Consider the following 41,020-nt stretch of genomic DNA (forward strand, 5'->3'; position numbering starts at 1 on the left):
TCCCCGACGGACGCCGCGCTCGCCGCTGATCTGGCGCTGCCGATCGAGGAGCTGGAGCTCACCGTTCGGTCGTACAACTGCCTCAAGCGCGAGGGCATCCACTCCGTGGGTGAGCTCGTGGCTCGTTCCGAGGCCGACCTGCTGGACATCCGTAACTTCGGTGCGAAGTCCATCGACGAGGTCAAGGCCAAGCTTGCGGGCATGGGGCTTGCGCTCAAGGACTCGCCTCCCGGGTTCGACCCGACCGCTGCCGCCGACGCCTTTGGTGCCGACGACGACGCGGATGCTGGGTTCGTGGAGACCGAGCAGTACTAAGAGCTCGGGCTCGGCGGTTGGAATGTGGCTGCGGGCCGGCTTTGGCTGGTCGCGCAGTTCCCCGCGCCCCTTTGGGGCGCGGCCCTTCCGGGCGTCTGAAAAGGCGCTCGGATCTCCGACAGGCGACCGCCTGCTCGGATACTGACCCCGGTACCTGACACGGCCGGGGCAGACACACAGGAGAGACAGAATGCCGAAGCCCACCAAGGGTGCCCGTCTGGGCGGCGGTGCCGCGCACGAGAAGCTGCTCCTCGCGAACCTCGCGAAGGCGCTCTTCGAGCACGGCCGTATCACCACCACCGAGGCGAAGGCCCGCCGTCTGCGGCCGTACGCCGAGCGTCTGGTCACCAAGGCGAAGAAGGGCGACCTTCACAACCGCCGCCAGGTGCTGCAGGTCATCACGGACAAGAGCATCGTGCACACGCTCTTCACCGAGATCGGACCGCGCTACGAGAACCGTCCGGGTGGCTACACCCGTATCACCAAGATCGGTAACCGTCGTGGCGACAACGCGCCCATGGCTGTCATCGAGCTGGTCGAGGCGCTGACGGTTGCTCAGGAGGCCACCGGCGAGGCCGAGGCCGCGACGAAGCGCGCTGCCAAGGACGCCGAGGTCACCGAGGCTGCTGAGACCAAGGTCGACACGACCAAGGCCGACGAGGCTGCCGCCGAGGAGTCGAAGGACGCGTAAGCGTTCTGCCGGGGGCTGTTCCGTTTGCGGCTGCGGCGCCGTCGTGGCTGGTCGCGCAGTTCCCCGCGCCCCTTTGGGCGTTGGCGGGCCCGTTCCCTTCGGGGAGCGGGCCCGCTTCTGTGTTCCTGAGAGGATCTCGTTGTGAGTGATGAAGCAGCACCCGGCTACGTCCGTGTCCGCCTCGATCTGTCCTACGACGGTGCCGAGTTCCACGGCTGGGCCAAGCAGGCCGGTGGGAAGCGGACCGTGCAGGGGGAGATCGAGGATGCCCTGCGGACCGTCACGCGGTCGGGCGGGACGACGTACGAACTGACCGTGGCGGGGCGTACCGATGCCGGGGTGCACGCTCGGGGGCAGGTGGCGCATGTCGATCTGCCGGAGGCGGTCTGGCGGGAGCACCACGAGAAGCTGCTCAAGCGGCTTGCCGGGCGGCTGTCCAAGGACGTGCGGGTGTGGGCGCTGCGGGAGGCGCCCAGTGGGTTCAACGCGCGGTTCTCGGCGGTCTGGCGGCGCTATGCGTATCGCGTCACCGACAATCCCGGGGGCGTCGACCCGCTGCTGCGCAGCCACGTCCTCTGGCACGACTGGCCCCTCGACGTCGACGCCATGAACGAGGCCGCCGGGCGGCTCCTCGGCGAGCACGACTTCGCCGCCTACTGCAAGAAGCGGGAGGGGGCGACCACCATTCGTACCCTCCAGGAGCTGAGCCTCGTGCGCGGGGACGACGGGATCGTCACCGCGACCGTTCGTGCCGACGCTTTCTGCCACAACATGGTGCGGTCGCTGATCGGGGCGCTGCTGTTCGTGGGGGACGGGCACCGGCCCGCCGACTGGCCCGGCAAGGTGCTTGCCGCCGGTGTCCGGGACTCCGCCGTGCATGTCGTGCGGCCGCACGGGCTGACCCTCGAGGAAGTGGGGTATCCGGCGGACGAGTTGCTCGCGGCGCGGAGCAAGGAGGCGCGGAACCGGCGATTCCTGCCCGGGACGTCCGGATGCGAAACCTGTTAGTTACCTGACATTTGAGGTCAGATAGCGCTCATGTCAGTACTTACCGGGCGTAAGTCACCTTGATGCCCCTTACAACCCCCTTACCTCTCGTATATCTTTTCATCGCTCAACTATGTGTTCGAGCTGCCCGGCCGTTGTTCGAGAAATCGACATGGGGAAGGCCGGGTAGGGGTGGGGGTCATACGGGCCGTATCCGGGCCCGGGGGTGGGTTTGTCATGAGTTCAGTTGGTCCTGCGCGGACCGGGGGGCGGCGCAGCACGCGCCAGAACGGCAACGGTGGCGGACGGCGGAAGGCCGGGCGGGGTGACGGTGCTCCGCTGGGGCTGCTGCCGCTGCCGCCGACGGACAAGGAGAAGTACTCCTACACACGCCGGCGACTGTGGATCCTGACGATCAGTTCGCTGATCAGCTTCTGCTGCCTGGTGATGAGCCAGTTCAAGCTGGCCCAGTCCACGCCGCTGCTGTGGATCTACACGCCGCTGCTGGTCTTCACGGTCCTGTACTACCTGGTGTCGCTGCGGGTGAACGGTTTCACCCGGGACTTCGACATCGCGCACCACAAGCGGCTGGTGCACAACTGGCGGCCCGAGGTGTACCCGAGCGTCGACGTGTTCCTGCCGGTGTGCGGTGAGCCCATCGAGGTGCTGCACAACACCTGGCGGCATGTGCGGGAGATGGCCGACCGGTATCCCGGCGTCTGCGTCCCGTTCGTGCTCGACGACGGTGCCAGTCCCGAACTGGCCGCCATGGCGCGGGATTTCGGTTTCCGCTACGGCACCCGGGAGAACCGGGGCTGGTTCAAGAAGGCCGGCAACCTGCACTTCGGGTTCGGGCAGTCCGACGGCAAGTACATCCTGATCCTGGACGCCGACTTCACGCCGCGCGCCGACCTGCTCCAGGAGCTGCTGCCGTACATGGAGGCGGACCCGCGCATCGGGATCGTCCAGTCGCCGCAGTACTTCCGGGTGTTGGACTCGCAGAACTGGATCGAGCGCGGCGCGGGCGCGGTGCAGGAGCTGTTCTACCGGTCCGTGCAGGTCTCCCGGCAGGGCAGCGACGGCGCCATCTGCGTGGGCAGCTGTGCGGTGTACCGGCGGGCCGCGCTGGAGACCAACGGCGGTACGACGCTGATCGAGCACTCCGAGGACGTGCACACCGGCTTCGACCTGCGGGGCCTGGGCTGGGACCTGCGCTATGTGCCGATCGCCGTGTCCACGGGCGTGTGCCCGGACACCGCCGGTGCCTTCTTCAACCAGCAGTACCGCTGGTGCTCGGGGTCGATGAGCCTGCTCGGCAGCCGGAAGTTCTGGCAGGCGAAGATCAGGTTCTCCAGCCGCCTGTGCTACATGTCCGGCTTCTTCTACTACATCCACACGGCGCTGTTCACCTTCGCCGCCCCCGTCATCCCGATCGTGCTGCTGATCGCGATGCCGGAGAAGCTCATGGTCGAGCACCTGGTCCTGGTGCTGCCCAGCATCATCTACACCACGATCATCTTCCCGATGTGGCACACGGCCCCCTACCGCCTGGAGGCCTGGGCGGCCCGCCTGATGTACGGCTGGGCCCACGTGTTCGCCATCTGGGACATCCTCCGCAAGAACCGCATGGGCTGGCAGCCCACCGGCTCCTCCGGCGCCAAGAAGAACAAGACGCGGCGCTTCTGGATCGGCATGTGGGTGTGGAGCGGCGGCACCGCGCTGATCTGGGTCGTGGGGGCGGTCTACCGCTCGTTCACCATGGACGCCCCGGACTTCGCCCTGATCCTGTCCTCCGGCCTCTTCTACGCCCTCGTCGTGGGCCGCGTCCTGGTCCAGCCCCGCGAGAAGGCGGTGGCCTGATGCGGCTGTTCGCCCGCACGCGTACGATCCTGGCGGCCGCGCTGCTCAGCGGTGTGCTCGCCCTCAGCGGCTGCTCGGTCCTCGGCGAGGAGCCGGGCGGCTCCTCCCGGAACAGCGAGCAGGGCAAGGCCGGTGCCGACTCGGCGGCGAGCCCCGGGACCGACGTGCCCTACGACGTCGTACCGCTGCTGAAGCCGGACAAGAAGTACTTCGGCGCCGCTGTGGACGGCGCGCCGACCTCCATGAAGAGCGTCGACACGTACACGAAGATGGTCGGCAAGCAGCCGAACCTCATCGAGTACTACGCCGCCTGGGGCGACGGCTTCGACGCCACCGGTGTGCGCAACGCCTGGCGTGAGGGCGCCATGACGCTGATGTCGTGGGAGCCCTTCGACACGCCGGTCGCCGACATCGCGGCCGGCGAGTCGGACGCGTACATCAAGGAGTACGCCACCGCGGTCCGCAAGCTGAACCTGCCCGTCGTGATCTCCTTCGCCGACGAGTTCAACGGCCACTGGGAGAAGTGGGGCACGAAGGACGTGACCCCGAAGGACTACGTGGCCGCCTGGCGGCACATCCACGAGACCTTCATCGACGTCGGCGCCTCGAACGTCATCTGGGCCTGGTCGCCCAACATCGTCAACCCGGTCAAGAGCGTGAAGCTCGAGCCGTACTACCCGGGCGACGCCTACGTCGACTGGGTCGGCCTCATCGGCTACTGGACGATCGAGGAGGACAACGCCTTCGACAGCGTCTTCGGGGCGACCCGGGACCAGGTCCGCACCTTCACCAAGAAGCCGATGATCCTGCTGGAGACCGCCGCGATGGCGGGTGAGCGGCGGCGTGCCGACATCCGCAACCTGTTCGCGGGCGTGACGGCGGACGACGACATGCTCGGTTTCATCTGGTTCAACCACAAAAAGCGTGCCGACTGGCGACTGGAGGCGAGCCCGCTGGCGCTGACGGAGTTCAAGCGCCTGGCCGCCGACGACAGCTTCGGCTTCGACGTACGGAAGCCGTGATGACCTCCCGAAACGATCATTACACGCCTCAGCCCTACGATCCGTACGCCGAGGACGAGTCGGCCTCCGGCTGGTTCAACTCGAACGGGCAGCGCCCCTCTCAGCAGGGCTACGGGTTCGACGCCGGCCAGTACGGGCACCAGCAGGAGCCGTACCAGGAGCCGTACCAGGAGCAGTACATAGAGCCGTACCAGGAGCCGTACCAGGCGCAGATCCCGCAGCAGCCGCACGGGCAGCACGAGGACCAGCCGACGTACGCGCTGCGCACCGTCCGGTACCAGCAGGTGCCGGACGACGAGCCGGGTTACCACATCCCCGCGACGCCGGAGGCCGGCTGGGACATGGCGGGCAGCCGTCGGCGGGCTTGGGTGAGCCGGACCGTGCTGCTGTGCATCCTCCTCATCCAGGCGGCCCTGTCGCTGCGGCTGTCCAACACGGCGTTCCAGGACGAGGCCCTGTACATCGCGGCCGGTCACGCCGAGCTCGACCATCTGCTGAACGGCGCGCCGCTGCCCATCAACTACGCCGCCTACTTCTCCGGTTCGCCGCAGCTGTACCCGGTGCTCGTCGCGCTGGTCGACGGGCAGTTCGGGCTCATGGGGGCACGGTGTCTCAGCCTGCTGTTCATGCTGGCCACCACCGGGCTGCTGTACTCCTTCACCCGGCGGCTGTTCAACGAGCGTGCGGCGCTGGCCGCGGCGGCGCTGTTCGCGGTGCTCCAGTCGACCGTCGTCATGGGGTACTTCGCGACCTACGACGCGATGGCGGTGTTCCTGCTCGCGCTGGCGACCTGGATCGTGGTGCGCACCGACCGCGCGCCGGTGGTCGCCGTCCTGCTCGCCGCGCCCGTGGCGGTGCTCGCGGTCGGCGTGAAGTACGCGTCCGCGCTGTACCTGCCCACCATCTGTGTGCTCGCGCTGCTCACCGCGTGGCCGCACAAGGGTGCAAAATCGTTCCTTCGGATGGTGCTGCTCGGCATCGGCATCGGCGGTCTGATGCTCGTGGGGATGTACACCACGGACCTGCTCGCCGGTGTCCAGCAGACCACCACCGACCGTGACCACGGCTCCGACAGCGCCCAGTTCCTGCTCCAGCGCTCGGCGGAATGGGGCGGGCTGATGTTCCTGACCGCTGTCGGCGGCGCCGTCTCCTACGTACGGCGCAGCCGTATGAACGAGTCGCCGATCGCGCTGAAGCTGGGCAACCCCGGCTGGCGCTGGCGTGCCCTGCTCGGCCTGACGCTGTGCGGCACGGCCCTGCTCGCGCCCGCGTACCAGATCCAACTGGCCACCGTGGTCTCGCTGTTCAAGCACGTCGGCTTCGGTCTGCTGTTCGCCGCGCCGATGGCGGGCGTGGGCGTGACCCGTCTGGTGGGCGCCCACTTCCGCTACCCCCAGCTCGGGATCATGCTCTGGACGGCGGTGCTGTGTCTCGGCATCTCGCAGGCGGACTGGCGCTTCGGCGTCTGGCCCGACTCCTCGAAGATGATCAGGACCATCGACACCCATGTGAACTCCAAGGGCCACTACCTCGCCTCGACACCCGAAGTGCCCGTCTACTACCTGCGGGAAAAGACCACTCATCGTCAGTGGCAGGGCGTGTTCGCGCTGGAGTACACGGACGAGAAGGGCAAGTACCACACGGGCGACGACGCCTACCGCGCGGCGCTGCGCGAGGGCGAGTTCGACCTGATCGTCCTGGACGGGCTCACCAACCCGCGGGTCGACGACGTCATCGCGGCCGCGGTCAAGGGCAACTCGCACTACCGGCTCCTCGGCAAGGTGCCCTTCAGCAACTCCAGCGGCACGGGCACGTACCGCATCTGGATCAAGACCTCCTGAGCTGTCGCCGCTCCACGGCAGAACGCTCCACGCCAAGAAAGGGGCCGTACCCATGCGGCTCACCGTCATCGGCACCGGCTACCTCGGTGCCACCCACGCCGCCTGCATGGCGGAACTCGGCCACGATGTCCTCGGGGTCGACGTCGACCCCGACAAGGTCGCCGCGCTGCAGGCGGGCCGGGTGCCGTTCCACGAGCCCGGGCTGCCGGAACTGATCGCCGAGCACACGGCGAGCGGGCGGCTGCGGTTCACGACCGACTATGGACAGGCCGCGGCCTTCGGCGACGTGCACTTCGTGTGTGTCGGTACGCCGCAGCGCACCGGCTCCGAGGGCGCCGACCTGACGTACGTCGACTCCGCCTTCGCGGCGATCGCCGCGCATGCCGGCCCCGACGCGCTGCTGGTCGGCAAGTCGACCGTGCCGGTGGGGACAGCGGGGCGGCTCGCGGACACGCATGCCGGCGTCGAGGTCGCCTGGAACCCGGAGTTCCTGCGGGAGGGCTTCGCCGTCGAGGACACCCTGCGGCCGGACCGGCTGGTGTTCGGGGTGCGCTCGGAGCGTGCCGAAACGATTCTTCGGAACGTGTACGCGCCCGTCCTGGCCGTCGGGACCCCGCTCGTCACCGCCGACTTTCCGACCGCCGAACTGGTCAAGACGGCCGCCAACGCCTTCCTCGCCACCAAGATCTCCTTCATCAACGCGATGGCGGAGGTCTGCGAGGCCGCGGGCGGCGACGTCGGCGTGCTCGCCGAGGCGATCGGGTACGACGACCGGATCGGCAAGAAGTTCCTGCGGGCCGGCGTCGGCTTCGGCGGGGGCTGTCTGCCCAAGGACATCCGCGCCTTCGCGTACCGCGCCGACGAGCTGGGCGTCTCGCTGGCGTTCCTGCGCGAGGTGGACGCGATCAACATGCGGCGCCGCGACAAGGTTGTCGAACTGGCACGGGAGATGTGCGGGGGAGGGGTTCTGGGGGCCCGTATCGCCGTACTCGGGGCGGCATTCAAGCCCGACTCCGACGACATCCGTGACTCGCCGGCGCTCAACGTCGCCGCGCGGCTGCGGCTCGACGGCGCCGACGTCACGGTCTACGACCCCGAGGCGATGGACAGCGCCCGCAAGGCGTTCCCGCTCCTCGGATACGCGCTGTCGGCCGAGGAGGCGCTGCGCGGTGCCGATCTCGTGCTGCATCTGACCGAGTGGCCGCAGTTCCGGGAGATCGACCCGGATCGGGCCCGGTCGCTGGTTTCCCGTCCGCGGATCGTGGACGGGCGGGGGGTGCTCGACGCGGACCGCTGGACCGCGGCGGGCTGGCGGTTCCGGGCGCTGGGAAGGCCCGCGCCCGTTGGGGAGGGGCCCCGGTAGGGGCTCCTAGGGGAGGGAAAGAGAAAGCCATGACGGGTCGTGACAACCACGACAGACATCCGGGCGTACCGGTCACCGTGGTCATGCCCACGTACAACGAGGCCGCGAACGTGGCGCGGATGGCCGAGCTGGTGCTCGGGCTGCCGATCGACGGGCTGCACCTGAAGATCGTCGACGACTCCAGCCCGGACGGCACCGGGCGGATCGCCGAGGAACTCGCCGAGAAGTACAACTGGGACGGCCGGCGCCGGATGAGCGTGCTGCACCGCACCGAGAAGGACGGTCTGGGGCGGGCGTACGTCGCGGGTATGAGCGCCGCGCTTCACGAGGGTGCCGCGTACGTCGTCCAGATGGACGCCGACGGCAGCCACCCGGCGGAGGCGGTGCCGCGCATGCTGGGCACGGCGGTGGCCTCCGGGGTGGGCCTGGTCGTCGGCAGCCGGTACGTCGAGGGCGGTTCGCTGGACGAGGACTGGGGCGTGCACCGGGTGCTGCTGTCCCGGTTCGCCAACCGCTACGCCCGCGCCGTGCTCGGCACGAAGATCCGGGACATCACGGCCGGCTTCAACCTGTGGTCGGCCGCGACGCTGCGGGACATCGACCTGGCCACCCTGGACAGCGCGGGCTACAGCTTCCAGGTCGAGCTGAAGTACAAGGCCGTACGGGCCGGGCACAGCGCCGTCGAGATCCCGATCCGCTTCGAGGAGCGGACGGAAGGTGTGTCGAAGATGACGCTTCGGACGCAGCTGGAGTCGGCGGTCGTACCGATCCGGCTGCGCCTGAAGCACAGGTGAGGCCCTGGGCGGCGGTCGACCGTGCGTCGGCCGCCGCTCGCCGCTACTCGCCCGCCGCCGCCGAAGCCTGGGCCTCGCCGCGCCGGCGGATCTGGCGGAACGTGAACTCCTCCAGGTTGTCGCCGGTCTGGAAGCCCGCCGTGTCCTTGTCCGTCATGTCCTTGCCGTTGGTGAAGCCGGTGATGGTGAAGTAGGCGTAACGGCCGTAGGAGTTGGACTTGGAGTAGCAGACGGCGGAGGCGCAGAAGTCCTTGATGCCCTTGCCGGACAGCGGCCGGACGATGTCCTTCTTGGTGTTCACCTGGCCCTTGACCTTCGTGGCCTTCGCCTCTGTGTCGAAGACGGCCACGCCCACCGTCACCGCGATGCCGTCCTTCACGTAGGAGACGCGCATGAAGCGGGTGCAGCCGTTGGCGGTGAGGATCTTCGGGAGCCCGCCCTCGGTGACCGCGGAGCAGTTCTTCGTGTCGTCCGTCGCGCCCTTCTTGTAGACCGTCTCACCCATGGTCAGCTGCGTGCCGGGGAAGAGGATCTGCGCGCCGAGCGGAGCGGTGTCCTTGGCCTTGCTGGAGATGAAGTCCTTCGGATCCAGCGGCGGCGGGGCGCTCGTCGACTCGAACGACGGGGCGGTGGACTGGTTCGGCAGGTCCGCGGTCGCCGGAAGCTCGGAAGACGGCTTGTTGGAGGCCGAGTTGCCGTCGTTCGACGACACCACGGCCACGGCGACGGCAGCGCCGATCGCGACGGTGGCCAGTGCTCCGCCGCCGACGAACAGCAGCCGACGCCGTTTGTTGCGGGTCTCGGACGCCTCGGCGAGTGCGGCCCAGTCCGGGGTCTGGTCGTCGGCGCCGCTGTTCCACGGCTGCTGGGATTGCGGTGTCCAGGGATCCCACTGGGACTGGGGTCCCCCCTGCTGCCCGTAGCTCATGGGGCGCATCTTAGACGGACCGAAGGCGTGCCGGTCCGCCCCAAGCGGCGCACAGGCCCCTAGCGTTCAGCCGGTGAGCGTGCACAAAAGCGACATCTCCGGGTGGTTGGTACGACGGGCGACGTGGCATCTGTGGGCGGTGCTCGGGGTCCTGCTGGGGGCCCTCGTGGTGCGTACGGCGCGGGTGACCTCGGACGGAGGGATGGACAACGCGATCGTCGTGCGGGCGGCGCGGGTCTGGCTGGGTGGGGGTTCGCCGTATGACGACCCCCACTTTCTCTATTTGCCGAGTGCGGTGCTGGCGGCGGCTCCTCAGGCGCTGATTCCGCGGGGTGTGCTGGGTGTGCTCGTGCCGGTGGTCGTGACCGGATGTCTGGTGGGGGGCTGGGTCTGTGCGCTGCGGGTGCACGGGGTGCCGCTGCGCAGCCGGTTCGCCGCCCTCGGACTGACCGGGCTCGCGGTCGGGTTCGCGCCGTTCGCGCACCTTGTTCAGCTGGGGAACTGGACCGCTACGGCTGTGCTCGCGCTGCCGCTGGGGTTGTTGCTGGCGGTGCGGGGGCGGTGGGTGGCGGCGGGGGCGGTGATCGGGGCGGCGATCGCGCTGAAGCCGTTGCTGGCGCCGGTGGGGTTGCTGTTCGTCTTCGCGCGGCGGTGGCGGGGGCTGGGGGTGATGGCCGGGGTGCCGGTGGTCGCGTCCGTGGGGGCGGCGTTGCTGCTGCCGGATCCTGCGGGGTTCTTCACCCGGACTCTGCCGTTCCTCCTGGGCGGGGACGACGGCTTTGTACGGCTGTATGAGGCGTCGCCGGCTGCTGTGCTGCCGAGGGTGGGGGTGCCGGAGGTGTGGGCCGGCGGGATCGGGGTGGTTGCGGCGGGTGTGGGGGTGGGGTGTGCGTATCGGCGGTGGCGGGGTGGCGACGAGGGGGCGCGGCGGCTGGTGGAGACCGCGGCGGGGCTGATGCTCTCGGCGTTCCTCGTGTCCCGGCCGTCGTACGACCACTATCTGCTGGTCGTCGTGCCGCTGCTGGTGGCCGGGGTGCTGGGGGAGGGAGCGGTTGCTCGGGGGGTGTGGTTCTGGGTGTCGCTCGTGCCGCAGATTCCCGGGGTGACCTGGCCTTATCTGGAGGCGGTGCAGCGGCGGGCCTTTCGGGACGCGGTGACGCTGTGTGGTCTGGCGGTGACCGTGGCGGTCCGCGGTGTTCGGTCCGGGCGGGGTGTCTCGCCCCCGCCGCCCCTGCCCGTCCCGTCCTCCAGGGGTTCCGCCCCTTCGACCCCGCCAGGAGCTCCGTCGCTGGATCCCACCGGGCCCGCGGCTTCGCCCGTCGAGGGGCGGACCCGGTGGGGGGAGGAGTGAGCCTCGGCGTGCCAGGGGCGGGGGGCGTGGCGTGGCGTGAGCCCTGGGGGCTCTGGGCGCTGGGCGTGGGCGTCCGGCTTAGGTGTCCGGCGGTTGGGGGTCGGGGATTTCGTGGCCGGGAGGTCGCTGGGGTGGGGCTGTGGGCCCGGTGTTTGGGGGGTGAGGGCCGGGCATGGGCGGCACAGCAGGGCCTGGTGCTCGCTTACGCTGGTCAATGGACAGCAGGGTGCAGTCGCCGGCCACCCGTTTTGACCCGGCCGTGGCGCCGCAGGTATCCTGCGTGTTCGTTGTGTATTGGCTCGCTCATTCTCACGGGAGTGGCCTCTACCTAGGTTCCCTGGAGCAGTTACCAGTGGGCGGCATACGGGCAGCGTCCCCGGCATTGTCGTCCCCAGCTGCACGATCGCTTCAGTGATGCCATGTGTCAGCACCCATCCACTGAAGAAGAAGGCTGCGAAGTGCGTACGTACAGCCCCAAGCCCGGCGATGTGACTCGCCAGTGGCACGTCATTGACGCTCAGGACGTCGTCCTGGGCCGTCTCGCCACCACCGCCGCGTCCCTTCTCCGCGGCAAGCACAAGCCGATCTACGCGCCCCACGTCGACACCGGTGACTTCGTCATCATCATCAACGCCGACAAGGTGCACCTGTCCGGTAACAAGCGGACCCAGAAGATGGCGTACCGCCACTCCGGCTACCCGGGTGGTCTGCGCTCCGTCCGTTACGACGAGCTCCTCGACAAGAACCCCGAGAAGGCCATCGAGAAGGCCGTCAAGGGCATGCTCCCCAAGAACACTCTGGGCCGTCAGATGCTCTCGAAGCTGAAGGTCTACAAGGGTGACCAGCACCCGCACGGCGCGCAGCAGCCGCAGCCGTACGAGATCACCCAGGTCGCGCAGTAAGTCCGGCCACCCCCTAAGACTGAAGAGAATCTGAGGAGAATCGTGGCCGAGACCACCCCTGAGCAGCCGGTCGAAGAGACTGAGCTCGTCGACATCGACAGCTACACCACCGAGTCCGAGGTCCCCGTCGAGGGCGAGTACACCTCGGAGTCGCTGGCGTCCCGCTTCGGTGAGCCCCAGCCGGCCGCCGGCCTGGGTCGCCGCAAGAACGCCATCGCCCGCGTCCGGATCGTTCCGGGCACCGGCAAGTGGAAGATCAACGGTCGCACCCTTGAGGACTACTTCCCCAACAAGGTGCACCAGCAGGAAGTCAACGAGCCCTTCAAGGTGCTCGAGCTCGAGGGCCGTTACGACGTCATCGCCCGCATCGCCGGTGGCGGTGTCTCCGGCCAGGCCGGTGCGCTGCGTCTCGGTGTCGCCCGCGCCCTGAACGAGGCCGACGTCGACAACAACCGAGGCCCGCTGAAGAAGGCCGGCTTCCTCAAGCGCGACGACCGTGCGGTCGAGCGCAAGAAGGCCGGTCTGAAGAAGGCCCGCAAGGCCCCGCAGTACAGCAAGCGCTAAGCGCAAGCTGCCTCTGCTCGTACTCCGGTACTCCGAACGCCCCGGCGGCACGCCACAGTGCCGCCGGGGCGTTCGTCTTATCACCGGGCTCGGGCGTATAACGGCACAAGACGTTCAAAGGCTTGTGTGATCCGATGCACCGGGCATGGAATGCCTGGGAGCGGCAGCCCCCGGTGGCCCGGTGGCCCATCGAGCGCGGGCTCCGCTTTCGGAACTGAAGTTTCCTCAGGAGGACAAGTGGGACGACTCTTCGGCACGGACGGCGTGCGTGGTGTCGCCAACGCGGATCTGACGGCCGAGATGGCGCTCGGTCTGTCCGTGGCGGCAGCGCACGTACTCGCCGAGGCGGGCACCTTCGAGGGCCACCGGCCGACAGCGGTGGTCGGGCGGGATCCGCGCGCGTCCGGGGAGTTCCTGGAGGCCGCCGTCGTCGCGGGCCTCGCGAGCGCGGGTGTCGACGTGATGCGGGTCGGCGTGCTGCCCACGCCCGCGGTCGCGCACCTCACCGGCTCGCTCGGCGCCGACCTCGGTGTCATGCTCTCCGCCAGCCACAACGCCATGCCGGACAACGGCATCAAGTTCTTCGCCCGCGGCGGCCACAAGCTCGCCGACGAGCTGGAGGACCGTATCGAGTCCGTCTACGACGAGCACCGGCACGGTGAGCCGTGGCAGCGGCCGACGGGTGCGTCGGTCGGGCGGGTGCGGTCGTACGACCAGGGGTTCGACGAGTACGTCGCCCACCTCCTGGGCGTCCTGCCCAACCGGCTGGACGGGCTGAAGATCGTCCTCGACGAGGCGCACGGCGCCGCGGCGGGCGTCTCTCCGGAGGCGTTCCGGCAGGCCGGGGCCGACGTCGTCACCATCGGTGCCGAGCCGGACGGGCTCAACATCAACGACGGCTGCGGGTCCACGCATCTGGACAAGCTGAAGGCCGCCGTTCTCGGTCACGGGGCCGCGCTGGGAATCGCGCACGACGGGGACGCCGACCGGTGCCTCGCCGTGGACCACACCGGCGAGGAGGTGGACGGCGACCAGATCCTCGCCGTGCTCGCGCTGGCGATGCGGGAGCGGTCCGAGCTGCGGTCCGACACGGTTGTGGCGACTGTGATGTCGAACCTCGGCTTCAAGCTGGCGCTGGAGCGCGAGGGGCTGAAGCTGGTGCAGACCGCCGTCGGTGACCGGTATGTGCTGGAGGAGATGAAGGAGCACGGCTACGCCCTCGGTGGCGAGCAGTCCGGGCACGTCATCATCCTCGACCACGCCACGACCGGTGACGGCACGCTGACCGGGCTGCTGCTGGCGGCTCGGATCGCCCAGACCGGGCGTACGCTGCGTGATCTCGCCGGCGTGATGGAGCGGCTGCCGCAGGTGCTGATCAACGTCCCGGACGTGGACCGGACCCGGGTCGGGAGCTCGGCCGAGCTGGCTGCCGCCGTCACCGAGGCGGAGCGGGAACTCGGTTCCACGGGACGGGTGTTGCTGCGGCCGTCCGGTACCGAGCCGTTGGTGCGGGTGATGGTCGAGGCGGCGGACATCGAGCAGGCTCGGTCGGTGGCGGGGCGGCTGGCTGATGTCGTGAAGTCCGCGCTGGGGTAGTGGTTCGTTCCGGGTAGGGGCGGGGGATTCTGCTTTGTTCGCGGGCTGCTGATTCGTTGTGGCTTGTCGCGCAGTTCCCCGCGCCCCTTACGGGGCGCTGTCCCGGACGGCGTTCTTGGGCTGACGCTGCTTGGACCAGAGCCACTTCTGGGCGGCGAGGGTGAGCGTGCCCGCCACGACGATGCCCAGCAGGTTCAGCAGGAGCTGTTCCGTTGAGCCCCAGGCCTGCTTGTACTCGTCGTAGCTGAAGGCCACGGCGGCGTTCGCGGCGGCTGGGACCGTCGTCACCGAGATGGCGACGCCCACCAGCGCGCCCGACTTGGCCGAGGTCAGGGACAGCGTGCCCGCGCAGCCGGCGAGGACGGCCACGACGAACGAGAACCAGTCGGGCCGGTAGATGAAGTTGGTGTTGGGGCGTTCGGCCTCCAGCTGTGCGTGGCTGAACAGGTTCACGGCGTCCATGAAGTAGCTGAAGCCCACCGTGACCGCCATGGCCGCTGCGAAGCCCACCAGCAGGGCGATCAGGGAACGCAGCGCCAGGCGCGGATGGCGCTGGACGATCGCCGTGCAGACGCCCGCCAGCGGGCCGAACTCCGGGCCGACCGCCATCGCGCCGACGATCAGGATCGCGTTGTCGAGGACCACACCGCAGGCCGCGATCATCGTGGCGAGCGTGATGAAGGCGATGTAGGTGACGGAGAGCGTCGACTCCTCGTGCGTGGCGTCCGTGAGGTGCTCCCACAGCACCGCGTCCGCTCCCTCGCCCGGCGCCTCCTTCTCGGCCTTGTCGGCGCGCTTGGACAGCGACAGGTCGATGTTCTCGACGGCGATGGATCCCGACTCCTCGATGCCCAACTGCTGCAGATCGGTGAGGAGTTCGTCGCCCGCCTCGCGCGCCACGTCACACATGACCAGGTCCCCTGCGGGGTTGCGGGCGGCGCCCGGCAGGACGGCGAGGTGGGTCGTCCCCACCGTCCTCTCGATCAGGCGGACCACGTCGTCGGTCCGGTCGGCCGGTGTGATCAGGCGCAGATGCAGCATGACGCCTTTTTAACAGGCCCGTGTGACAGCCTCACAGCTTGCGCAGGCTCAGCCGCTGCACCTTGTGGTCCGGGCCCTTGCGGACGACCAGGGTGGCCCGGCCGCGCGTGGGGGCGATGTTCTCGACGAGGTTGGGCTTGTTGATGGTGCGCCACATCGTGCCCGCGTAGTCGAGGGCCTCCTCCTCGGACACCTGGGTGTACTTGCGGAAGTACGAGGACGGGTTCTGGAAGGCGGTCTCGCGCAGCCGCTTGAAGCGGTTGAGGTACCAGCGCTCGATGTCCTCGGTGCGGGCGTCGACGTACACGCTGAAGTCGAAGTAGTCGGCGAGGCCGACCCGGGTGCGGCCGTCCTTGCCGGGGAGGGCGGGCTGCAGGACGTTCAGGCCCTCGACGATCAGGATGTCGGGGCGGCGGACCGTGAGCTTCTGGTCCTGGACGATGTCGTAGATCAGGTGGGAGTAGACGGGTGCCGTGACCTCGTCCTTGCCCGCCTTGATGTCGGCGACGAAGCGGGTGAGGGCGCGGCGGTCGAAGGACTCGGGGAATCCTTTCCGCGACATCAGGCCGCGGGCCTGGAGCTCCTTGGTGGGCAGCAGGAAGCCGTCCGTGGTGACCAGCTCCACGCGCGGGTGCTCGGGCCAGCGGGAGAGCAGGGCCTGCAGCAGACGGGCGACCGTGGACTTGCCCACGGCGACCGAGCCGGCGACCCCTATGACGAATGGGGTGCCGGACTGGGAGCCCTGTTCGCCCAGGAAGGTGTTCAGTGCCCCTCTGAGACCGTCCGTGGCGCCGACGTAGAGGTTGAGGAGGCGGGAGAGCGGGAGGTAGATGTCGCGGACCTCGTCGAGGTCGATGACATCGCCCAGACCGCGCAGCTTCTCGACCTCCTCCGCCGTGAGCGGCAGCGGGGTCTTGTCGCGCAGCGCGCTCCACTCCGAGCGGGTGAGGTCGACGTAGGGAGTCGCCTCCGGCCTGGGCCGGTGGGCGCTCCGGGGCATCGAGGAGACCGGAGAGATCACAGTCCATTGTTACGGGAGTACGAACGGACGGTGAGGTGGGATCCGTCACGCCGCCGCGTTCTCGGGATATAACGGCTGCCTTGGGCAGGTACCCGGGCAAAGTGGGGAATGTCAGTGGCGTGCGTCACAGTTGTGGGAGAGGTGGGCCCAGCCCGGAGTCCACCGACCCCGAGGGGGTGACCCATGACGTATGCGATCGAGGCGGAAGGCCTGGTCAAGCGGTTCAAGGACACCGAGGCACTGGCCGGGGTCGACCTGGGGGCCCGGCGAGGCACGGTGCTCGGACTGCTGGGTCCCAACGGCGCGGGGAAGACCACCGCTGTGCGAATCTTCGCGACGCTGCTCCGGCCGGACGCCGGCCGGGCGCAGGTGGCCGGGCACGACGTGGTCCGGGAGGCCGGGGTCGTACGCGCCATGGTCGGGCTGACCGGGCAGTACGCGGCGGTGGACGAGAACCTGACCGGCACGGAGAACCTGCTGATGATCGGCAGGCTGCTCGGCCTGCCACGCCGGGCGGCGAAGGCGCGCGCGGCCGAGCTGCTGGAGCGCTTTCAGCTGTCGGACGCGGCCGGGCGGGCCACGAAGACCTACTCCGGCGGCATGCGCAGGCGTCTGGATCTGGCGGCCAGTCTCGTCGGGCGGCCCAGCATCCTCTTTCTCGACGAGCCGACGACCGGCCTCGACCCGCACAGCCGCGGTGAGCTGTGGGACCTGCTGCGGGGCCTGGTCGCGGACGGGGCGACGGCCCTGCTGACCACGCAGTATCTGAACGAGGCCGATGTGCTCGCCGACGACATCGTGGTGATCGACAAGGGCCGGGTGATCGCCGAGGGCACGCCCGATCAGCTGAAGTCACAGGTCGGGGGCCAGGTTCTGCAGCTGCGGCCGGTGGCGCCGGAGCATCTCGTACGGGCCCACCTGCTGGTCGCCGAGGCGGCCGGCCCGCAGACGCAGATCGAGGGCGAGACGATCACCGCCCCGGTGAACGATCCCGAGCTGATGCCCGCCGTCGTGCGCACGCTGGACCGTGAGGGGATCGCGGTGGGCGAGCTGGCACTGCGGCGCTCGTCGCTGGACGAGGTGTTCCTGGCGCTGACCGGACACCGTGCCGAGCCGGGCGAGCCGGAGGGCAACGGCGGGGCGGCCGTACGGGACGACGACGAGAGCGAGCTGGAGAAGGCGGTGAGCCGGTCATGAGCGCCGCCACCACGACCATCACGGCCCCGATCACCAAGTCGGGCCGGGTGCGACCGCTCGACGGGATGCGGCAGACCTTCACGATGGCCTGGCGGAGCCTGGTCGCCGTGAAGCACAACCCCCTCGAACTGGTCGACTACAGCATCACGCCGATCATGTTCGTGTTCCTCTTCACGTATGTGCTGGGCGGGCAGATGGCCGGGTCGCCCGAGGCGTATCTGAAGTACGCGCTGCCGGGGATCATCGTCCAGAACACCCTGTTCATGACCATGTACACGGCCATGGCGCTCAACACCGACCTCACCAAGGGCGTCTTCGACCGGCTGCGCAGCCTGCCGATCGCGCGCTCGGCACCGCTCATCGGCCGCATCACCGCCGACCTCGCCAAGCATGTCTGGGCGCTGCTGCTGATGATCGGGCTCGGTCTGCTGCTCGGCTTCCGGATCACCGGGGGAGTGGGCGGGTTCCTGCTCGGGACGCTGCTGGTGGTCGTGTTCGCGGCGGCGGTGTCGTGGAGCGCGGTGCTGATCGGGATGCTGGCGGGGGACGCCGAGAAGGTGCAGGCCTTCGCGTTCACGATCATTTTCCCGATCACGTTCACGAGCAGCGCGTTCGTCATGGTGGACACCATGCCGGGATGGCTGCAGGCGTGGAGCGACGTGAATCCGGTGACGCATCTGTCGGACGCGTTCCGGGGGCTGCTGCTGGGTGGGCCGGTGGCGGAGCCGGTGCTGTGGTCGCTGGTGTGGGCGGCCGGGATCGCGCTCGTGTTCTATCCGTTGGCCATGCGGTCCTATCGGGCGAAGACCTGACGGAGGTCTGCGATACGCGGCGGAGGCGGCCTGCGGTTCCGGCTTCGTACCCCCGTGGGAATTTCCGAATTCGGGCAGGCGGCGCGGAGTTCGGGGGCGATTTTCGTGACGATCGGACCGTAGGCTGCCGCGCATGTGCGGAATCGTGGGATACGTGGGGTCGCAGTCGGCGCTCGAGATCGTGATGGCCGGACTGAAGCGGCTGGAGTACCGGGGGTACGACTCGGCCGGGGTCGCGGTGCCGGCGGACGGAGGGCTCGCCGGGGCCAAGAAGGCCGGGAAGCTGGGGAATCTGGAGAAGGAGCTGGCCGAGCGGCCGTTGCCGACCGGGACCACCGGGCTCGGGCACACGCGGTGGGCCACGCACGGTGGGCCCACGGACGCGAACGCGCATCCGCATCTCGACAACGCGGGGCGCGTCGCCGTCGTGCACAACGGGATCATCGAGAACTTCGCCGGGCTGCGGGCCGAGTTGGAGGAGCGGGGGCACGAGCTGGCCTCCGAGACCGACACCGAGGTGGTCGCGCATCTGCTCGCCGAGGAGTTCTCGGTCTGCGCCGATCTCGCCGAGGCCATGCGGCTGGTGTGCCGGCGGTTGGAGGGGGCGTTCACGCTGGTCGCCGTGCATGCCGACGAGCCCGATGTGGTGGTCGGTGCGCGGCGGAACTCGCCGCTGGTGGTGGGCGTTGGGGAGGGTGAGGCCTTTCTCGCCTCGGATGTCGCCGCGTTCATCGCCTACACCCGGTCGGCGATCGAGCTGGGTCAGGACCAGGTGGTGGAGCTGCGGCGGGACGGGGTGACCGTCACCGGGTTCGACGGCCGGCCGGCCGAGGTGCGGTCGTATCACGTCGACTGGGACGCCTCAGCCGCGGAAAAGGGGGGCTATGACTACTTCATGCTCAAGGAGATCGCCGAGCAGCCCAAGGCGGTCGCCGACACGTTGCTGGGGCGCATCGACGCATCCGGTTCGCTGACGCTGGACGAGGTGCGCATCAGCGCCTCCGAGCTGCGGGAGATCGACAAGGTCGTCATCGTCGCCTGCGGTACGGCGTTTCACGCCGGGATGATCGCCAAGTACGCCATCGAGCACTGGACGCGGGTGCCGTGCGAGGTCGAACTGGCCAGTGAGTTCCGGTACCGGGATCCGATCCTCGATCAGCAGACCCTCGTCATCGCCATCTCGCAGTCCGGCGAGACCATGGACACCCTCATGGCGCTGCGGCATGCCCGTGAGCAGGGGGCCAGGGTGCTGGCGATCTGCAACACCAACGGGTCGACGATTCCGCGTGAGTCGGACGCGGTGCTGTACACGCATGCCGGGCCCGAGGTCGCGGTCGCTTCGACGAAGGCGTTCCTGACCCAGCTGGTGGCGTGTTATCTCGTCGCGCTGTATCTGGGGCAGGTGCGGGGCACCAAGTGGGGTGACGAGATCGGCGCGGTCATCCGGGATCTCTCCCACATCTCCGGTGAGGTCGAGCGGGTGCTGGAGACCATGGAGCCGGTGCGGGAGCTGGCGCGGTCGCTGGCCGCGAAGAAGACGGTGCTGTTCCTGGGGCGGCATGTCGGGTATCCCGTGGCGCTGGAGGGGGCGCTGAAGCTGAAGGAACTCGCCTATATGCACGCCGAAGGCTTTGCGGCGGGGGAGTTGAAGCATGGGCCGATCGCTCTGATCGAGGACGACCTGCCGGTGGTCGTGGTCGTGCCTTCGCCCCGGGGGCGGTCGGTTCTGCACGACAAGATCGTGTCCAACATCCAGGAGATCCGGGCCCGGGGTGCGCGGACGATCGTCATCGCGGAGGAAGGGGACGAGGCGGTGGTGCCGTACGCGGACCACCTGATCTGGATTCCGGCCACGCCGACCTTGCTTCAGCCGCTGGTGGCGACGGTTCCCTTGCAGGTGTTCGCCTGTGAGCTGGCGACGGCTCGGGGCAACGAGGTGGATCAGCCTCGGAATCTGGCGAAGTCGGTGACCGTGGAGTGAGGGGGCTTCGGGCCGGGCCGTTCAGCGTTCCGGCCCGTCGTCCCATCCGTCCGCCCGCCACGCCGCGGCCTGCGGCATGAACCTGTTCTCGGCCGCGTGTGCCGCCATACGTGTGTTTCTCTCCTTGGCCTCCGGCCCGTCCGGCAGGTGGAAGTCCCTGCCTGCCCGGGTCGAGCGGGCCTGTGTGCCGGTGGCGGTCGGGAGGCGGCGGGCGGCGTAGCGGGCGAGTGCGGAGGGGACTTCGGCGGGCGTCACGTCAGTGAGGGCGTCGCCCAGTGCGGCCGCGTCCAGGATCGCCTGGGCCGCACCCTGCGCCTGGAACGGGACCATCGCGTGGGCGCTGTCGCCGAGGAGGGTCACCCGGCCGACGTTCCAGCGGGTGAGCGGGGTGCGGGTGTAGATGCCGTAGCGCAGCACTCGGCCCGCGCGTTCGAGGATGCTCAGGACCCGGGAGTCCCAGCCCGCGAACTCGCGTAACTGCTCTCCTGGTTCTGCCTGAGCGGTCCAGGACTCCTGCGCCGCCGCCTCCGTGGCGAACACGGCCACGATGTTCAGAAGGTTCCCGCGGCGCACCCAGTAGTGGACGAAGTGGCGGTCCGGGCCGAGCCAGACCCCGAGCGGAGGGAGGCCCAGGTCGGCCACCTCGGCACAGGGGAGCAGGGCCCGGTAGGCGGCGGTTCCCGAGAACACCGCCTCGTCCTTGCCGAAGAGCCACTGGCGGGCGGCGGAGCGGATGCCGTCCGCGGCCACCACCAGGTCCGCGCCCAGACGCTCACCGGCCGCCGTCGTGACGTGGGCGGAGTTGTCGTCCTGGGCGATGCCCACGACGGTCGTGTCCAGGCGCACCGACTCCGGGGGCAGCGCGGCCACCAGGGCCTGGTGCAGATCGGCGCGGTGAACCAGCAGATAGGGCGCCCCGAACTCGTCCTCGGCCGCACGGCCCATCGCGTAACGGCAGATCTCCGACCCGTCGGACCAGGTGCGGAAGCTCAGGTGGGAGGGGCGGGAGGCCGGTGCGGCGACCGCGTCGAGGACCTCCAGCCGGCGCAGCACCCGCGTGGCGTTGGGCGCGAGCTGGATTCCGGCCCCGACCTCGGTGAAGCGGGTTGCCTGCTCGACGAGCGTGACGTCCCAACCGGCCCGGCGCAGGCTCAGAGTCGCGACCAGTCCCCCGATGCCCGCCCCGACGACGATCGCCCTCATGCGACGGCTCCGCCGGGACGGCGGCACCCCGACGCCGGGCGCCGCCGCCCTGAAGCGTGCCCCTCAACTCCGTACGTCCCGCCAGGCATCCGGAATCCCCTCAGCCACGTCATGCGCCCCGACCGGCGCCCCGTCCGCCGCGAATCTCGCCGACAGGCCGTGGAGATACGCCGCCGCGCTCGCAGCGTCCAACGCCGGGAGTCCCGTCGCCAGCAGCGATCCCGCCAAACCGGACAGCACATCCCCGCTGCCGGCCGTGGCCAGCCATGGCGTACCCGTCGGATTCACCCGGACCGGGCCGGTGCCCCCGGCGTCCGCCACCAGCGTCGTCGACCCCTTCAACAGCACCGTCGCCGCATACCGTGCCGCCAACTCCCGTACCGAAGCCAGCCGAGCCCCCTCGACCTCCTCGCGGGAGACACCCAGCAGCGCCGCCGCCTCCCCGGCGTGCGGGGTCATCAGGGTCGGTGCCGCACGCCCCCGTACCGCATCCGCGTCCGCCAGCCGCAGCCCGTCCGCGTCGAGGAGCACCGGCACGTCCGTCGCCAGGACCTCCGCGACCGCCGCCGCGTCGTCCCCGGCCCCGGGGCCGACGACCCAGGACTGCACGCGCCCGGCCTTCTTCGGTCCCCGGTCCGACACCAGCGTCTCGGGGAACCGGGCGATCACCGCGTCCCCGGCCGGACCGACGTACCGCACGGCCCCGGCCCCGCCCCGCAACGCCCCCGCCACCGCCAGGACGGCCGCACCCGGATAGCGCGCCGAGCCGGCCGCGATGCCCACGACACCTCGCCGGTACTTGTCCGTCTCCGCCGCGGGCGACGGCAACAGCAGGTCCACGTCCGCGTGTTGCAGCGCCTCCAGCTCCACCGCGTCGTTCGGCAGCGCCAGGCCGATGTCGACCAGGCGCACCACACCGGCGTAGTCCCGCGCCGGATCGATCAGCAGGCCCGGCTTGTGCGTGCCGAAGGTGACGGTGAGGTCGGCCCGCAGCGCAGCGCCGCGTACCTCGCCCGTGTCCACGTCCACGCCGCTCGGCAGGTCCACGGCGACCACCGCGGCCCGGGAACGCCGGGCGGCGGCGGCCAGCGGGGCCGCGTCCGGGCGCAGCCCGCCCTTGCCGCCGATCCCGACGATGCCGTCCACGACGAGATCCGCGTGCTCGATCAACTCCTCGGCGCCCTCGACCCCGGTCGCCCGGCCGCCGGCCCGCCGCAGCGCCGCGAGGCCCTCGGCGTGCGCCCGCTCGGGATTCAGCAGCACCGCGGCAACTCCCGCCCCGCGCCTGGCCAGTCGGGCCCCGGCATACAGGGCATCGCCGCCGTTGTCGCCGCTGCCGACCAGCAGCACGACCCGGCTGCCGTACACCCGGCCCAGCAGATCCGCGCAGGCCACGGCGAGTCCGGCCGCCGCCCGCTGCATCAGCGCACCGTCCGGAAGCCGTGCCATCAGCTCCCGTTCGGCCGCCCTTACCGTCTCCACGCTGTACGCAGTCCGCATACGACCGAGTCTTCCGTACGCGGCCCGGCTCGTCGCATCCACGGACGCAATGGCGTGCCTCCGGCCGGCCGGGCGCGAGGGCCGGCGGGCTCAGCCCTCCGCCACCACCACCGCCGACGCCACCCCGGCGTCATGGCTCAGCGACACGTGCCAGGACCGCACGCCCAGTTCGGCCGCCCGTGCCGCGACCGTCCCCGCCACCCGCAGCCGGGGCCGGCCGCTGTCCTCGACGTAGACCTCGGCGTCCGTCCAGAGCAGGCCCGCCGGTGCGCCCAGTGCCTTCGCGAGGGCCTCCTTCGCCGCGAAACGGGCCGCGAGCGAGGCGGTTCCCCGGCGTTCGCCGCTCGGCAGCAGCAACTCGCTCTGCAGAAAGAGTCGTTCGGCCAGGCCGGGTGTGCGTTCCAGTGCCGCGGCGAACCTGTCGATCTCGGCCACGTCGATGCCGACCCCGATGATGCTCATGCCGTGCACCCTACGTTCGGTCGCCCGTTCCCCGGTCCGGTCTCCCGCGCCTCGTTAGGGTGACCCCGCCGCGCGGCGCCTCCCGCCGGGCAGGCCCTCACGCTTCTCTGTGCGCATGATCAGCGGACGTATCGCAAGCCGGAGCATCGCTGTGTTGCTCGCAGGCGCCACCCTGCTGCCCGTCGGCAGCGCCTCGGCCGACCCCGTACCCCCGGCTTCCGGGCCGGAGGCCGAACTCGTGCCCGGCGTACCCGACCTGCTCCAGCTCCGGCCGACCGACACGCCCGACCAGGCGCTGCCCCCGGAGGTGTACAAGCCCAGCCCGGAGGAGGACGCCGTCGAGCCGAAGGACGCGCCGGACGAGTCGAACGACCTCGTGGAGTACATCCCTCCGATGGACGCCCTCGAGGGCGTGAAGTGCAGCCAGGAGACGGGACCGCATCAGCGGCAGGTCGAGCGGTGGCTGAAGCGGCGCGTGGACGGGGAGCAGTCCCCCGCCGACTGCCGGGCCATCCGCGCCTTCCAGATCAAGCACAAGATCAAGCCCGCCATCGGCTTCGCCGGACCTGTGACTTGGGCCACCATGCAGCTGGTCGCCGCCCGCAAGAACCCCAATGCCGCCAAGAAGTGCCCGGTACGGACGTACCGGATCGCCTGTGTCGACCTCGACCGGCAGCTGACCTGGGTGCAGAAGGGCAAGAAGGTGGTGTTCGGGCCCGTGTCCGTCAGGAGCGGGCGCAAGGGGTACGAGACACGGGTCGGGAAGCACCGCATCTACTGGCGGCACAAGAACCACGTGTCGAGCCTCTACAACAGCCCCATGCCCTACTCCCAGTTCTTCAGCGGCGGCCAGGCGTTCCACGGCGTCTACGGCAACATCTTCACCGCCGTCGGCTCCATGGGCTGCGTCAATCTGCGCCTGGACGAGGCCAAGAAGCTGTGGCGCGTGCTGAAGAACAACGACCAGGTGTACGTGTGGGGGCGCCGGCCGGAGGCGTAATCCGCGGGCGCGGGACCGGTGGCCGGGGCACGGGTCCCGGCTCGGCGGCGTTGTCGTACCCCTCTGAGACACTGGGGGCGCCATGACAGAAACAGCTGCCCTGCGGACCGCCCCCCTGCGCGCCCGCGCCGAGATCGATCTGGCCGCCCTGCGGGCCAATGTGCGCGCCTTGCGTGCCCACGCGCCGGGCGCGGCCCTGATGGCCGTCGTGAAGTCGGACGCGTACGGCCACGGGGCCGTCCGGTGCGCCCGCGAGGCCATAGAGGCGGGCGCCGCCTGGCTGGGTACGGCCACGCCCGAGGAGGCCCTCGTGCTGCGGGCGGCCGGGGTGGACGGCGTACGGATCATGTGCTGGCTGTGGACACCGGGCGGGCCCTGGCGCGAGGCCATCGAGGCCGACCTGGACGTCTCCGTCAGCGGGATGTGGGCCCTGCGCGAGGTCACCGCGGCCGCCCGGCAGGCCGGCGCTCCCGCGCGCGTGCAGCTCAAGGCCGACACCGGGCTCGGCCGGGGCGGCTGCCAGCCCGGTGACGACTGGACCGAGCTGGTGCGCGAGGCCCTGCGGGCCGAGGCCGACGGGCTGATCCGGATCACCGGGCTCTGGTCGCACTTCGCCTGCGCCGACGAGCCCGGGCATCCGTCCATCGCCGCCCAGCTCTCCCTCTTCCGCGAGATGGTGGCCTACGCCGAGGCGCGGGGCGCCCGGCCCGAGGTGCGGCACATCGCCAACTCGCCCGCCACGCTCACCCTCCCCGACAGCCACTTCGACCTGGTGCGCACCGGGATCGCCACCTACGGCATCTCGCCCAGCCCCGAGCTGGGCAGCCCCGCCGACTTCGGGCTGCGGCCCGTGATGACGCTCTCGGCGTCCCTCGCCCTGGTGAAACACGTCCCGGGCGGTCACGGCGTCAGCTACGGCCATCACTACGTCACCCCGGGCGAGACCACCCTCGGCCTCGTCCCCCTCGGCTACGCCGACGGCATCCCGCGGCACGCCTCCGGCGCCGGGCCCGTCCTGGTCGGCGGCAAGTGGCGGACGGTCGCGGGGCGGATCGCGATGGACCAGTTCGTCGTCGACCTGGGCGGGGACGAGCCGGCGGCGGGCGCGGAGGCCGTGCTGTTCGGGCCCGGTGACCGCGGTGAGCCCACCGCCGAGGACTGGGCGCAGGCCGCGGGGACCATCGCGTACGAAATCGTCACGCGGATCGGAACGCGCGTTCCACGCGTCTATAGGAATGCGTCCATGTGATGCGTCTTCGTGATGCGGCTATGTGACGCGGGCAATGTGATGCGTCCATACGAATGCGGTTATGTGAATGGGGAACGAGGCGGGTAACCCGTAGCGGGACGCCCGCACCACTCGGCACCCACGTCACACCGAGACACCGGGCACGACCCGGCGAAGAGGAGCGGTACGTGAGCGAGAGCAGCGCGGAGGTCGTCGCGGCCGTCGCCTCCGCCACGGGGGCGGCCGCGAACTGGCGCAGGGCGACCGGGTTCGCCGGCGCCGCGATAGGTGTGATCGCGGCCGGCGCGGCCGCCGGTGTCGCCATAGAGCGGATGACCGTGGGCCGCGGCATGCGGCAGAAGGCCCGGCTCGCCCTCGACTCGGCGGGACCGTACGGGTCGCTGCGCGGCATGCCCGGCAAGGCGTACGCCGACGACGGCACCGAGCTGTACTACGAGGTCGACGACGTCGACCCCGAGGCCGCACCCGCCCTCACCCCGCGCCGGCGACGGCTCTTCGGGCGCAAGGCACCCGCCCCCGTCACCGTCGTCTTCAGCCATGGCTACTGCCTCAGCCAGGACTCCTGGCACTTCCAGCGGGCCGCGCTCAGGGGCGTCGTGCGCACCGTGCACTGGGACCAGCGCAGCCACGGCCGGTCCGGGCGCGGCGTCGCCCAGACGGAGGAGGGCAAGCACGTCGACATCGAGCAGCTGGGGCGCGATCTGAAGGCCGTCATCGACGCGGCCGCGCCCGAGGGGCCGCTCGTGCTGGTCGGACACTCCATGGGCGGGATGACGATCATGGCGCTGGCCGACCAGTTCCCGGAGCTGATCCGGGACCGGGTCGTGGCCACCGCCTTCGTCGGTACCTCGTCCGGGCGGCTCGGCGAGGTCAACTTCGGGCTGCCCGTCGCCGGAGTGAACGCGGTCCGCCGGATCCTGCCGGGCGTGCTCAAGGCGCTGGGGCAGCGGGCCGAGCTGGTGGAGAAGGGGCGCCGGGCCACCGCCGACCTGTTCGCCGGGATCATCAAGCGGTACTCGTTCTCGTCCCGGGACGTCGACCCGGCCGTCGCCCGGTTCGCCGAGCGGATGATCGAGGGGACGCCGATCGACGTGGTCGCGGAGTTCTACCCGGCCTTCGCCGACCACGACAAGACCGAGGCGCTCGGGCTCTTCACGGAGATGCCGGTGCTCGTCCTGGCCGGTGTGGGCGACCTCGTCACGCCCAGCGAGCACAGCGAGGCGATCGCCGACCTGCTGCCGGACGCCGAGCTGGTCCTGGTGCCGGACGCCGGGCACCTGGTGATGCTGGAGCACCCGGAAGTCGTCACCGACCGTATGGCCGACCTGCTCACCCGCGCGGGTGCCGTGCCGGCAGGAGCTACCGTAAGTGGCTATGGAAGCACCAGCAGCACCGCACAACGCGGGTGACCTCGACCTGACCGTCACTTCTCCCGAGCAGATGCGGGAGCTGGGCCGGCGGCTCGCCAAACTGCTGCGCGCCGGTGATCTCGTGATGCTCAGCGGCGAGCTCGGCGCGGGCAAGACGACGCTGACCCGGGGGCTCGGCGAGGGGCTGGGGGTCAGGGGCGCGGTCACGTCACCGACCTTCGTGATCGCCCGTGTGCACCCCTCCCTCGGTGACGGTCCGCCGCTCGTCCACGTCGACGCCTACCGGCTGTCCGGCGGCCTGGACGACATGGAGGACCTCGACCTCGACGTCTCGCTGCCCGAGTCGGTGATCGTCGTGGAGTGGGGCGAGGGCAAGGTCGAGGAGCTGACCGAGGAACGGCTTCAGCTCGTGATCCACCGGGCCGTGGGCGACACGACGGACGAGGTTCGGCACGTCACGGTGACGGGGCTGGGCGAGCGCTGGGCCGCGGTGGATCTGAGCGTGCTGTCGGCGTGAGCGTGCCGTGGTCCTTCGGGCACCGCCGGCCTGAGCCGGACCGGGGCCGGTCGGGCCTGATGAACATTCCGACAAGACGTCGGCAAGATATTGCGTTTGCGGTCTTGTGCGTGGTCACATGGTATCCAGTCCGTGGTTAGGTCTACCTAACTACGTCCGCCCCCGGCCCCAGGAGGCGTCCATGTCGGCATCCGAGAACAAGGCGCAGAGCGAGGCGCGGCCACGGCCGTACGCGCCGGTCGCCGGGGTGTCCATGCGCGATCTGCTGGCGGCCGGCGCCGCTGCGAACGTGATCTCCACCCCGCCGCGTCTCCCCGACCCGGAGACGACCCGCGAACCCGCCGATCACGGGCACCGCAACGCCGCTTAGCGGATCACGGCGACGGGCAGGGCTAGCGGATCACGACAACCGTTCGGCCGATCGTCGCGAAGTCCCACATCGCGTTGCCGTCGGCACGGGATTCGCGGATGCCCCCCGTCTTCACGGTCGGGGCGGGCTGGGCTGCCGGGCCGTCCACGGCCGTGCTGAAGCCGATCGTGACGTTGTCCACGCTGGTGAAGCGGACGACGTGCTCCACGGCGAGGCCGTCGGTGCCGGTGACCGCGTTGGAGCGGGAGCTGACGGTGTAGGCGCCCGGAGGCGGGTCGACCGATCCGGGGGCCACCCGGAACGTGCGCTTGACCTTCTCGCCCGCGTCGACCAGCCACACCCGGTCGTCGTCCACCGAGTAGACGACCCGTTTCCCCGCGCCGGACCCGGTGGGCAGCGCGTCGGGGTCGTTCCCGTCGCGGGGCACCTTGGAGGTGCTCACCCGGGGAACGCTGTCGGCGACCGGCCTGCCCAGGTCGGCGGGGATGTTCGAGTAGGCCTGGAAGGCGAGGAAGCCGACGGTCGCAAGGGCGGCCGCGGTCAGCCCCGCCACGATTCCGGAGCTGCTGCCTGCCACTGGCCACCTCAGCGTTCGCGTCGTACCTGGTGATCGATCCCGACCGTAGCAGTCGTCAAGCGGGCGACCGGGACGGCGCTTCCCGGGGCGCGGGCGCCGTAGGCTGTTTGCGTGCTCTTGCTCGCTCTGGATACCGCCACCCCCGCCGTCACCGTCGCGCTGCACGACGGTACGGACGTCATCGCCTCGTCGAGCCAGGTGGACGCGCGCCGGCACGGCGAGCTGCTGCTGCCGGCCGTCGACCGGGTCCTCGTCGAGGCCGGTGTGAAGCTCGACGCCGTCACCGGCGTCGTCGTAGGCATCGGACCCGGCCCGTACACCGGGCTGCGCGTCGGCCTGATGACCGCCGACACCTTCGGGCTCGTCCTCGGTGTCCCCGTGCACGGCGTGTGCACGCTGGACGGCCTCGCGTACGCCGCCGACATCGAGAAGGGGCCCTTCGTCGTCGCGACGGATGCCCGGCGCAAGGAGGTCTACTGGGCGCGGTACGCCGACTCCCGCACGCGGCTGACCGACCCGGCCGTGGACCGGCCCGCCGACATCGCCGACCAGGTCGCCGGGCTGCCGGCCGTCGGCGCGGGCGCGCTGCTGTACCCCGACACCTTCCCCAGCGCCCACGAGCCCGAGCACGTGTCGGCGGCGGCCCTCGCGGCGCTGGCCGCCGAGCGGCTGGCGGCGGGCGAGGAACTTCCCGCGCCCCGGCCGCTGTACCTGCGCCGGCCCGACGCCCAGGTCCCCAAGAACTACAAGGTGGTCACCCCCAAGTGACCGAACCCGTGACGCCGACTCCCGCCGCTGCCACCGGATCCGTGCTGCGCGAGATGCGCTGGTGGGACATCGACGCCGTACTCGGCCTGGAGAAGGAACTCTTCCCCGAGGACGCCTGGTCCCGGGGCATGTTCTGGTCCGAGCTGGCCCACTCGCGCGGGCCCGGGGCGACCCGGCGGTACGTCGTCGCCGAGAACGGCGGACGGCTCGTCGGATACGCCGGCCTCGCCTCCGCCGGAGAACTGGCCGACGTCCAGACCATCGCGGTCGCCCGCGACCACTGGGGGACGGGGCTCGGTGGCCGTCTCCTCACCGAACTGCTGCGGGCCGCCACCGACTTCGAGTGCGCCGAAGTGATGCTGGAGTGCCGCGTGGACAACGTCCGGGCGCAGAAGCTCTACGAGCGCTACGGCTTCGAGGCCATCGGCTTCCGGCGCGGCTACTACCAGCCGGGGAACGTGGACGCCCTGGTGATGAGACTGACCGACCCTGCAAACTCCGTACAAGGAACCGAGATCAATGGCTGACTCGCGGGACGAACCCCTAGTACTCGGCATCGAGACCTCCTGCGACGAGACCGGCGTCGGCATCGTCCGCGGCACCACCCTGCTCGCCGACGCCGTCGCCTCCAGCGTCGACGAGCACGCCCGCTTCGGCGGGGTCGTGCCGGAGGTCGCCTCCCGGGCGCACCTGGAGGCCATGGTCCCGACCATCGACCGCGCGCTGAAGGAGGCGGGCGTGAGCGCCCGCGACCTGGACGGCATCGCGGTGACGGCCGGCCCGGGCCTGGCGGGCGCGCTGCTGGTCGGCGTATCGGCGGCCAAGGCGTACGCCTACGCGCTGGGCAAGCCGCTCTACGGCGTCAACCACCTCGCCTCGCACATCTGCGTGGACCAGCTGGAGCACGGGGCGCTGCCGGAGCCGACGATGGCACTGCTGGTGAGCGGCGGCCACTCGTCGCTTCTGCTGTCGTCGGACATCACCTCCGACGTCCGCCCGATGGGCGCCACGATCGACGACGCGGCGGGCGAGGCCTTCGACAAGATCGCCCGGGTGCTGAACCTGGGCTTCCCGGGCGGTCCGGTCATCGACCGGTACGCGCGCGAGGGCGACCCCGGGGCGATCGCGTTCCCGCGCGGACTGACCGGGCCGCGCGATCCGGCGTACGACTTCTCCTTCTCCGGCCTCAAGACGGCGGTGGCCCGCTGGATCGAGGCCAAGCGGGCGGCGGGTGAGGAGGTGCCGGTGCGCGATGTCGCGGCGTCCTTCCAGGAGGCGGTCGTCGACGTGCTGACCCGCAAGGCCGTCCGCGCCTGCAAGGACGAGGGCGTCGACCACCTGATGATCGGCGGTGGTGTCGCGGCGAACTCCCGCCTGCGGGCCCTCGCCCAGGAACGCTGCGAGCGGGCCGGCCTCCGGCTGCGGGTACCCCGGCCGAAGCTGTGCACGGACAACGGGGCGATGGTGGCGGCCCTCGGCGCTGAGATGGTGGCCCGGAACCGGCCGGCGTCCAGCTGGGACCTGTCGGCGGACTCCTCGCTGCCGGTGACGGACCCTCATGTGCCGGGCACGCCGCAGGATCACGGCCACGACCATGTGCACGAGGTCAGCAAGGAGAACCTCTACTCGTGACGGTCGCGCTGATGTGGGAGGCGCGGGCGGTCCCCGGCCGGGGCGAAGCCTTGCTCGCCTGGGCCCGGTCACAGGAGTTGGCCGCACGGCCCCTGCGCCGGGAGACCCTCCGCGCACCGCAGGACCGGGTGCTCGTCATCACGTGGTGGGATGCGGCGTACGACGCGGAGCTGCCCGAACTGCCCGAGCCGGACGGGGAGTTGGTGACTCGTGCCGTGCATCGGTGGCGGTTCGAGTCGGTGGACGCCGGGCCGGGCCTGGGGTGAGCCCGTCGGGGCTCCGGCGCGGCGCGCCCGGGTCACCCCGGCCCCGACACCTCCGCCTCGCACCGAAGCCGCCGACCCGCCCCCACCTCCCGTACGGGGCCGGTGAGGTGCAGCCGTGCCGTATGCCGTACGTCCGAGCTCGACGCCGCCAACCGCAGTTCCAGAACCCCCGGTTCGACGATCCGGCGCCCCGAGCGGTCGGTGAAGGACGACAGGTCCGCGTGGAAGCGGAAGGTCACCCGGCGCGCTTCACCCACCCCCAGGCCGACCCGCTGGTAACCGATCAGCCGCACATCCGGCCGCGTCACCGACGCCACCGGATCGTGCAGGTACAGCTGGACCACCTCCGCGCCCGCCCGGTCGCCGGCGTTGCGGACCGTCACCGACACCTCGTGGGAACCGTCCGTGCCGATCTCCGCCGGGTTGTCCCCACCCGTGAAGCCGCCCCATGAGAAGGACGTGTACGACCTGCCGTGCCCGAACGCGTACAGCGGCGTCGGGTCGAGATTGCTCACCTCTCCCGCCAGCCCCAACGGCGGCTGGAGGTACGTCCACGGCTGCCCGCCCGGCTCCCGCGGCACGCTCACCGGCAGCCGTCCCGACGGGTTGACCCGGCCCGACAGCGCTCCCGCCACCGCCGGTCCGCCCTCCTCCCCGGGGAAGAACGCCTGGACGACCGCCGCGAGCCGCCCCTGCCAGGGGCCCAGGGCGTACGGCCGACCGGTCAGCAGCACCAGCACCACCGGGACGCCGGTCGCGATCAGCGCGTCCAGCAAGTCACCCTGAGCACCCGGCAGCCGCAGGTCCGTCACATCGCAGCCCTCGCCCGACGTGCCCCGCCCGAACAGGCCGGCCCTGTCGCCCAGCACCGCCAGGCACACGTCCGCCTCCGACGCCCGTGCCACCGCCTCCTCGAAGCCTGCCGTGTCCGGGTCCGAGACCCCGCAGCCCTCGGCGAACGTCACCTTGGCGTCGGGGAGTTCGGCGCGCAACGCCTCCAGGAGCGTCGGGATCTCGATGCCCATCGGCACCTCGGGGTGGTGCGTAAGGACATGGGACGGGAAGGAGTAGCAGCCCAGCATCGCCAACGCGTCCGCCGCACGCGGGCCCACGACCGCGATACGGGCGTCGGGGGAGAGGGGCAGGACGCCGTCCGGGTTGTCCAGGAGCACCACCGACTCCTCGGCCACGCGCCGGGCCAGGGCGCGGTTCGCAGCCGAATCCAGGTCGAGGTCCGCTGCCTTCGGCTCCGGCGTCCAGTCCTCGTCCAGAAGACCCAACTCGCACTTCTGGAGCAGGACCCGGCGGGCCGCACGGTCCACCAGTTCCTCCGCGACCTCGCCCGACCGGACGGCCTCCAGAAGGGGTTTCCCGTAGCACTTCAGGGTGGGGAGTTCCACGTCGATGCCGGCCGCCAGCGCCGCGTGTGCCGCCTCCCCCGCACTGCCCGCCACTCGGTGCAGCGTCTCCAGGAAGCCGATGCCGAAGTAGTCGGCGACCACCGTGCCCGTGAAACCCCATTCCGCCCGGAGGAGTTCGGTCAGCAGCGAAGGGTCCGCCGACGCCGGCACTCCGTCCGTCTCGTTGTACGCCGCCATCACCGACCGGGCCCCGCCCTCGCGCAGCGCCATCTCGAAGGGCGGGAGTGTCACGTCCGCGAACTCGCGGATGCCCGCCCGTACGGGTGCGAGGTTGCGGGCGCCCACCGAGGACGCGTATCCGGCGAAGTGCTTGAGCGTGGCGATCACGCCGGCCGACTCCAGACCCCGGACGTAGGCAGTACCGATCGTGCCGGTCAGGTACGGGTCCTCGCCGATGGTCTCCTCGACGCGGCCCCAGCGCGGATCGCGTACGACGTCCAGGACGGGGGCGAGACCCTGGTGGACGCCGACCGCGCGCAGGTCCTGGCCGATGCGGGCGGCCATCTCCTCGATGAGCGGGGGGTCGAAGGTGGCTCCCCAGGCGAGCGGTACCGGGTAGGCCGTGGCCTGCCAGGCCGTGAAGCCCGCCAGGCACTCCTCGTGGGCCACCGCCGGGATGCCGAAGCGGCCCGCCCCGGCGATACGGCGCTGGGCGCGGGCCAGTGCCCGCGCGGCCGACGCCGGGGCGACGGGAGCGGTGCCGAAGGAGCGGGTGAGCTGGCCGAGGCCGTGGGTGATCAGCTCGGCCCAGTCGTAGTCGGCGGTCATGTCGTGCTGGTGCGGGGCGACTCCCTCGGCCCGTGCCTCGCCGTCCGTGGCGGCGCCCACCCACACGCCGTACAGCTGGGCGGTCTTCTCCTGCAGGGTCATCCGGGAGAGGAGGTCGTCGACGCGGGCGGCGGCGGGCAGGGCGGGGTCGCGCCAGGGGGCGGTGGTCATGAAACTCCTGTCCGGACGGTGGTCATGAAACTCCTGGCCGGGCGGCGGCTGGGAGGCCCTCACATCAGCCTCTCGCGAATGTTTCGCTATTCACCTCGAATGTTCCGGGAACCTAGGCGCGGTGAGAAGGGTTCGTCAAGAGGTCGCGCAGGGATACGATCGCCGCCATGACACCCTCGGAGCCCGCCGAAAGCCGGACCACAACGCGTGAAACCCGGACGACACCACCGTCGACCGGCCGGTCCACCCAGACCGCGACGCTCGCCGAGATCGCCCGCGAGGCCGGCGTGTCCGCGCCGACAGTTTCGAAGGTCCTCAACGGACGCGCCGACGTCGCCCCGGCCACCCGCACCCGCGTCGAGGAACTGCTGCGCGCCCACGGCTACCGCCGACGGCGGGCCGAGGCGAGCCGCTCACCCCTGATCGACCTGGTCTTCCACGAGTTGGAGAGCGCGTGGGCGATGGAGGTCATCCGGGGCGTGGAGAACGTCGCCCGCGACGCGGGGCTGAGTGTCGTGCTGAGCGAGAGCGCCGGGCGGCTGACCCCGGGCCGGACGTGGGCCGACCAGGTCGCCGCACGGCGCCCGCACGGCGTGATCCTCGTGCTGTCCGGGCTCGACGAGTCCCAGCATGCCCTGCTGACCAGCCGTTCGATCCCGTTCGTGGTGATGGACCCGGCGGGCGACCCGGGCGCCGACGTGCCGTCCATCGGGGCCACCAACTGGCAGGGCGGACTCGCCGCCACCCGGCATCTGGTGGAGCTCGGGCACCGCAGGATCGGCGCGATCACCGGGCCGTCCCGCATGATGTGCAGCCGCGCGCGCATCGACGGCTACCGCGCCGCCCTGGAGACGGCCGGGCTCCCGGTCGAGCCGGACCTCGTCCGGCCCGGCGACTTCCACCACGAGACCGGCTACCGGCAGGGCCTGGAACTGCTGCGCCGCCCGGACCGGCCGACCGCCGTCTTCGCCGGCAACGACCTTCAGGCGCTTGGGCTGTACGAGGCCGCACGCGAGCTGGGGCTGCGCATTCCGGAGGACCTGAGCGTGGTCGGCTTCGACGATCTGCCGATCGCACGCTGGGTGGGGCCGCCGCTCACGACCGTACGGCAGCCGCTGACGGAGATGGCCGAGGCGGCGGCGAAGCTGGTCCTCGACCTCGCGCGGGAGGAGGGTGCGCCGGTGGCGACGCGGGTGGAGCTGGCGACGAGCCTGGTGGTGCGCAGCAGTACGGGGGAGCCGCCGGCGGCTTGGCCCCATGTGGCGTCGAAGCCAGTCGGTTGATCGACCGAAACTTTCGGATGCGCCTCGATGGAGCCTCCTGGAAGTCTGAGAATTTCCGAAGAAAAGGCGCTCTGCCGCTCCTGCCCGTAATAATTCGGACGTACGTTCCTGCCTGTGACGGGACTTGGGGCGAACGGGCGTGCAGCGGACGGGGACTTGGGCGGACGGGCGAGTCGGCGGCCGGCGGCGCTGAGGGCGGCCGGACTCGTCTTCGCGGGCGCCCTGGTGCTGGGCGCGGCTGCCGTGAGCTGGGCCTACTGGCACCTGAACCACAACATCAAGAGCGTCGACATCGACAGCGCCCTCGGCGACGACCGCCCCCTGAGCGGCCGGACGACACCGGTCCCGTCGGCTTCCGCCTCCGCGCTGCCCACCGGCTCCCTGAACATCCTCGTCCTGGGCTCGGACTCGCGCACCGGCGAGGAGAACCGGAAGCTGGGCGGTGGCAGCAGCACCGGCGCCCGCTCGGACACGGCGATGGTGGTGCACATCGACGCCGGCCGCACCGGGGCGACCGTCGTCAGCATCCCGCGCGACACCCTGGTCACCCGCCCGTCCTGCCCGCTGCCGTCGGGCGGTTCGACGGAGGTGGCGTACGGCACGATGTTCAACAGCGCGTACGCGCTCGGCGGCCCCGTCTGCGCGGTCAAGACGGTCGAGTCGCTCACGAACGTCCGTATGGACCACTACATCGAGATCGACTTCTCGGGCTTCGCGAAGCTGGTGGACGCGCTGGGCGGCGTCACCGTCACGACGGACGAGGACATCGACGACGAGGACAGCCACCTGACCCTCGAGGCGGGCACGCATCACCTGGACGGCACCCGGGCGCTGGCCCTCGCGCGCACCCGGCACGGCATAGGCGACGGCAGCGACCTCGGCCGTATAGGCCTGCAACAGCGGCTGGTCACGGCCCTGCTGGACCAGATCTCCGCCACCGACCTCCTCACCGACCCGGCCCGCCTCTACCGTGTCGCCGACGCGGTGACGGGCAGCCTGACGACCGACACGGGTCTGGACTCACTCGGCGAGCTGACGGGCCTGGGGCAGAGCCTGCAGGGGCTCTCCTCGGACACCGTGCGGACGGTGACGATGCCGGTGGCGCCGGCGCCGTCGGACCGCAACCGGGTGGTGGCTCAGGAGCCGGAGGCGGGGAAGCTGTGGGAGTCGCTGCGGTGACAGCAGAAGATCTTCGAAAAAAACCGGGGGAGTGTGTCGATCCGGCGGCGTCCCGTTCGACGCAGGGGTGAGAGCCGGGAAAGGCCCGGTCATCGCCCCTGAGGAGTCACCATGCCGCGCTACCTGTCGCTCGTCCGGATCGACGAGTCCACCGCTCCCGCCGAGGGCCCGAGCCCCGAGATGATGCAGCGTATGGGGGAGCTGCTGGAGGAGATCACCAAGGCCGGCGTCATGCTCGACACCGCCGGTCTCACCCCGACCGCGCAGGGCACCCGCGTGCACTGGGACGGCGCGAACGTCTCCGTCACCGACGGGCCCTTCACCGAGTCCAAGGAGGTCATCGGCGGCTACGCGATCACGCAGTGCAAGGACAAGGCCGAGGCGCTGGAGTGGGCCTCGCGGTTCGTGAAGGTCCACGGGGAGGGCTGGCAGGTCACCTGCGAGGTGCGGGAGATCGCCGAGGGCTGATCCGCCCTCCTTGGATACCCGGCCGTACGGGTGTTGCATGGTGGGCTGTGACTCCGCAGCCCACCGCAGACCCGCACGGCGCCATCGAGACCGTCTTCCGCATCGAGTCTCCTCGCGTGATCGCCGCCGTCGCCCGGGTGGTCCGCGACGTCGGGATCGCCGAGGAACTCGCGCAGGACGCGCTGGTCGCCGCGCTGGAGCAGTGGCCCCGCGACGGCGTCCCCGGCAACCCCGGCGCCTGGCTCATGGCCGCCGCCAGGCACCGTGCCGTGGACCTGATCCGGCGCCGGGAGAACTACGCCCGCAAGCTCGCGCAGATCGGCCGCGACCTGGAGACGACGGCACCGCCCGAGGAGCCGCCCGCCCTCCACGACCCCGACGACATCGACGACGACCTGCTCCGGCTGGTCTTCACCACATGCCATCCGGTGCTGTCGCCGCAAGCCCGCATCGCCCTCACCCTGCGTCTCCTCGGCGGGCTGACGACGCCGGAGATCGCCCGGGCGTTCCTGGTACCGGAGGCCACGGTCGCCCAGCGGATCGTCCGCGCCAAGCGCACCCTGGCGACCAGGAACGTCGCCTTCGAGGTGCCGTACGGCCCCGACCGCGCGGCCCGCCTCGGCTCGGTCCTGGACGTCATCTACCTGATCTTCAACGAGGGGTACGCCGCCACGGCCGGCGACGACTGGCTGCCCGTCGCTGTGCGAGGACGCGCTGCGGCTGGCCCGCGTGCTGTCGGGACTGATGCCCAAGGAGCCCGAGGTGCACGGCCTGACCTCCCTTCTCGAGTTCCAGGCGTCCCGCACCACGGCCCGCACCGGCCCGTCCGGCGAGCCGATCCTCCTCGAGAAGCAGAACCGAGGCCGCTGGAACCGCATGCTCGTCGCCCGCGGCATCGCAGCGCTGGACCGCGCGGGCGCCACCGCCACGGGAGCGCCGGGGCCGTACGCCCTCCAGGCCGCGATCGCCGCCTGCCACGCGCACGCGTACTCCTACGAGGAGACCGACTGGAAGACCATCGCCACCCTGTACGGCCTGCTGTCCGCCCGCTCCCCGTCCCCCGTGGTCGAGTTGAACCGCGCGGTCGCCGTGTCGATGGCGCAGGGGCCGGAGCCCGCGCTGGAGATCGTCGACGCGATCGCCTCCGAACCGGCACTGCGGGACTATCACCTGCTGCCGAGCGTGCGCGGCGATCTGCTGCTGCGTCTCGGCCGTACGGATGAGGCGCGGGCGGAGTTCGAGCGGGCGGCGCGGCTGACGCGCAACGAGCGGGAGCGGGAGATGCTGCTGAAGCGAGCGGCCGGCGACGAGGGCTGACTACGCGGGCCGCCCGACCAGCATCGTCGGCGCGCCAGCCACCCGGGTCAGGAACACGGTCGCCGCGTTGGGCCCCTGAGGCTTGACCTTCTTGCGCAACTCCTCCGGCTCGACCGCCGACCCGCGCTTCTTCACGGTCAGGACGCCGACCTCGCGCTCCCGCAGCAGTGCCTTCAACTTCTTCACGTTGAAGGGGAGTTGATCGGTGATCTCGTACGCCGCGGCGTAGGGCGTCGGGCGCAGCTCGTCCGCCGTGACGTACGCGATGGTCGCGTCGATCAGGCCGCCGTCCAGTTGCTGCGCGACCTCGGCGACCAGGTGGGCGCGGATGGCGGCGCCGTCCGGCTCGTACAAGTACCGTCCGATCGGCCGGACTTCGGGGTCGGGGAGACCTCGGGAGAGCAGGGAGCGCGGTCCCGGCAGCAGGGTGGCCCGAACGGCCCCGGGGCCGGTCCCGAACCACAGCACCGCTTCCTTCACGTCCCCGCCGTCCGAGATCCACTCGGCCTCGGCCTCCGCCGGGATCGCCTCGTGCGGGATGCCGGGCGCGATCTTCAGCGCGGCACGGGGTGCCTTGCGGGCCGTCTCGACGGCCCAGGACAGCGGCGGCGAGTACGCCTCGGGATCGAAGATCCTGCCGCGGCCGCCCCGTCGGGCGGGGTCGACGAACACGGCGTCGTAGCCGGAGACGTCCACCTCGGTGACGTCCGCCTCCCGCACCTCGATCAGGCGGGTCAGACCGAGGACCTCCGCGTTCGCCCGCGCCACGGCCGCCGTCACCGGATCGCGGTCCACCGCCAGCACCCGTATCCCGGCCCGCGCCAACGCGATCGCGTCGCCCCCGATCCCGCAGCACAGGTCGGCGACCGAGCCCACCCCCAGCTCCTTCATCCGGCCGGCCCGGTACGCCGCGACGCTCGCCCGCGTCGACTGCTCGACGCCGTTCGGCGTGAAGTACATCCGCCCCGCGTCCACCGCCCCGAACTTCGCCACCGCCCGCTGCCGCAGCCGCGCCTGCCCGAGCGCCGCCGACACCAGCTCGGCGGGGTGCTCGCGGCGCAGCCGGGTGGCGACGGCGAGTTCGTCGGCGGGGTCGGTTTCGCGTACGGCGTCGAGGAGGGTGCGGCCCTCGGGGGTGCGGAGGGAGAAGAAGGCGGCGAGGTCGTTCACCGGGTCATTGTCCGCCAGCCGGTGGACCGGCCGCTCACTGTGGGCCAGTCGGTGGATGGTGCGTCTCGCCACGGCGGTGTCGGCCCGGCTTCGGGTCGGGCGCCTGCCAAGATCCCGCACCATGCGACTAGTAGTACAAAATGACAAAAGTAGCCCCAATGGGGCACCCGTAGGGCGGCGCGGCCGGGCGGCGGCAGGTTCACGGGCCCGCGGAGCGGTCGCCGTGCTCGCCGTCGCCGCAATCGCCGCGGGCTGCGCACCGGCGGGCACAGGCGCGTCCGGGCCCGCACACCCCACCCCGAGCCGGCAGCCCCTCAAGGCGCCGCCCCCGGCCACCAGCGCGGGCCCGCAGGCCGGGAACACCCCCGGCGCCCACCCGAAGAAGTTCAAGTCGGCGCAGTCCGTCGCCGCCCGGGCCGCCGCCGCAAAACGCTGGGGCCTGCCGAGAATCCCGCTCACGCCCCCGCCCCCACCCGCCACCAAGCCGAAGATCACCACGCGCGAGGGCTTCGAGGTCGACGGGCACGAGGAACTCGGTCTCCCGCCGGTGTTCACGACCATCCCCACCAAGCAGCGGGTCGTCTTCCTCACCATCGACGACGGCGCCGAGAAGGATCCCGTCTTCCTGCGGATGATGGACGACCTGCAGGTGCCGTACACCGCCTTCCTCAGCGACTACGTGATCAAGGACGACTACGGCTACTTCAAGCGGATGCAGCGCAGCGGCGTGGCCCTGAACAACCACACCCTCCACCACCCCTACCTCCCGGCCCTCTCCTACCGCCGCCAGCAGTACGAGATCTGCGGCATGCAGGAGGTCATCGAGGAGCGCTTCGGCAAGCCCGCGCTGCTCTTCCGCCCGCCCTTCGGGAACTACGACAAGGACAGCCTGCGCGCCGCGAAGTCGTGCGGCATCGAGTACGTCCCGCTGTGGAACGAGGAGGTCTTCGTCGACCACTGGGAGTACCGCGAGTGGGACCAGAAGATCCGATCGGGTGACATCGTCCTCACGCACTTCCGGGGCAGGGGGGACTGGAAGGGCACAATGCCCGACATGATCCGCCGGTTCCTGAACAAGGTGACGGCCGAGGGGTTCGCGGTGGCCCGGCTCGAGGACTACCTGTGAGGCGGACGCCCGGTCTGTGGGCCGTGGCGCTCGCGGTGCCGGCTTCCCTGCTTCTCGCCGGGTGCGCGCAGCCGGCCGGCCCGGTCGGCCCCGGCGGGGCGAAGCCGGGTGACAGGGCGGCCCACAGCACACGGTCGGCGGACAGCCCGACGCACCCGACACAGCCGTACCGCCGCTGGGGCCTGACCACCCCACTCGCCCCGCCCCCGCCCGGCCGTCGGCTGCGGCTCGGGCCGCCCGGCGGCCACCCACTGCCCGTCGTGCACCGCGCGCCCACCCGCGACAAGGTCGTCTTCCTCACCTACGACGACGGCGCCGAGAAGGACCCCCGCTTCGTCGACATGGTCCGTGAACTACGGCTGCCCGTCAGCATGTTCCTCACGGACAGCGTGGTGGGCCCGGGCTACGGCCACTTCGCGCGCCTGCGCTCGGTGGGCGCGTCGATCCAGAACCACACCCTCGACCACGCCGCCCTGCGCGGCCTGCCGTACGCCGGCCAGCGCGCCGAGATCTGCGGCCAGCAGAACAAGCTCCGCGCCCGCTTCGGCATCCGCCCCCGCCTCTTCCGCCCGCCCTACGGCACGTACGACACGACCACGCTCCGTGCCGCGGCCCACTGCGGGGTGACGGCGGTCGTGCTGTGGCGGGCGGCCATGGAGGGCGACGGCGAACTGACGTACGCGCACGGCCCCGGACGCCTGCGAGCCGGGGACATCGTGTCGGTCCCGTCGGCCGAGCCGGCGGGACTGAGTCTGAGGGAGCGGACGACGAAGCTGCTGCGGGAGATCCAGGAGCGGGACCTGACGGTGGGCCGGTTGGAGGACTACATCTGAGGGCCAGGCGTCTGAGGGATCTTTTTGGCGCCGGTCCAGGCAAATTCAGCCCGTCCGGCGTTTGAGGACGAGCCGTCCAGGCCGATGGCGGGGGTCTGGGGGCG

At 70.9% G+C, this 41,020-nt stretch carries 38 protein-coding genes and 1 pseudogene; 30 read left to right on the forward strand and 9 right to left on the reverse strand.

Annotated elements, in window-relative coordinates:
- The 8 genes from ACWGDB_RS39530 to ACWGDB_RS39565 form a co-directional block, all read left to right on the forward strand.
- A partial coding sequence (locus tag ACWGDB_RS39530; RefSeq protein WP_351579901.1) for a DNA-directed RNA polymerase subunit alpha C-terminal domain-containing protein occupies positions 1-315 on the forward strand: 315 nt, incomplete at its 5' end.
- 190 nt (positions 316-505) lie between these two features.
- Complete coding sequence (rplQ, locus tag ACWGDB_RS39535) at positions 506-1,006, forward strand: 50S ribosomal protein L17 (protein WP_427840372.1); 501 nt, start codon at positions 506-508, stop codon at positions 1,004-1,006.
- Positions 1,007-1,147: 141 nt separating this feature from the next.
- Complete coding sequence (truA, locus tag ACWGDB_RS39540; protein ID WP_453826897.1) at positions 1,148-2,014, forward strand: tRNA pseudouridine(38-40) synthase TruA; 867 nt, start codon at positions 1,148-1,150, stop codon at positions 2,012-2,014.
- A gap of 423 nt (positions 2,015-2,437) precedes the next feature.
- On the forward strand, positions 2,438-3,853 hold the full coding sequence (locus ACWGDB_RS39545) for a glycosyltransferase family 2 protein (protein ID WP_453826925.1): 1,416 nt from the start codon (positions 2,438-2,440) through the stop codon (positions 3,851-3,853).
- On the forward strand, positions 3,853-4,875 hold the full coding sequence (locus tag ACWGDB_RS39550; RefSeq protein WP_453826898.1) for a glycoside hydrolase family 26 protein: 1,023 nt from the start codon (positions 3,853-3,855) through the stop codon (positions 4,873-4,875). The genes ACWGDB_RS39545 and ACWGDB_RS39550 overlap by 1 nt, the downstream gene beginning before the upstream one ends.
- On the forward strand, positions 4,875-6,716 hold the full coding sequence (locus ACWGDB_RS39555; protein WP_453826899.1) for an ArnT family glycosyltransferase: 1,842 nt from the start codon (positions 4,875-4,877) through the stop codon (positions 6,714-6,716). Before ACWGDB_RS39550 ends, ACWGDB_RS39555 begins: the two co-directional genes overlap by 1 nt.
- A 52-nt stretch (positions 6,717-6,768) precedes the next feature.
- Positions 6,769-8,079: a UDP-glucose dehydrogenase family protein gene (locus ACWGDB_RS39560; protein ID WP_453826900.1), complete on the forward strand. Its 1,311-nt coding sequence runs from the start codon at positions 6,769-6,771 to the stop codon at positions 8,077-8,079.
- Positions 8,080-8,108: 29 nt separating this feature from the next.
- Positions 8,109-8,873 (forward strand): polyprenol monophosphomannose synthase, encoded by a 765-nt coding sequence (locus ACWGDB_RS39565; RefSeq protein ID WP_453826901.1) that lies wholly within the window; start codon positions 8,109-8,111, stop codon positions 8,871-8,873.
- Positions 8,874-8,916: 43 nt separating this feature from the next.
- Here ACWGDB_RS39565 and ACWGDB_RS39570 read toward each other — a convergent pair whose 3' ends face one another.
- A complete protein-coding gene (locus tag ACWGDB_RS39570) occupies positions 8,917-9,801 on the reverse strand; it encodes a hypothetical protein (RefSeq protein WP_453826902.1) in 885 nt (294 codons plus the stop codon).
- Between the two features lie 73 nt (positions 9,802-9,874).
- Between ACWGDB_RS39570 and ACWGDB_RS39575 the strand changes: the two genes are divergently transcribed.
- The 4 genes from ACWGDB_RS39575 to glmM all read left to right on the forward strand — a co-directional run bounded on the left by ACWGDB_RS39575 (position 9,875) and on the right by glmM (position 14,214).
- Positions 9,875-11,152, forward strand: coding sequence for a glycosyltransferase family 87 protein (locus ACWGDB_RS39575; RefSeq protein WP_453826903.1), 1,278 nt, complete (start codon positions 9,875-9,877; stop codon positions 11,150-11,152).
- A 458-nt stretch (positions 11,153-11,610) separates the two neighbouring features.
- On the forward strand, positions 11,611-12,054 hold the full coding sequence (rplM, locus tag ACWGDB_RS39580) for a 50S ribosomal protein L13 (RefSeq protein ID WP_030950652.1): 444 nt from the start codon (positions 11,611-11,613) through the stop codon (positions 12,052-12,054).
- Positions 12,055-12,096: 42 nt separating this feature from the next.
- Positions 12,097-12,618, forward strand: coding sequence for a 30S ribosomal protein S9 (rpsI, locus tag ACWGDB_RS39585; RefSeq protein WP_383612015.1), 522 nt, complete (start codon positions 12,097-12,099; stop codon positions 12,616-12,618).
- A 237-nt stretch (positions 12,619-12,855) separates the two neighbouring features.
- Positions 12,856-14,214: a phosphoglucosamine mutase gene (glmM, locus tag ACWGDB_RS39590; protein WP_427840367.1), complete on the forward strand. Its 1,359-nt coding sequence runs from the start codon at positions 12,856-12,858 to the stop codon at positions 14,212-14,214.
- 87 nt (positions 14,215-14,301) lie between these two features.
- On the opposite strand, the gene ACWGDB_RS39595 is transcribed toward glmM, so the two are convergent.
- Entirely contained in the window at positions 14,302-15,255 is a 954-nt protein-coding gene (locus ACWGDB_RS39595) for a DUF389 domain-containing protein (protein ID WP_453826904.1), read from the reverse strand.
- A 31-nt stretch (positions 15,256-15,286) separates the two neighbouring features.
- Positions 15,287-16,255, reverse strand: coding sequence for a type I pantothenate kinase (coaA, locus tag ACWGDB_RS39600; protein WP_453826905.1), 969 nt, complete (start codon positions 16,253-16,255; stop codon positions 15,287-15,289).
- A 204-nt stretch (positions 16,256-16,459) separates the two neighbouring features.
- Between coaA and ACWGDB_RS39605 the strand changes: the two genes are divergently transcribed.
- The 3 genes from ACWGDB_RS39605 (at position 16,460) to glmS (ending at position 20,266) form a co-directional block, all read left to right on the forward strand.
- Positions 16,460-17,473 carry an ATP-binding cassette domain-containing protein gene (locus tag ACWGDB_RS39605; RefSeq protein WP_453826906.1) on the forward strand — a complete coding sequence of 338 codons (1,014 nt, stop codon included), beginning with the start codon at positions 16,460-16,462 and terminating at the stop codon, positions 17,471-17,473.
- A complete protein-coding gene (locus ACWGDB_RS39610) occupies positions 17,470-18,285 on the forward strand; it encodes an ABC transporter permease (RefSeq protein WP_453826907.1) in 816 nt (271 codons plus the stop codon). Before ACWGDB_RS39605 ends, ACWGDB_RS39610 begins: the two co-directional genes overlap by 4 nt.
- 133 nt (positions 18,286-18,418) lie before the next feature.
- Positions 18,419-20,266, forward strand: a complete 1,848-nt coding sequence (glmS, locus tag ACWGDB_RS39615) for a glutamine--fructose-6-phosphate transaminase (isomerizing) (RefSeq protein ID WP_453826908.1) — start codon at positions 18,419-18,421, stop codon at positions 20,264-20,266.
- A 21-nt stretch (positions 20,267-20,287) separates the two neighbouring features.
- On the opposite strand, the gene ACWGDB_RS39620 is transcribed toward glmS, so the two are convergent.
- The 3 genes from ACWGDB_RS39620 to ACWGDB_RS39630 all read right to left on the reverse strand — a co-directional run bounded on the left by ACWGDB_RS39620 (position 20,288) and on the right by ACWGDB_RS39630 (position 23,431).
- On the reverse strand, positions 20,288-21,469 hold the full coding sequence (locus ACWGDB_RS39620) for an FAD-dependent monooxygenase (RefSeq protein WP_453826909.1): 1,182 nt from the start codon (positions 21,467-21,469) through the stop codon (positions 20,288-20,290).
- 63 nt (positions 21,470-21,532) lie between these two features.
- Positions 21,533-22,969, reverse strand: a complete 1,437-nt coding sequence (locus ACWGDB_RS39625) for an NAD(P)H-hydrate dehydratase (protein WP_453826910.1) — start codon at positions 22,967-22,969, stop codon at positions 21,533-21,535.
- A 90-nt stretch (positions 22,970-23,059) separates the two neighbouring features.
- Positions 23,060-23,431: a holo-ACP synthase gene (locus ACWGDB_RS39630; RefSeq protein ID WP_453826911.1), complete on the reverse strand. Its 372-nt coding sequence runs from the start codon at positions 23,429-23,431 to the stop codon at positions 23,060-23,062.
- Positions 23,432-23,546: 115 nt separating this feature from the next.
- On the opposite strand from ACWGDB_RS39630, the gene ACWGDB_RS39635 reads away from it, so the two are divergent.
- From ACWGDB_RS39635 to ACWGDB_RS39655, 5 genes are all read left to right on the forward strand, one after another.
- Positions 23,547-24,431, forward strand: coding sequence for a L,D-transpeptidase family protein (locus ACWGDB_RS39635; RefSeq protein ID WP_453826912.1), 885 nt, complete (start codon positions 23,547-23,549; stop codon positions 24,429-24,431).
- Positions 24,432-24,513: 82 nt separating this feature from the next.
- A complete protein-coding gene (alr, locus tag ACWGDB_RS39640; RefSeq protein ID WP_453826913.1) occupies positions 24,514-25,680 on the forward strand; it encodes an alanine racemase in 1,167 nt (388 codons plus the stop codon).
- 167 nt (positions 25,681-25,847) lie between these two features.
- Complete coding sequence (locus tag ACWGDB_RS39645) at positions 25,848-27,089, forward strand: alpha/beta fold hydrolase (protein ID WP_383611984.1); 1,242 nt, start codon at positions 25,848-25,850, stop codon at positions 27,087-27,089.
- On the forward strand, positions 27,055-27,567 hold the full coding sequence (gene tsaE / locus ACWGDB_RS39650) for a tRNA (adenosine(37)-N6)-threonylcarbamoyltransferase complex ATPase subunit type 1 TsaE (protein ID WP_383630032.1): 513 nt from the start codon (positions 27,055-27,057) through the stop codon (positions 27,565-27,567). The genes ACWGDB_RS39645 and tsaE overlap by 35 nt, the downstream gene beginning before the upstream one ends.
- A gap of 181 nt (positions 27,568-27,748) precedes the next feature.
- On the forward strand, positions 27,749-27,937 hold the full coding sequence (locus ACWGDB_RS39655; RefSeq protein ID WP_453826914.1) for a hypothetical protein: 189 nt from the start codon (positions 27,749-27,751) through the stop codon (positions 27,935-27,937).
- A gap of 22 nt (positions 27,938-27,959) precedes the next feature.
- Here the strand turns inward: ACWGDB_RS39655 and ACWGDB_RS39660 are convergent, their stop codons facing one another.
- Positions 27,960-28,514, reverse strand: coding sequence for a hypothetical protein (locus tag ACWGDB_RS39660; RefSeq protein ID WP_453826915.1), 555 nt, complete (start codon positions 28,512-28,514; stop codon positions 27,960-27,962).
- 111 nt (positions 28,515-28,625) lie between these two features.
- On the opposite strand from ACWGDB_RS39660, the gene tsaB reads away from it, so the two are divergent.
- From tsaB to ACWGDB_RS39680, 4 genes are read left to right on the forward strand one after another with little or no spacing between them, the layout of a single operon-like run.
- Positions 28,626-29,282, forward strand: a complete 657-nt coding sequence (tsaB, locus tag ACWGDB_RS39665) for a tRNA (adenosine(37)-N6)-threonylcarbamoyltransferase complex dimerization subunit type 1 TsaB (protein ID WP_453826916.1) — start codon at positions 28,626-28,628, stop codon at positions 29,280-29,282.
- Positions 29,279-29,809 carry a ribosomal protein S18-alanine N-acetyltransferase gene (gene rimI / locus ACWGDB_RS39670; RefSeq protein WP_453826917.1) on the forward strand — a complete coding sequence of 177 codons (531 nt, stop codon included), beginning with the start codon at positions 29,279-29,281 and terminating at the stop codon, positions 29,807-29,809. Before tsaB ends, rimI begins: the two co-directional genes overlap by 4 nt.
- Positions 29,802-30,914 carry a tRNA (adenosine(37)-N6)-threonylcarbamoyltransferase complex transferase subunit TsaD gene (tsaD, locus tag ACWGDB_RS39675; RefSeq protein ID WP_453826918.1) on the forward strand — a complete coding sequence of 371 codons (1,113 nt, stop codon included), beginning with the start codon at positions 29,802-29,804 and terminating at the stop codon, positions 30,912-30,914. The genes rimI and tsaD overlap by 8 nt, the downstream gene beginning before the upstream one ends.
- Positions 30,911-31,180: a hypothetical protein gene (locus tag ACWGDB_RS39680; protein WP_453826919.1), complete on the forward strand. Its 270-nt coding sequence runs from the start codon at positions 30,911-30,913 to the stop codon at positions 31,178-31,180. Before tsaD ends, ACWGDB_RS39680 begins: the two co-directional genes overlap by 4 nt.
- Before the next feature lie 32 nt (positions 31,181-31,212).
- Here ACWGDB_RS39680 and ACWGDB_RS39685 read toward each other — a convergent pair whose 3' ends face one another.
- Positions 31,213-33,540 (reverse strand): beta-xylosidase/alpha-l-arabinosidase, encoded by a 2,328-nt coding sequence (locus ACWGDB_RS39685; protein WP_453826920.1) that lies wholly within the window; start codon positions 33,538-33,540, stop codon positions 31,213-31,215.
- Positions 33,541-33,707: 167 nt separating this feature from the next.
- On the opposite strand from ACWGDB_RS39685, the gene ACWGDB_RS39690 reads away from it, so the two are divergent.
- The 4 genes and pseudogenes from ACWGDB_RS39690 (at position 33,708) to ACWGDB_RS39705 (ending at position 37,787) form a co-directional block, all read left to right on the forward strand.
- Positions 33,708-34,823 carry a LacI family DNA-binding transcriptional regulator gene (locus ACWGDB_RS39690; RefSeq protein ID WP_453826921.1) on the forward strand — a complete coding sequence of 372 codons (1,116 nt, stop codon included), beginning with the start codon at positions 33,708-33,710 and terminating at the stop codon, positions 34,821-34,823.
- Positions 34,824-34,931: 108 nt separating this feature from the next.
- Entirely contained in the window at positions 34,932-36,002 is a 1,071-nt protein-coding gene (locus ACWGDB_RS39695) for an LCP family protein (protein WP_453826926.1), read from the forward strand.
- A 111-nt stretch (positions 36,003-36,113) separates the two neighbouring features.
- The gene (locus tag ACWGDB_RS39700; RefSeq protein WP_453826922.1) at positions 36,114-36,470 is read left to right on the forward strand and encodes a YciI family protein; all 357 of its coding nucleotides are present in this window, start codon (positions 36,114-36,116) and stop codon (positions 36,468-36,470) included.
- Between the two features lie 47 nt (positions 36,471-36,517).
- Positions 36,518-37,787, forward strand: a pseudogene (locus ACWGDB_RS39705) (RNA polymerase sigma factor).
- On the opposite strand, the gene ACWGDB_RS39710 reads toward ACWGDB_RS39705, so the two are convergent.
- Positions 37,788-38,957, reverse strand: coding sequence for a THUMP-like domain-containing protein (locus tag ACWGDB_RS39710; protein ID WP_453826927.1), 1,170 nt, complete (start codon positions 38,955-38,957; stop codon positions 37,788-37,790).
- A gap of 121 nt (positions 38,958-39,078) precedes the next feature.
- Between ACWGDB_RS39710 and ACWGDB_RS39715 the strand changes: the two genes are divergently transcribed.
- Together ACWGDB_RS39715 and ACWGDB_RS39720 are read left to right on the forward strand one after the other, a co-directional pair.
- The gene (locus tag ACWGDB_RS39715; protein WP_453826923.1) at positions 39,079-40,083 is read left to right on the forward strand and encodes a polysaccharide deacetylase family protein; all 1,005 of its coding nucleotides are present in this window, start codon (positions 39,079-39,081) and stop codon (positions 40,081-40,083) included.
- A complete protein-coding gene (locus ACWGDB_RS39720; protein WP_453826924.1) occupies positions 40,080-40,916 on the forward strand; it encodes a polysaccharide deacetylase family protein in 837 nt (278 codons plus the stop codon). Before ACWGDB_RS39715 ends, ACWGDB_RS39720 begins: the two co-directional genes overlap by 4 nt.
- Positions 40,917-41,020: the final 104 nt, after the last annotated feature.

This window comes from Streptomyces sp. NPDC055013 (assembly GCF_053608645.1).

What these genes read in the sequence shown, in the direction of transcription:
- tsaE (WP_383630032.1), top strand. Translation starts at nt 27,055, where the DNA reads ATGGAAGCACCAGCAGCACCGCACAACGCGGGTGACCTCGACCTGACC.
- ACWGDB_RS39560 (WP_453826900.1), top strand. Translation starts at nt 6,769, where the DNA reads ATGCGGCTCACCGTCATCGGCACCGGCTACCTCGGTGCCACCCACGCC.
- ACWGDB_RS39655 (WP_453826914.1), top strand. Translation starts at nt 27,749, where the DNA reads ATGTCGGCATCCGAGAACAAGGCGCAGAGCGAGGCGCGGCCACGGCCG.
- coaA (WP_453826905.1), bottom strand. Translation starts at nt 16,255, where the DNA reads ATGCCCCGGAGCGCCCACCGGCCCAGGCCGGAGGCGACTCCCTACGTC.
- ACWGDB_RS39700 (WP_453826922.1), top strand. Translation starts at nt 36,114, where the DNA reads ATGCCGCGCTACCTGTCGCTCGTCCGGATCGACGAGTCCACCGCTCCC.
- ACWGDB_RS39595 (WP_453826904.1), bottom strand. Translation starts at nt 15,255, where the DNA reads ATGCTGCATCTGCGCCTGATCACACCGGCCGACCGGACCGACGACGTG.
- ACWGDB_RS39555 (WP_453826899.1), top strand. Translation starts at nt 4,875, where the DNA reads ATGACCTCCCGAAACGATCATTACACGCCTCAGCCCTACGATCCGTAC.
- ACWGDB_RS39690 (WP_453826921.1), top strand. Translation starts at nt 33,708, where the DNA reads ATGACACCCTCGGAGCCCGCCGAAAGCCGGACCACAACGCGTGAAACC.
- ACWGDB_RS39570 (WP_453826902.1), bottom strand. Translation starts at nt 9,801, where the DNA reads ATGAGCTACGGGCAGCAGGGGGGACCCCAGTCCCAGTGGGATCCCTGG.
- ACWGDB_RS39625 (WP_453826910.1), bottom strand. Translation starts at nt 22,969, where the DNA reads ATGCGGACTGCGTACAGCGTGGAGACGGTAAGGGCGGCCGAACGGGAG.
- tsaD (WP_453826918.1), top strand. Translation starts at nt 29,802, where the DNA reads ATGGCTGACTCGCGGGACGAACCCCTAGTACTCGGCATCGAGACCTCC.
- ACWGDB_RS39635 (WP_453826912.1), top strand. Translation starts at nt 23,547, where the DNA reads ATGATCAGCGGACGTATCGCAAGCCGGAGCATCGCTGTGTTGCTCGCA.
- ACWGDB_RS39685 (WP_453826920.1), bottom strand. Translation starts at nt 33,540, where the DNA reads ATGACCACCGCCCCCTGGCGCGACCCCGCCCTGCCCGCCGCCGCCCGC.
- glmS (WP_453826908.1), top strand. Translation starts at nt 18,419, where the DNA reads ATGTGCGGAATCGTGGGATACGTGGGGTCGCAGTCGGCGCTCGAGATC.
- ACWGDB_RS39630 (WP_453826911.1), bottom strand. Translation starts at nt 23,431, where the DNA reads ATGAGCATCATCGGGGTCGGCATCGACGTGGCCGAGATCGACAGGTTC.
- ACWGDB_RS39610 (WP_453826907.1), top strand. Translation starts at nt 17,470, where the DNA reads ATGAGCGCCGCCACCACGACCATCACGGCCCCGATCACCAAGTCGGGC.
- ACWGDB_RS39620 (WP_453826909.1), bottom strand. Translation starts at nt 21,469, where the DNA reads ATGAGGGCGATCGTCGTCGGGGCGGGCATCGGGGGACTGGTCGCGACT.
- rplQ (WP_427840372.1), top strand. Translation starts at nt 506, where the DNA reads ATGCCGAAGCCCACCAAGGGTGCCCGTCTGGGCGGCGGTGCCGCGCAC.
- ACWGDB_RS39715 (WP_453826923.1), top strand. Translation starts at nt 39,079, where the DNA reads ATGCGACTAGTAGTACAAAATGACAAAAGTAGCCCCAATGGGGCACCC.
- ACWGDB_RS39565 (WP_453826901.1), top strand. Translation starts at nt 8,109, where the DNA reads ATGACGGGTCGTGACAACCACGACAGACATCCGGGCGTACCGGTCACC.
- ACWGDB_RS39605 (WP_453826906.1), top strand. Translation starts at nt 16,460, where the DNA reads ATGACGTATGCGATCGAGGCGGAAGGCCTGGTCAAGCGGTTCAAGGAC.
- alr (WP_453826913.1), top strand. Translation starts at nt 24,514, where the DNA reads ATGACAGAAACAGCTGCCCTGCGGACCGCCCCCCTGCGCGCCCGCGCC.
- ACWGDB_RS39550 (WP_453826898.1), top strand. Translation starts at nt 3,853, where the DNA reads ATGCGGCTGTTCGCCCGCACGCGTACGATCCTGGCGGCCGCGCTGCTC.